The following is a 57671-nucleotide window of genomic DNA, read 5'->3' on the forward strand; positions in this document are numbered from 1 at the left end:
GGAGGAGTGCAGCAGGTCGAAAAAGCCGCGCATGGTTTGCAGGAGCACCACGTTATGCGAGGCTTCGGCGATCGCCAGGTGAAAGCGGACATCCGCCTGCGAGGCGATATCCGGATCTTCACTCTGGGTCGCTTCAAAGCACAGACGAATTTTTTCTTTATCGGCGTCGGTGGCGCGCATCGCCGCGTGCCACGCGGTGCTGGCTTCGATGGCGTGGCGGGCTTCGAGGATATCGAAGCTGTAGTCCGGGTCATCGGCCAGCAGCGTCTTCAGCGGCTGGACGATGTTTTGCTCTGACCACGGCTCATGCTGAAAACGGACGAAGGTGCCGCCGCCGCGACGGCTCAACAGCACCCCTTCATTGACCAGCATCGCCAGCGCTTCGCGCAGGGAATTGCGTGAGACGCCGAGCTGGGCGGCGAGCTGGCGCTCGGCGGGCAGTCGCATGCCCGCCTCCAGCTGTTGTTCTTCAATCAGCGCCCGGACGCGACGCGCCACGTCGTCGGCCAGGCGTTTAGGCATCACTATCACGGGATCATCCAGATTAAAACGTAGGCCTGCAGCGTGGTGATCAGCCCTACCATGCAGGTGAAGATCAGGCTGTGTTTGACGGTAAAGCGGAACAGATCCGACTCTTTGCCCACCAGGCCTACCGCGGCGCAGGCGATGGCGATCGACTGCGGGGAAATCATCTTGCCGGTAACGCCGCCGGTGGTATTGGCCGCGACCAGCAGAATATCGGAGACGCCAATCTGCTGCGCCGCCGTTGCCTGCAGCGCGGCGAACAGGGCGTTAGACGAGGTGTCCGAACCGGTCAGGAATACCCCCAGCCAGCCAAGGAACGGCGAGAAGAAGGTAAACGCGTGGCCGGTATGGGCCAGCGCCAGGGCCAGGGTCGACGACAGCCCGGAATAGTTAGAGATAAAGGCGAACGCCAGCACCATGCCGATAGAGTAGATCGGCAGCGCCAGATCCTTCAGCGTCCCGGCGAAGGTGGTCAGCGCATCTTTCGGCTTCATGCGCAGCCAGACGATGGACAGCAGGGCGGCGAACAGAATGGCGGTGCCGGTTGCCGACAGCCAGTCGAATTTATATACCGCGGCGTAGGGCGTCGCGGCGCTAACCACCGGCGGCATACGGGCAACCATTTTGTCGAGGAATGGTACCGAAATATTGATAACGAAGTCATACATCGCGCCGCCAGGAGCGAACAGCGCTTTGAATGGCGGCACGCTCCACAGGGTCACGGTGGCTGTCAGGAACAGGAACGGCGACCAGGCGCGGATCACTTGTCCCGCCGTGTAGCGTGTGCGGGCCAGCGTCATATCCACCTGCGAGGCGCCGAGATCGCCGAAGCGGAAGATGCGTACCGGCTGCCAGCGTTTGAGGAACAGGGTCAGACAGACCAGGGAGACCAGCGACGAGATGATATCCGGCAGCTCCGGGCCAAGGAAGTTAGAGCTGAGGTACTGGGCAATAGCGAACGAACCGCCTGCGACTATCACCGCCGGCCAGGTCTCTTTAATGCCGCGCCAGCCGTCCATAATCGCCATGATCCAGAACAGCACGATAATGGTCAGGAACGGCAGCTGGCGGCCCACCATCTGGCCGATGGCGAAGCTATCGATACCGGTCACCTGGCCGGCGACCAGAATCGGGATGCCCATCGCGCCGAAGGCCACCGGCGCGGTGTTGACGATCAGGCACAGGCCAGCCGCATACAGCGGGTTAAACCCGAGACCAACCAGCAGCGCGGCGGTAATCGCCACCGGTGCGCCGAAACCCGCCGCTCCTTCGAGAAAGGCGCCGAACGAGAAGCCGACGATCAGCATCTGCAGGCGCTGGTCCGGCGTAATCGACAGAATCGATGAGCGGATGATGTCGAACTGTCCGGTCTTCACCGAGATTTTATAGACGAAGACCGCGGCGATAATAATCCACGCGATAGGCCACAGGCCGTAGAAGAAGCCGTAGACCACCGAGGCTAAGGCGCGGTCCACCGGCATTTTATAGAACAGTAAGGCAACGACCAGCGCGATTGCGACGGTCCAGGTGGCAGCGATGTAGCCTTTCAGTTTGAGCTTAATCAGCGCAAAAAAGAAAAACAGAATCGGTAGCGATGCGATAAGACTGGATAGCCAGATATTACCGGCGGGATCGTAGTTTTGTTGCCAGAGATTCATGCAGGGTCTCCATCGGGCCGCCAGGAGAGGAGGGCTGAGTCTGCGCTCATTGCCGATCCCACCGAAGGTAAAATTGGCCCGGCCAATTAAGGGTATCAGGGTTGATGACAACGAATGGTTAATCAGATGTTGCTCACAAGCAACGGGTTTGTGATGGGTTTTGACGGATTTGTGAACTGTCAGGGGGTGGATGAAATTATTGGTTGGACCAATCGACCCGGCTGAAGGTAAAAATGTGGGGGAGTGAAGACAGAATAGCCCTCTCCGTACGGAGAGGGTTGGGGATCAAAATTCGCTGCGGGCGAAACCGGTCATCTCTTTCAGACCCATTTCCCGGCCCAGGGCGGTCATCGGATGGACAACCACCAGGCCGCGAACGCTTTTCTTCAGCTTGCCCATATCGGCCTGCTCTTTTTTGGTAATCGCGCGGCGGAACGGCAGGCTCATCAGTTTCTGCGCCTCTTTGCTCAGCTTCTGGCTCTGGACGGAACGCAGACGTTCAATCTCCGTTTCCAGAGTGGCTTTTTCTTTTTCCAGTTCAGCATATTTATCGGCGGCTTCCACCAGCGACAGCTCGGCCTGCTGGTGGCGGATGGCGTCGAGACGATCGCTCAGACGCTTGATTTCATTCTTTTCGACTTCTTTCATGGTGATTTGATCTGTTAATAAAGGGGCTTCATTCGCCTATAGTATGTGCCGTGACCGCTATTGTTGATAGCTATTTATCAAAAATTCGCCGTTTGTCGCCCGCGGAATGCAATATCATTTATCGCTAATAATTTGAATTTTATTAATATTCCGCCTAATACCCGTTCTAATTTCATTTCTGTGAAGCCTGTCGGCAGATAAGCACGTTTTCCTTAACCCACGCCGGTGAATTGGCTAATGCTTAATCAGATTATTCCCAAAAGGAGGACGTGATGGCAAAGATCGGCGACGGCGTACCACGTTTAATCGACAAAGCGGTTGATTTTATGGCTTCCAGTCAGGCGTTTATGGAGTATTTGAAAAAGTCTCCGCGTCTGCAGCATGTACCGCGAGACATTCCTCAGGATAAGGAAGCGTTGTTCCTGCAGCGTCTGGAATATTATCGTCAGCTTTACCGGCCGACCTGCGACCAGACGGAACCGGAATCAGAGCGTTGATTTCTGAAAGGCTTTTTTTAAGCTGATTCGTGAAATCAGCTCAGTCAGGGACAGCACCATCGTTGAGCGCACCATCTGCTGGTAACGCAGTTTCTGCATTGCCAGCAGTTCGGCATCGCTGTCATCAAATTGCGGCGTTGGCGGCAGGGCGGCGACGCAGTGCAGCTCGCCGAACGGACCGATAATTTCGTCGTCGGTAAAGCTGTACTCATTGCCGTCGTGGTTAAGCTCTTCGCGCAGGGCCATCAGCAGCTCAGCGTCTTCATATTCGGCACGACTTATCACCCCAAGGCCATAAATCAGCTTCAGGCGTACAGAGAGATCGCCGAGCGGCCCGCTGCCCTCCAGCAAGGGCTCGACGGCGTATTTCACCGCGTAGTCGTCTTTACGGAATACCTGAAGCACCAGAATATTGACCGCTTCCGTTAACAGCTCGACGGTGGCGATCAGGAAGCTTCGTACGGTTTTGCCAGCATTCAGACGCTCAAGCACACGGTTTTCAAATGCTTGTGTTTCTTCCATCATTGCCTGCATATCTGACAGGAGTCGTAATGGGCGCGACGTCGGCCGCGCCAGGTTGTGCATCATTTTTCCGCGTTGTAGTCGTTAACGGCCTCCGCGACGACATCACTTGCGGCATCCAGGCCGGAAATCTGCGCCAGCGCGGCCTGCGGCCCCTTGTCGGCGATCAGTGCCGCCAGCTCCTGCGCCTGCGGATCGTCTTCGCTACGGAAATGCATCGCCGCCGCAATCCCTTTCACCAGGTTGCGGTGCGGCAGCCCGTATTCCAGTGTACCCAGCAGCGGCTTAATTAAACGGTCGCCAGCGCTCAGTTTGCGCAGCGGCTGACGGCCAACGCGCTCAACATCGTCTTTCAGGTACGGGTTCTCGAAACGGCCAAGTATTTTCTGGATATAAGCCGCGTGCTTCTGCGGGTCAAAGGCGTAACGTTTGATCAGCACCGCGCCGCTCTCTTCCATCGCGCCCTGCACGACGGCACGAATTTTCTCGTCGAGGATCGCGTCGCGAATCGTCTGATGGCCCGCCAGTTTTCCGAGGTAGGCGGTTATAGCATGCCCGGTGTTCAAGGTGAAGAGCTTGCGTTCGACAAATGCCATCAGGTTATCAGTTAATTCCATCCCCGGGATAGTCGGCAGCGCGCCCTTGAACTGAGTCTTATCGACAATCCATTCGCTAAAGGTTTCCACGGTGACTTCCAGCGGGTCATGAGTGGCGGAAGCCGATGGCGGCACAATACGGTCAACGGCAGAGTCGACAAAGCCGATATGCGCTTCCACCCACGCTTTATCTTCTTCCGCCAGCGCGTTAAACACGTGGCCTTTTAACTGCGTGGTGCCGCGCACCATATTTTCGCAGGCGATGATGTTCAGCGGGCGTTCGGTGCCCTGCGCTTTGCGCTGCGCCAGCCCTTTGGCGATCGCTGGCGCGATGCGCTCGAGCACGACGGGACCGACGGCGGTGGTGACCAGATCCACCTCAGCGATCAGGTCCACAACCTCATCGCCGATGCTGCTGACGGCATTGACGCCGGAGACGGTGTCCACCTGCTCATTCTCACCGACGACGTGAACCTGATAGCTATGACGGGCATTCAGGGCATCAAGTACGGTCTGATTGACATCGGCAAACGTCAGTTCGATGCCCGCGTCGGCCAGCAATTTACCGATAAAGCCACGTCCGATATTACCTGCGCCAAAATGTAATGCTTTCATAGTATTAACCTTCAATTAATGTTTTCACCTGAGAGGGCTGGGGTGAGGCCTTTCCCCTCACCCCAACCCTCTCCCAAAGGAGAGGGTTGGATAGCGCTGATTATTTATTTAACAGTGCCAGAACTTCGTCGACGCTGGTGGTTTTCGCCAGGCGCTCAATCACGGTTTCGTCATCCAGGGCGTTAGTCAGACTGGTGATAACCTGAATGTGCTCGTTATTACGAGCGGCGATGCCGATGACCAGACGCGCGACTTCATCTTCTTCTTCACCGAAGCGCACGCCTTCCGGGTACTGGCAGAAGACGACGCCGGTTTTCAGCACGCGGTCCTTCGCTTCGATGGTGCCGTGCGGTACCGCAATGGACTCGCCGAGATAGGTCGAGGTCAGTTTTTCGCGGTCCAGCATCGCCTGCACATATTCCGGCTCGACGTAGCCGCCTTTCACCAGCTGCTCACCGGCGAAGCGAATGGCTTCTTCTTTGGTGGCTGCTTTGCGACCGAGGAAGATGTTATCCGCGCCCAGCTGGAACAGGTTGTTGTTAGTATCGTCAAAGCTGTCTTTCAGGCTATCGGTGACTTTGACTTCGTTGTCGATGTGGCGCTGGGCCGCGACCAGGCGCTCGGTCAGGCTGGTGTACAGACCGCTGTCGAGGAAGTTAGTCAGCGAAATATGCTGCGCCTGCGGCACCTGGCGCATTGCCCGCTCGGTCAGGTCGCGGTGGGTGATGACCAGGTCAACATCCGGCGGCAGGTTATTGATTGCGCTGTTGGTGACCGAGATGTTGCTCAGCCCGGCATCCTGCACTTTCTTGCGCAGTACCCCGGCGCCCATGGCGCTGGAACCCATCCCGGCGTCGCAGGCGACGATGATTTTACGCACATGGCTCAGGTCGTTGGTGACATTGCCGGCCGCCAGCGGGCTGGCGCCTTTGGATTCCGCTTTCATGTCATGCATACGACGCGTTGCGGCTTCGATATCGTCTTCTTCTTTGACTTTGCTGGTCTTGAGCAGAACCGCAGAGACCACGAAGGAGACCGCCATCGCTGCGATAATCGCGGCGATGTTAGCGAAGTAGGCGCCTTTCGGCGTCATCGCCAGTACCGCCAGGATAGAGCCTGGGGAAGCCGGGGAAACCAGACCGCCATTGAGGATAGTCAGGGTGAAGACACCGGTCATCCCGCCGAGGATAACGGCCAGGATCAGGCGCGGGTTCATCAGCACGTACGGGAAGTAGATTTCATGGATACCACCCAGGAAGTGGATGATAGCCGCCCCGCCTGCAGACTGTTTTGCGCTGCCGCGGCCAAAGAACATGTACGCCAGCAGAACGCCCATCCCTGGACCCGGGTTAGCTTCAATCAGGAAGAAGATGGATTTACCCAGCTCGTGGGACTGCTGAATACCCAGCGGCGAGAAGATACCGTGGTTGATGGCGTTGTTAAGGAACAGGATTTTTGCCGGTTCGACGAAGATAGACGCCAGCGGCAGCATGTCGTGCGCCACCATAAAGTTAACGCCAGCCGCCAGAATTTTCGACAGAACTTCGACCGCCGGGCCAATGCCGAGGAAGGCCAGAATGGCGAGGATCATCCCGATGATGCCGGCGGAGAAGTTATTCACCAGCATTTCAAAACCGGATTTGATCTTACCGTCTACCCAGTTATCGAACTTCTTGATGCAGTAGCCGCCCAGCGGGCCGGCAATCATTGAGCCGAGGAACATCGGCATATCCGCGCCGACGATAACGCCCATGGTGGTGATCGCCCCGACCACGCCACCACGTTCGCCGCCGACTAATTTACCGCCGGTGTAACCGATCAGCAGCGGCAGCAGGTAGGTGATCATCGGACCGACCAGCTTCGCCAGCGTTTCGTTTGGCAACCACCCTGTCGGAATGAAAAGCGCGGTGATGATACCCCACGCGATAAACGCGCCGATATTCGGCATCACCATATTGCTGAGGAAACGACCAAAGCTTTGCACCTTGATCTTGATATCGGATGACATAAAACACCCCTTCTTCTGTTTTGCGTATCGCGCAGGCTTAAAGCCCGAGGTTTGTTGTTAATGTGGCGGCAGAGGTAGCCGGGCCCTGATTGATAGTGCGAAATCTGGCACTGAATCGTTTAGCTGTCCAGCCAGCGCCCTTTTGTGTGATACGGATCACATGAATATAGGGGGCAAAGCGCTTTTTGTAGTGATGCTGATCACATAATTCCTGTGTAAAAAAACAACACAGCGCCTTTTTAGCCGCTGATCTGCCTTTTTGTGTGATATTTGTCACAATTTTGTTTCGTGGTTTTGTTGTTTGTTTGTGATTTTGATCACAAAGAATTTCACGGTGGATTTTTGCCGCTGTGATCTCGGCCCGGTTTTGCGGCCAGGGCGAGATGGCTCTGTAACTAAGCAACCTTAACTGCCGAATAACTTTTTTACGCCGGATGGCAAAAATGAAAGGCGTGAATTATGCTCAAAATAGCGGCCCGAATGTCAGTGGGTCGTGAATAAAATTCATATAAATTATTAGCGTAAAGCCGAGGGAATTATGTTTCTCAATTATTTTGCGCTGGGCGTTCTGATCTTCGTTTTTCTGGTCATTTTTTATGGGATTATCATTATTCACGATATTCCTTATTTGATCGCCAAAAAACGCAACCACCCTCATTCCGATGCTATTCATGTCGCCGGATGGGTCAGTCTTTTTACTCTCCACGTCATCTGGCCGTTTTTATGGATTTGGGCCACGTTGTACCAGCCTGAGCGCGGCTGGGGCATGCAGCATAAGGCGAATACGGCCCCTGACGAACCTGAAAAAGAGACCGATATACAACAGCTTCGCCAACGACTGAGCGACCTTGAACACCAGGTGGCGGCCATCCAGCGGCCGCAGTCCACCTCTGCGGCGGAGAAATAATCTATGGATCTGTTGATAATTTTGACCTACGTGGCCATCGCCTGGTCGATATTTAAAATCTTCAAAATACCGGTAAATAAATGGACGGTACCTACCGCGGCGCTGGGGGGCGTATTTATTGTTAGCGCGCTTATTTTATTAATGAACTATAACCACCCTTACACCTTTCTGGCGCAAAAGGCGGTGATATCTATTCCTATTACGCCGCAGGTTACCGGAGTGGTTAACAGCGTCACCGACAAAGCGAATCAGCGCGTCAAAAAGGGTGAGGTGCTTTTTACTATTGACCCGGCGCGCTATCAGGCGCGGGTCGACCGTCTGCAGGCCGACCTGGTGACGGCGCTGCACAGTATTAACACCCTCAAAGCGCAGCTCTCTGAAGCCCAGGCCAACACCACCCGCGTGTCGGCGGAACGCGATCGCTTATACAAGGACTATCAGCGCTACCTGAAAGGGAGCCAGGCGCGGGTGAACCCGTTCTCGGAAAGCGACATCGATAACGCCAGGCAGAATTACCTTGCCCAGGACGCGCTGGTCAAGGCGTCGGTGGCGGAGCAGGCGCAGATCCAGAGCCAGCTGGACAGCATGATCAACGGCGAGCAGTCGCAAGTGGCCAGCCTGCGCGCCCAGCTGGCGGAGGCGAAATATAATCTCGATCAGACCACCGTGCGGGCGCCAAGCGATGGGTATATCACCCAGGTGCTGATCCGTCCGGGGACCTATGCCGCCTCGCTGCCGCTGCGTCCGGTGATGGTGTTTATCCCCGAGCAAAAACGGCTGATCGTCGCCCAGTTCAGGCAAAATTCGCTGTTAAGGCTGGAGAAGGGCGACGACGCGGAAGCGGTGTTTAATGCCCTGCCCGGACAGGTATTCCACGGCAAACTGGTGAGCATTTTACCGGTGGTGCCGGGGGGAACCTATCAGGCGCAGGGGGCGTTGCAGTCGCTGACCGTGACGCCGGGCAGCGATGGCGTGCTGGCGACCATTGAGCTCGATCCGAATGCCGAAATCGATGCACTACCCGATGGCATCTATGCGCAGGTGGCGGTCTACTCCGACCATTTCGCCCACGTTTCGGTGATGCGTAAAGTGCTGCTGCGCATGACCAGTTGGATGCACTACCTCTATCTCGACCATTAATGCGATCGGCGGCAGGTTGAGCGGGATGCTCACCTGCCTTTTACCTCGCCCTGAGCCATACTCATATCTTTGTTGGCGATAAGGAGCAGGCTATGAAACTGATCGGCAGCTACACCAGTCCCTTTGTGCGCAAAATATCGGTGATCCTGCTGGAAAAGCGCATCCCTTTTGAGTTTGTCAACGAATCCCCCTACAGCGAAAGCAACGGTGTGGCGCGCTATAACCCGCTGGGCAAGGTACCGGCGCTGGTGACGGACGACGGTGAGTGCTGGTTTGACTCCCCGGTCATCGCCCAGTATCTGGAGCTGCTGGGCGTGGCGCCGCCGATGATCCCCGCCGACCCCAGAGCCGCTCTCAGGATGCGCCAGCTAGAGGCGCTGGCGGATGGCGTGATGGAGGCCGCCCAGGCGCTGGTGCGTGAAAAGGCTCGCCCGGGCGCGCAACAGTCAGAGCAAGAACTGCTCCGCCAGCGGGAGAAAGTGGCTCGCGGTCTCGACAGGCTGGAAGCCTGCGCGGCAGACGGAACGCTGCGCGGCGACGAGGTTAATCTGGCGACCATTTCCACGGCCTGCGCCATTGCTTATCTGAACTTTCGCCGCGTAGCGCCGGGCTGGTGCGCCACCCGGCCGCAGCTGGTGAAGCTGGTGGATGCGTTGTTCCAGCGCGCCAGCTTTGCGCGCACTGAACCGCCGCGGACTTGACCCAGGCAGGTAACAGTTTGCGCAAGGAGGCGTTACAATCGCCGCTGATTGTTGACTCCCTCTCCCGTCGGGAGGGGGGAAAATAACTTACCGCCAGGCCCATTCATGACTACCGAAATTCGTGCGCTTTATACCCGGCTTCCGGCCATTGACCGCTTACTACGCGACCCCGCTTTTTCTCCCCTGCTGGCGCAGCACGGCCATTCGCAGGTGGTGGCGCAGCTGCGCCAGATGCTCGATGAGGCGCGGGAACAGATTAGCCAACGGCAGACGCTCCCTGACTGGAGCCATGACTGGCAGCACGCCTGTGAGCAGCGGCTCACCGCCGGCCGGCAGAGCGCCCTGCGTCCGGTGTTTAATCTCACCGGTACGGTATTGCATACCAATCTGGGGCGCGCCATTCAGGCGGAGTCGGCCGTGGAGGCGGTCGCCAGCGCGATGCGCGCGCCGGTGACGCTCGAATATGATCTCGACGACGCCGGGCGCGGCCATCGCGATCGCGCCATTGCCGATCTGCTGTGCCAGATCACCGGCGCGGAAGATGCCTGTATCGTGAACAACAACGCGGCGGCCGTTCTGCTGATGCTGGCGGCCACCGCCAGCGGTCGCGAAGTGGTGGTCTCTCGCGGCGAACTGGTGGAGATCGGCGGGGCATTTCGCATCCCCGACGTGATGCGCCAGGCGGGTTGCCAGCTGCAAGAAGTGGGTACCACCAACCGCACCCATGCCAAAGATTATCGCCAGGCGGTGAATGACAATACCGCGCTGCTGATGAAGGTCCACACCAGCAACTACAGTATTGAGGGCTTTACCAAAGCCGTCGACGAAGCGGAGCTGGCGGCCATTGGCCGCGAACTGGATGTTCCGGTGGTAGCCGACCTGGGCAGCGGGTCGCTGGTGGATCTCAGTCAGTATGGCCTGCCAAAGGAGCCGATGCCGCAGGAGATGATCGCCGCCGGGGTGAGCCTGGTCAGTTTCTCCGGCGACAAGCTGCTCGGTGGCCCGCAGGCCGGGATTATCGTCGGCAAACGCGCGCTGATTGCCCAGCTGCAAAGCCATCCGCTGAAGCGGGCCCTGCGCGCCGATAAAATGACCCTCGCGGCGCTGGAGGCTACGCTGCGCCTCTATCAGCACCCGGAGGCGCTGAGGGAGAAATTGCCGACGCTGCGCCTGCTCACCCGTCCGGCGGAGGAGATCCGCCGGCTGGCTGAACGCCTGCAGCCTGACCTGGCGGCACACTATCCTGATTTTGCCGTCAGCGTGGCAGCCTGCCAGTCGCAGATTGGCAGCGGCTCGTTACCCGTCGACCGCCTGCCCAGCGCGGCGTTGACCTTTACCCCGCATGACGGCCGCGGTAGCCGGCTGGAGGCGCTGGCGGCCCGCTGGCGCGCGCTGCCGTGTCCGGTGATTGGCCGCATTTATGACGGTCGGCTCTGGCTGGACCTGCGCTGTCTGGAAAATGAAACCCGCTTTATGGAGATGTTGTTACGATGATTATTGCCACCGCTGGACATGTTGACCACGGCAAAACGACGCTGCTGCAGGCGATAACCGGCGTGAATGCCGATCGTCTGCCGGAAGAGAAAGCGCGGGGAATGACGATCGATCTCGGCTATGCCTACTGGCCGCAGCCGGACGGGCGGGTGCTGGGATTTATTGACGTTCCCGGGCACGAAAAGTTTTTGTCCAACATGCTGGCGGGGGTGGGCGGTATTGACCATGCGCTGCTGGTGGTAGCCTGCGATGACGGGGTGATGGCGCAAACCCGCGAACACCTGGCGATCCTGCAGCTGACCGGAAAGCCGACGCTGACCGTGGCGCTGACCAAAACGGACCGCGTGGCGGCCGCCAGGGTGGCGGAGGTTCAGGCAGAGGTCGAGCAGACCCTGGGCGAGCTGGGCTTTGGCGCCGTCGCTTTCTTTCCCACCGCGGCGGCGGAAAACATCGGTATTGCGGAACTGCGCAGCCATCTGCGGCAGCTTGCGGAGCGCCCCCGCCCGCAGCAGCAGCGGTTTCGCCTGGCGCTGGATCGCGCTTTTACCGTCAAAGGCGCGGGGCTGGTGGTCACCGGGACGGCGCTCTCCGGCGAAGTACGGGTCGGGGATACCCTGTGGCTTACCGGCGTCAACACGCCGATGCGCGTTCGCGGCCTGCATGCCCAGAATCAAGCGGTTGAGCAGGCGCACGCCGGGCAGCGCATTGCGCTGAATATTGTCGGCGATGCGCAAAAAGAGGCAGTGCACCGCGGCGACTGGCTGCTCTCCTCACCACCGCCGGAGCCAGCAGAACGGGTGATTGTCGAGCTGCAGTGCCATACGCCGCTCAGCCAGTGGCAGCCGCTGCATATTCACCATGCTGCCAGCCACATTACCGCCCGGGTGTCGCTTCTTGAGGGCAACCTGGCGGAGCTGGTGCTGGATACTCCGCTGTGGCTGGCGGATAACGACCGGCTGGTGCTCCGCGATATCTCTGCTCGCTTGACGCTGGCGGGCGCACGGGTGGTGACGCTGGATCCTCCGCGTCGCGGCAAACGTAAACCGGAATATCTGCAGTGGCTGCACGCCCTGGCAGCGGTCGGCGCTGACGATGCGCAGGCGCTGGAGCTGCATCTGCAGCGGGATGCCGTCCGGCTTGAGCACTTCGCCTGGGCGCGGCAGCTCAGCGAAGCCGGAATGGCGGCCCTGATCCAGCGACCGGACTATCTGCAGGCCGGACAGCGCCTGCTTAGCGCGCCGCTTGCCGCCCGCTGGCAGCGAAAATTGCTGGATGCCCTTGCGCGTTACCATGAGCAGCATCGAGACGAGCCGGGCCCTGGCCGGGAGCGCCTGCGCCGCATCGCGCTGCCGATGGAAGATGAAGCGCTGGTGCTGCTGCTGATTGAGCAGATGCGCGAGAGCGGCTTAGTCCACAGTCATCACGGCTGGCTGCATTTGCCGGAGCATAAAGCCGGGTTTACCGACGAGCAGCAGGCGGTCTGGCATAAGGTGGAGACTCTGTTCGGCGACGATCCGTGGTGGGTGCGCGATCTTGCGCGCGAAGTCCATGTTGAAGAGTCCCTGATGCGCGCGGTGCTGCGCCAGGCGGCGCAGCAGGGGATGATTACCGCGATCGTCAAGGATCGTTACTACCGCAACGATCGCATTGTGCAGTTCGCCCAGCGGGTGCGCGAGCTGGATCGGCTGCGCGGTTCAACCTGCGCGGCGGATTTCCGCGATACCTTAAACGTAGGGCGGAAGCTGGCGATCCAGATCCTGGAGTATTTCGATCGGATTGGCTTCACCCGCCGTCGCGGCAACGATCATATCCTGCGCGATAAGGCATTGTTCCGGTAATCATTAACGTCGGCTCCCCGGCGGACTTCGTGCCGGGGAGCTGGCGAAAAGAACTTGTTAAAACCACTACGTGAGACCGCCGAAGCAATTTCGCGTGAGCTGGGTTTCACGGTGCGTGAAGCGTCAGGCAAATGACCACATCCTGCCGGCCATCTGACAAAAAACAGCGCTGATTCCATTCAGGATCAAAGCGCGGGCAGGGGATATTCTGGCACCCTGCGGTTTTATCCCCAGGGAGCAGAGGATGAACCAGTTTCTTATTGCCAATGCCCAGCGGTGCATCGGCTGTCGTACCTGCGAAGTGGCCTGCGCGGTGGCGCACCAGCAGGCGCAGGATGTCGCCGCCCTGTCGACGAACCATTTCGCGCCGCGTATCCGGGTGGTGAAAAGCGGTGACATATCGACGGCGATGGCCTGTCGGCAGTGCGAGGATGCGCCCTGCGCCAGCGTTTGCCCACAGGGGGCGATTCAGCGCGACAATGACGTCTGGTGGGTCGACCAGCGGCGCTGCATCGGCTGCAAAAGCTGCATGGTGGCCTGCCCGTACGGCGCGATGACCGTTACGGTAATGAACCAGCAGGCGCAGGCGTTGAAATGCGATCTATGCCATCACCGCGCCGAAGGACCGGCCTGCGTGGCCGCCTGCCCGACGCAGGCGCTGCGGGTGATGGTTCCCGCGGAGCTGGAAGCGCTATGCGCGCAAAAACGCCAGCGGCTGGCGCTGGCGTGAATGGGGTCGCTGACGAACGTTACCCGCCCGCGGCGTCCGAGATTATGCTTCCTGTTCGCGCCAGGCAAATTCAACCTCTTCGGCGAGGATTTTCACTCCGGCTTCGATTTTTTGCGGGTCCGGTACATAGTTCATGCGCATACACTGGTGGGTGTGCGGCCACGGTTTATCCAGACCAGGGAAGAAGTAATCCCCCGGCACCATCAGCACGCCGCGCTTTTTCAGCCGCTGATACAGCAGCTCGGTGGAGATCGGCAGATCCTTAAACCACAGCCAGAGGAAGATTGCCCCCTCCGGTTTGTGAATAAGGCAGCGCTCCTCCGGCAGATAGCGGCGAATAATGGCGATGGTTTCCTGCACCCGCTGGTAATAGAAGGGCTTGATCACCGTCTCTGACAGGCGCAGCAGATCCTGTCGTTTAATCATTTCGCACATCATTGCCGGCCCGATGCCGCCAGGGGCGAGGCTGATAATGCCGTTCATGTTGCTGATGGCGGTGATGATTTTTTCGTTGGCGATGATAATCCCGCAGCGGCTGCCCGGCAGGCCCAGCTTGGACAGGCTCATACACAGCACGATGTTCGGATTCCACAGCGGTCGGGCGTCGCTAAAGATAATGCCCGGGAACGGTACACCGTAGGCGTTATCAATCACCAGCGGGACCCCGTGCTGATTCGCCAGCGCATCCAGTTTGATCAGCTCTTCATCAGTGATGACGTTGCCGGTCGGGTTGGTGGGGCGCGAGACGCAGATCATCCCGGTCTCTTCCGTCACCTGCAGATGCTCAAAATCAACATGGTACTTAAACTGGCCTTCCGGCAGTAGTTCGATGTTCGGCCGGGTGGCAACGAACAGATCCTCTTCCAGACCGGCATCGGCGTAGCCGATATATTCCGGCGTCAGTGGGAACAGTACCTTACGGGTGGTGCCATCTGCCCGACGGCCTGCAAACAGATTAAATAAGTAGAAAAATGCGCTCTGACTGCCGTTTGTTAGCGCAATATTCTGTGGTTCGATCTCCCAGCCCAGCTCGTCGCGCAGCATATTCGCCAGCAGAGCCAGCAGCTCGCTTTTGCCCTGTGGACCATCATAATTACAAAGCGCATCAAGGGCTTTGCCATTATCCAGCATGTCGGCCAGCAGCTGCTGGAAGTAGTCATTCATTTCCGGGATCTGAGCGGGGTTGCCGCCGCCCAGCATAATAGCGCCCGGCGTGCGCAGACCGTCATTAAGGTCTTCCATCAAGCGGGTGATGCCTGAATGACGGGTGAATTTGTCGCCGAAAAGGGAAAATGTCATCGCGAATAGTCTATCGGTGGTTCTGGAAAGTGGCTAACCATAACGCCAGCGCTGGCGTGGTGCAAATCGGCGGGAGGAGGCGGCTTTTTATCTTTATCCTGTAAATTGCTATTTTGTTAGCGTTTTGTTCTGAATGGCTCCCCGCCAGGGCGGAGAGCCACCTGTGGATTACTGCTGCTGTCCGGCCCAGATGACCATCACTTTGTCTTCACCGCTCTCACGCACGAACCCGTAACCACGCGACATCGACAGCGTTGTCTGTTTGCCCATGCCGATTGCCGGATGGCGAGCGCGGAACTGGCCGATCTTCTGCCAGTGGGTAACGCTGCGGGCCGCCTTGCCGTTGACATCCTGCCAGTTCATCTCCGAGCGGGTACCCTGCAGCGGGTCCGAGCCGGTGGGGCCGAACGGGCGCGATGATTCGTCGCCATAGAAAATCTGCACGGCGCCAGGGGCCAGCAGCAGTAGCTCCGCCGCGGTGGTGCCGCCTTCGCGGAACAGCCGCGTATCGTGCGAGGAGAGGTAGCTCAGGACGTTAAAGCTCTGCAGCTTGTCCGCCATTTGCTGCCAGGTGAGGTCAATATTGGCCATACAGGTCGCCGCTTTCGCCGCCTGGTCCTGGTAGTCGAAATTGATCATCGCATCAAAACCGTGGCGATAATAATCGCTCTGCATCACTCCATGTCCCCAGGCTTCGCCGGTCATCCAGAACGGCGCCGCATCCAGCGCTTTATCCGGATTGGCTTTCTTCCACTCCGCCAGCGCGGCGGTGGCCTGGGTTTTTAACTGCTGCCAGGCGTCCATCTCCACATGTTTGGCGGTATCGACGCGGAAGCCATCGATGCCGTAGTCACGTACCCACTGGCTCAGCCAGTGTGTCAGATAGTCGCGCGGCGTATAGCCCGGGATCGCTTTCGCTGCGGTGTCTGGTTTATGGCTATAGAAGTTCGGCAGGCCTGAGATCTCCTTCGATTCGGTTTTCAGGTCCGGCAGGAAGGCCAGCGACATGGTGAGATCGTCATAGCCCGGATTGTCGTAATCGCCGATATCGGTGCGGATCCACTTCTTACCCCACCATTTCTCCCACCCGGCTTTGTCGCTGAAGTTGATATAGTCGTTAAAGCTGTGCCAGGTCTGTCCCGCGCCCGGCTTCCAGTCCGTCCAGCGCTCGCCGAGAGTTTTTTTCAGCTCATCTCCTTGCAGATACAGGGAGCCGAACTGGAACTCCTGCATATCGGCCAGGGTGGCGTAGCCGGCATGGTTCATCACCACGTCGAACAGAATACGTATTCCGCGCTTATGCGCTTCATCCACCAGTCGGCGGAGATCCGCTTCGGTCCCCATGTTGGCGTCCAGTTTCGACCAGTCCTGGGTGTAATAGCCGTGGTAGGCGTAGTGAGGGAAATCGCCCTTCGTGCCGCCGCCGACCCAGCCGTGGATCTGCTCGAGCGGGGAACTGATCCACAGGGCGTTAACTCCCATCTGCTGCAGATAATCCAGCTTGCTGGTTAATCCCTGCAGGTCGCCGCCGTGGAAGGTGCCGATCTCCTGCATGCCGTCTTTATGGCGACCATAGCTGTTGTCGTTGGCCGGGTTACCGTTTACGAAGCGATCGGTCAGGACGAAGTAGACGGTGGCATTGTGCCAGTCAAACGGCGCCGGGGCGGCGGTCTCGGCACGCTCGAGTAGCAGCAGGCCATTGCTGCCGAAGGCGGGCTGCAGGGTGATTTTGCCGCCGCTGACGGTCGCGACATTGCCGCTGTAGAAATCGCGGACCTTGCTGCCCTCGGCGAAGGTTTTGCTGACGTCGATGGTCAGCGGTTTTCCGTCCCACTTCGGACACTGGCGGATCTGCGGCGCCGCGGCGCTGGTCTCTTTTTCCTCCAGCGAAATCATCATCGTTGGCGTGCCGGAACGGGTATCCACCTCCAGAGTATACAGACCCTGGCGGAAGATGCGCCATTGCGGCGGTGTGCCGCGACAGGGCTCCATGGACAGCATCTGGTTGAGCTTAATGCCGCCGGAAGGCTGCCAGCACTGCTGGTCAAAATTTAGCTGCAGGGGACGTGTACCCTTCTCAACCACTTTCTGGCTGATGAATCGGCCGGTCCCTTCTTCGGTAAAAGCAGGAAAGTCGGTGGTAGTCCAGGCGGCAAAGGCCATCCCAGGCACGAATAACGTGGCAAGCGCAGCGAGTTTCATTGCGAGATCCTGTGAGCGGTTTTTATCTAGTGTGCCTTGTCGCCGCGCGGGTGAACTCCTCCTGACGCGCGTTTTACCAGGAGGATGAAAAGGGGTGAGTGACACCGCTCAAAAAATAGGCTAAAAATGAGACGAAGCTAGCATTTTCGCGCTGGCGATGCGCCGCAGAAACCGATTTCAGATGACAGCAATTCGGAATTGGACTATTTCTGTTGATGCCCTCAGTGCGTATTTTTGATACTATTAGCGATTCAGCAATCGTTTTTTTGTGAAAAACAAGGTGTTGGAATGCATATATCCGACCAGGAGACCTGATGATATCGAATCCCATACGACGATATGGGGCCGCCATACTTATGTTACTAACCTGCATCTTTTCAGGTAGTGTGTTGGCGACAACGCACACAGCGACAAAGAGTCATAAAGCCCCAACGGTAAAGAAGATAAGTAGTACTAAGGTAAGCAGTAAACAAGAGTATTCTCGCAATAGTGTAAAGAGCAGTTCACTTCCTGACTTGCGAAAATACCCTTCCGGAACACCAAGGAAAAAAGCGTTTCTCCGGACGGTCATGCCTTATATTACCAAGCAGAATCAGGCGATTACTGCGGATCGTAACTGGCTTATTTCCAAGCAGTACGATGCTCGCTGGTCGCCGACTGAGAAGGCGCGCCTGAAGGATATCGCTTCCCGCTATAAGGTGAAGTGGTCAGGCAATACGCGTCATGTGCCCTGGAACGCGCTGCTTGAGCGTGTCGACATTATTCCGAACAGCATGGTGGCGACCATGGCGGCGGCGGAAAGTGGCTGGGGTACCTCCAGGCTGGCGCGCGAGAATAACAACCTGTTCGGCATGAAGTGCGGCGCCGGTCGCTGCCGCGGCGCGATGAAAGGTTACTCGCAGTTTGAGTCGGTAGAGCAGTCGGTGCAGGCTTATGTCACCAACCTGAACACCCACCCGGCCTATTCTTCTTTCCGCAAGTCGCGCCTGCAGCTGCGCAAGGCGGATCAGGAAGTAACTGCCAGCACCATGATTCATAAGCTGAAGGGATATTCGACCAAAGGGTCGAGCTACAACAACTATCTCTTCGCGATGTATCAGGACAATCAGCGGCTCATCGCCGCCCATCTGTAATCCGGATGCCCGGCCTTGTCGCCGGGCATTTTTTTACCCTACAGCATCACCTCGCTGTGCCGATCGCGGTACTCCTTCGGCGTCACGTCGTACTCCTTCTTAAACACCGAATAGAAATATTGCAGCGACGGATAGCCGCACATCTGCGAAATCTCATTGATCGACAGACTAGTGGACACCAGCAGGCTGCGCGCCTTTTCCAGTTTTTCGCTGTGGATCACCGTGTGGATGGTCTCCCCGACCTCCTCTTTGAAGCGTTTTTCCAGATTAGAGCGAGAGATGCCCACGGCGTCGAGCACCTGTTCCACCTTGATGCCTTTGCAGGCATTGTTGCGAATGTAATGCATCGCCTGTATCACGGAGGGATCGTTTAACGACCGGTAGTCGGTGGAGCGTCGCTCAACGACGCGCATCGGCGGGATCAGCTGGCGTTGCAGCGGGAGGGCCTCGTTATTCAACAGCCGGTGGAGTAATTTTGCCGCCTGATAACCCATCTGGCGGGTGCCCTGGGCGACAGAGGAGAGGGCGACGCGAGAGAGATAGCGGGTTAGCTCCTCGTTATCGATGCCGATAACGCACAGTTTCTCTGGCACCGGGATATGCAGCAGCTCGCAGGCCTGCAGGACGTGGCGGGCGCGGGCGTCGGTGACGGCGATGATGCCGGTTTGCGGCGGCAGGGTTTGCAGCCAGTCGGCGAGCCGGTTTTGCGCGTGCTGCCAGTTCTCCGGCGCTGTCTCCAGCCCCTGGTAGACCACGCCGCGATACTTCTCCTTCGCGACCAGCTGGCAGAAGGCATACTCGCGCTCTACCGCCCAGCGTTTACCGCTGGAGGTGGGGAGTCCGTAAAACGCGAAGCGGTGCACCCCTTTTTCCTTCAAATGGAGAAAAGCGCTTTCCACCAGCGCGGCGTTGTCGGTGGCGATATAGTGGACCGGCGGGTACTGCTCTGGCTGATGATAAGATCCGCCGACGCCGACGATGGGCACGTGGACATCGGCCAGCAGCTTTTCGATTTCGGGATCGTCATAGTCGGCGATAACGCCATCGCCCAACCACTCTTTGATGTTTTCGATGCGTGCCCGAAAGTCCTCTTCAATAAAGATATCCCACTCCAACTGGGAGGCCTGCAGATACTCGCCGACACCTTCAACTACCTGGCGGTCATAAGCTTTGTTGGCGTTAAATAACAGCGTAATACGGTGACGCTTTTCAAACATAGATAATGTTCCTGCTCTAACCCCGGTCATACCCCTTCATTCAAGATGTTGCCGATGGCCTGACTTACCACTCATCCCGGCCACGTACGCCGGTACGCGGCCGGGGGCGCCGTCTGCAACCCGAATGATGTTGGGTATACACTACCGGCTAATGCCCGAGATATTTCAAGCGCCTTATGGCGAAGTTTGGCGGTAGCGCAAAGAATTCAGACATTCTTCAGAGAGTCTCTGCTTATGCGCGCCGCTTGGTGGCAGAGTCCATCCACACCGCCAGCAGCAAAATGGCGCCTTTAACGATATATTGCCAGAAGGTGGCGACGTCCATCATGCTCATGCCGTTATCCAGGGCCGACATAATAAACGCCCCCATTACCGCCCCGGCGACGCTGCCGATGCCGCCCGCCAGGCTGGTGCCGCCGATGACGCAGGCGGCGATGGCGTCCAGTTCGGCGATATTGCCCGCCGAAGGCGACCCCGCGCCGAGCCGTGAGCTGAGGATTAGCCCGGCAATGGCGACCATCAGGCCGTTAATGGCAAACACCGCCAGCTTGGTACGCTCGACGTTAATCCCGGACAGACGGGCCGCCTCCAGGTTGCCGCCGATGGCGTAGATGCGGCGACCAAAGGCGGTGCGGGTGGCCATAAACAGGCCCGCCAGCAGCAGGGCGGCGAGGATCAGCACCGGGGTCGGTACGCCGCGATAGTCATTGAGCAGCCAGATTGCGCCCAGCACAATCACCGCGGTAATGGCCTGGCGGCCGACGGCGGCGGTGGAGGACGAGGTCGCCAGACCTAACGCCTGCCGGCGCATCCGCCCGCGCCACTGCCAGACGATAAACACCGCCATGCCGACAACGCCGATGCCGAAGCCGATGCCGTCTGGCAGGTAGCTTTGGCCGATCTGCGACATCGCCGGACTGGTGGGCGAGACGGTGGTCCCGTTGGTGATGCCGATCAGAATGCCGCGAAACGCCAGCATCCCGGCAAGGGTGACGATAAACGAGGGCACCTTGCGATAGGCTACCCACCATCCGTTCCACGCGCCGAGCAGCAGGCCCATCACCAGCGTCACCAGAATGGTGAGCGGCAGCGGCCAGCCGAGCCAGACGTCAAAGATCGCCGCAGCGCCGCCCAGCAGCCCCATCATCGAGCCAACGGACAAGTCGATTTCTGCCGAAATAATCACAAACACCATGCCGACGGCGAGGATGCCGGTGATGGCCGTCTGCCGCAGCAGGTTGGAGATATTGCGTGCGCTCAGGTAGGCGCCATCGGTAACCCAGGTGAAAAACAGCATAATGACGACGATGGCGGCGATCATCACGAAGACCTGGAGATTCAGCCCTTTTAGCGCCGGCAGGGCCGCGGGGGCGGTTGGGGTGAGTTTGATTTCAGACGACGTGTTCTTCGACATGGCGTTCGCTCCTCAGCGCGGCTTCCATCACCTGTTCCTGGGTCAGATGTTGATTAACCAAATTGGCTTTTAGTCTGCCTTCGTGCATGACCAGCACCCGATCGCTGAGACCGAGCACCTCGGGCAGTTCGGATGAAATGACAATGACCGCGATGCCCTGCTGCACCAGCTGGTTAATCAGTTTATAAATTTCATACTTCGCCCCGATATCGATGCCACGGGTGGGTTCGTCGAGGATCAGAATGCGCGGATTGAGCAGCAGACAGCGCGCCAGAATCGCCTTTTGCTGGTTGCCGCCGCTCAGACGGCCAATCGCCAGCTCCGGTGAGGAGGTTTTAATTTTCAAACGCTGAATGGACTGCTGGATGCAGTGCTGCTCGGCGGCGTCGTCCAGGCTGCTCATTGCGCCGGTGAACTGGTTGAGCGCCGCGAGGGTAATGTTTTTGCCCACCGCCATCACCGGCACGATGCCGTCTTTTTTGCGGTCTTCCGGCACCATGGCGATGCCGTGGGCAATGGCCTGCTGGCAGTTAGAGATGCTCACCGGCTGGCCATCAATAAAGATCTCCCCTTGCCAGCGCCCCGGCCAGACGCCGAACAGGCACTGTACCGCCTCGGTACGTCCGGCGCCGACCAGCCCGGCGATGCCGAGGATTTCTCCGCGACGCAGGGAAAATGAGACGTCATTGACCCGTTTAATATGGCGGTTTACCGGGTGCCAGGCGGTTAAATGTTCAACCCGCAGGATCTCCTCGCCGTGGGCGTGCGGCTCGCTGGGATAGAGCGCGGTGAGCTCGCGGCCGACCATCATGGTGATGATATCGTCTTCGCTCATGCCGCTGGCATCGCGGGTGCCGATGTGCTGGCCGTCGCGGATCACGCAGATCGTATCGGAGATCGCTTTGACCTCATTGAGCTTATGCGAGATATAGATGCAGGCGATATCGTGGTTTTGCAGATCGCGAACGATCGCCAACAGCGTCGCGGTTTCTTGTTCGGTCAAGGAGGCGGTCGGTTCGTCGAGGATCAGCAGGCGAACCTGTTTATTCAGCGCCTTGGCGATCTCCACCAACTGCTGCTGACCAAGGCCGAGGTCGCCGACGCGGGTATCGGGCGAAATGGGCAGATTGACCTGCGCCAACAGCTTCTGACAGCGCAGCGTCATGGTTTCATAATCCAGCAGACCATGGCGGGAGATCTCGGCGCCGAGGAAAATATTCTCCAGCACGGTGAGATGTTTCACCAGCGCCAGCTCCTGATGAATAATGGCGATGCCTTTGCGTTCGGTATCGCGAATATGGTTTGCCTGCAGCGTTTCGCCGGCAAAAATAATCTCGCCCTCATAGCTTCCGTGCGGATAGATACCGCACAGCACCTTCATCAGCGTCGATTTCCCCGACCCATTTTCACCGCATAACGAGACCACCTCGCCTGCGTTCAGGCGCAGGCTGACGTTATCCACGGCTTTAACAGCGCCGAAGGTTTTGGTGATGTTCTTCATTTCGAGTAGCCAGGTCATAAAGACTCCGCAACAGTGATATCCGGCGGGATGAAAATGACGCCCCGCAGCGGGGCGTCAGCCATTACAGTTCACTCTTTTTATGGAAACCGTCTTTAATCACCGTGGCGTCGATATTCTCTTTATTTACCTCAATTGGCGTTAACAGGCGCGAAGGGACGTCTTTTAAGCCGTTATTCAGCGTGGTATCGGCCTTCGGCTGCTTATCGTTACCCAGCTCAACGGCGATTTCAGCGGCGTTGGTGGCCAGGGTGGTAATCGGTTTATAGACGGTCATCGTCTGGGTACCGGAAATAATGCGCTTCACGCCCGCCAGGTCAGCATCCTGACCGGAGATCGCCACTTTGCCGGCCAGCCCCTGGGCGGTTAAGGCCTGGATGGCGCCGCCGGCGGTGGCGTCATTGGAGGCGACCACGGCATCGATCTTGTTATTATTCGCCGTTAGCGCGTTTTCCATTATTTTCAGCGCGTTCTCCGGCAGCCAGCCGTCAACCCACTGATCGCCGACAATCTTAATTTTGCCATCATCGACATACGGCTTGAGAACTTTCATCTGTCCGGCGCGGAACAGTTTAGCGTTATTATCCACCGGCGAACCGCCCATCAGGAAATAATTACCCTGCGGCACTTTGTCGACCAGACTTTGCGCCTGCATTTCACCAACTTTTTCATTATCGAAAGATATATAGAAATCAATGTCGGCATTATTAATCATACGGTCATAGGCCAGGACTTTAATACCTTCCTGCTTGGCTTCTTTAATAACGTTACTGAGTACCTGGCCGTTATAAGGAATAATGACTAACACATCGACGCCGCGGTTGATCATGTTTTCAATTTGCGACATCTGCGTTTCTTCATTGCCATTAGCGGACTGGACAAAAACTTTGGCGCCTAAGGATTCCGCTTTATTGACGAAAATATCACGGTCTTTCTGCCAGCGCTCCAGACGCAGATCGTCGATGGCCATGCCAATCTTCACTTCTTTCGCCATCCCCGCCATGCTGGCGAGCAGGAGGGAGCTGGCGCAAAGCGTAAGGCAAAGGTTCTTTATCTTCATAATAACGATACCTTTTTTGTAAGGGTAGGTAAGACGAACGGAAAATAATGTTTGATACATGAGGTTGCGGATACGTTACAGATTCTTAACGCGGAAAGCAGGGCTGGCAATTACCGGTTCTTATTTTGCCGTTATGAAATTTCGTTTAATGTGCAAATTATGACGGCGATCGTATTTTATTCATGCACGCTCTTATTATTGCACTGGACTGTCTCTGACAAAGCGGCGCAACGGCGACTGGATATTATTTTTGCGAGCTGGCGCACGTTTGTGGATTCTCTCAATGGCGGTGTGAAATAACGTAATTGAGGAAAATGAAAGCGAAATTCTATATTGGCTTAAACCCGTCATACTTCAAGTTGTAGGTGGGTTGGTGACATTCGTTGCTCCGCCCCTGGTTACCGGGGACTTGCGCTCCTGCCGCCTTCCTGCAACTCGAATTATTTAGGGTATCTGATTGGTTATTCGCCGCATCTCTGAATATGGAGTTCTCTATGCAGACCTATTTCGATCAACTCGATCGCGTTCGTTACGAAGGCCCGAAATCCACTAACCCGCTGGCTTTCCGTCATTACAACCCGGATGAACTGGTGCTGGGCAAACGGATGGAAGATCATCTGCGTTTTGCGGCCTGTTACTGGCACACCTTCTGCTGGAATGGCGCCGATATGTTTGGCGTGGGCTCCTTTGATCGTCCCTGGCAGCAGCCTGGCGACGCCCTGGAGATGGCCAAACGCAAAGCCGATGTGGCGTTCGAATTCTTCCATAAACTCAACGTGCCTTACTACTGCTTCCACGACGTTGACGTCTCGCCGGAAGGCGCTTCGCTCAAGGAATACAGCAATAACTTCGCCCGGATGGTCGAGGTGCTGGCTGAGAAACAGCAGCAGAGCGGCGTGAAGCTTCTGTGGGGGACCGCAAACTGCTTTACCAACCCGCGCTACGGCGCCGGCGCGGCCACCAACCCGGATCCGGAAGTATTTAGCTGGGCGGCCACCCAGGTGGTCACCGCCATGAATGCCACCCATCAACTGGGCGGTGAAAACTATGTGCTGTGGGGCGGTCGCGAGGGCTATGAAACCCTGCTGAATACCGACCTGCGCCAGGAGCGTGAGCAGATTGGCCGCTTTATGCAGCTGGTGGTGGAGCATAAGCATAAAATCGGCTTTAAAGGCACGCTGCTGATTGAGCCCAAACCGCAGGAGCCGACCAAGCATCAGTATGACTATGATGCCTCTACCGTTTACGGCTTCCTCAAACAGTTTGGTCTGGAAAAAGAGATTAAACTGAATATTGAAGCTAACCATGCCACGCTCGCCGGCCATTCGTTCCATCATGAAATTGCGACGGCCATCGCGCTGGGGCTGTTCGGCTCCGTCGACGCCAACCGCGGCGATCCGCAGCTGGGCTGGGATACCGACCAGTTCCCGAACAGCGTCGAAGAGAATGCGCTGGTGATGTATGAAATTCTTAAAGCGGGCGGCTTCACTACCGGCGGCCTCAACTTTGATGCGAAAGTGCGCCGGCAGAGCACCGACAAATACGACCTGTTCTATGGTCATATTGGCGCGATGGATACCATGGCGCTGTCGCTGAAAGTTGCGGCGCGGATGATTGAGGACGGTGAGCTGGATAAACGTGTGGCCAGACGCTACGCCGGCTGGAACGGTGAGCTGGGGCAGCAGATCCTTAACGGGCAGATGACCCTGAGCGATATTGCCCAGTATGCCGCTCAGCATCAGCTGGCGCCGCAGCATCGCAGCGGCCAGCAGGAACAACTGGAAAACCTGGTCAACCATTATCTGTTTGACAAGTAATCATGCGGCGGCGCCCGGCGTGACCGGCGCCGCAACCAGGATGCTCTGTTCGCGCCACGCTCAGCCGTGGCGCGCGTTTAAGGAGAGGGAGTATGTATATCGGCATCGATCTGGGGACGTCGGGCGTCAAAGCCATCCTGCTCAATGAGCAGGGTGAGGTAGTGGCATCGCATACCGAAAAACTCACCGTCTCGCGTCCGCATCCGCTGTGGTCGGAGCAAGATCCCGAACAGTGGTGGCTGGCGACGGACACGGCGATGAAAGCCCTGGGCGCGCAGCATAGCCTGCGCGACGTGAAGGCGCTGGGCATTGCCGGACAGATGCACGGCGCCACCCTACTGGATAAATCGTTACAGGTGTTGCGTCCGGCCATTTTATGGAATGACGGCCGCTGCGCCGAAGAGTGCCAGCTGCTGGAAGACAAAGTCAGCGCTTCCCGGCAGATCACCGGCAACCTGATGATGCCGGGCTTTACGGCGCCGAAGCTCTTATGGGTACAGCGCCACGAGGCGGCAGTGTTCAGCCAGGTCGATAAAGTGCTGCTGCCCAAGGATTATCTGCGCCTGCGCATGACCGGCGAGCTCGCCAGCGATATGTCTGACGCCGCCGGCACGATGTGGCTGGACGTCGCCCGGCGCGACTGGAGCGACGAGATGCTCGCCGCCTGCGATCTCAGTCGGGATGCGATGCCAGCGCTGTTCGAAGGCAGCGACGTCACCGGGCAACTGCGACCTGAGGTGGCGCAGGCGTGGAATATGCCGCCGGCGCTGGTGGTGGGCGGCGGGGGCGACAACGCCGCGGGCGCGGTCGGGGTCGGCATGGCCGATGCCGGTCAGGCGATGCTGTCGCTGGGCACCTCAGGCGTCTACTTCGCCGTCAGTGAAGGGTTCCTTAGCAAACCCGAAAGCGCGGTGCACAGCTTCTGCCATGCCCTGCCGGGCCGCTGGCATTTGATGTCGGTGATGCTCAGCGCGGCCTCCTGTCTGGACTGGGCGGCAAAATTAACCGGTCTCGCCAGCGTGCCGGCGCTGATCGCGGCGGCGCAGACGGCGGATGAAAGCGCCGGTCCGGTGTGGTTCCTGCCCTATCTGTCTGGCGAACGCACGCCGCACAACAACCCGCAGGCTAAGGGCGTCTTTTTTGGCCTGACGCATCAGCATGGGCCGGCAGAGCTGGCGCGGGCGGTGCTGGAAGGGGTGGGCTATGCGCTGGCGGATGGTATGGACGTGGTGCACGCCTGCGGCATCAAGCCGCAGAGCATCACGCTTATCGGCGGCGGGGCGCGCAGCGCTTACTGGCGGCAAATGCTGGCGGATATCAGCGGCCTGCAGCTCGATTACCGTACCGGGGGCGATGTCGGCCCGGCGCTGGGGGCGGCCAGGCTGGCGCAGCTGGCGGTTCACGACGAGGCAGACCGCCCCGGGCTGCTGAAGCCGCTGCCGCTTGAACAAGCCCATCGCCCGGACGATCGCCGTGTGGCCCACTATGCGCCGCAGCGGGAAACCTTCCGCCAGATTTATCAGCAACTGAAACCGCTGATGTCTTAGCCTCAGTCCGTCCGGCAGCGCCGGGCGGATTCCCTTCCTGAATGTCCCGGCTACATCCATCCATAAATGCGTATTTATTTATTCCGAAATCTCCGCTTTGTCGTACGTAATCTGAGGCATCGCCGAGGGAGTCGGTCATAATCAGCCCCTGTCGACCAGGGAGGTGAGATGATCACAAAACGCAATATTGCCAGGGGGATGATGGCGGCAGGATCGCTGGTTTATCTGCTCGGTATCTGGCGAACCTGCCCGCTGTTCAGCGGCAAAGGGTATTTTCTCGGCGTGCTGGTGATGGGGATGTTTGCTGTTCTCGCCCATCAGCGCGCCAGTCAGTGGCAGGAACAGGACGACGGTTTTATTGCCTTATGCCGGCTGGTGCTGCTGCTATCGGTCGGCCTGCTGCTGGTCGGCGCCTGGTATGTACCGGCAGACTGGCATGAAAAAGCCGTCTATATCGCGGCATGGTTTGTCTGCTTATATGGCGCATCGGCAACCCCCGAACGGACCCGCATCGCCCGCGCGATGCAAAAAACGGAATAAGCGCCGCCCCGAGGCGCGTAAAAGGTAAAAAGTGATGGAAAACAAGCACGCGACGTATTCTCCTGCGTTTCATTTGATCTCCTGGATTGCCCTGATCGGCGGCATCGTCACCTATCTGGTGGGGCTGTGGAATGCCGATATGCAGTTGAATGAGAAAGGCTATTATTTTGCCGTCCTGGTACTGGGGCTGTTTGCCGCGGCATCTTATCAAAAGACGGTGCGCGATAAGTATGAAGCCATTCCGACCACCGCGCTGTACTACACCACCTGTCTGGTGGTCTTCGTTATCGCTGTAGGTCTGCTGGTTATCGGACTGTGGAATGCCACTCTGCTGCTCAGCGAGAAAGGGTTCTATGGGCTGGCGTATTTTTTGAGCCTGTTTGGCGCTGTTGCGGTACAGAAAAACGTGCGTGATGTCTGGGACCCGACGCGCTTACGGGAACCTCTCAGCGTGACGGAAGAGGGGCCTGAGACGTAAGTCGGGCCCCTCCGGGCGGCGGACCGTTAGCTGACCAGCCGGCGGCTATCAATCCGCTGCACCAGGCCTGACAGCAGCAGGCTGCCGAGCAGGGCGGCGCTAAATATCCACACAATATCCAGCAGCGGCCAGCGGGATAGCTCCAGATGGCTGGCGCGCAGCGCATGCACTATCAGGGCATGAAAGCCGTAGATCCCCAGCGAATGTCGCGCAATGCAGGCGATACCGGGCAGGGGACGCGCGTTAAGCCAGTTTTTGGCCAGCGTCAGCAGGGTGACCGCGCAAACAAACACCGCCGGTCCGCAGTAGAGATACCAGGTGTCGCCGAAGTCTCCGCGCCAGCGCAGCTCATGCAGCGTGCCGCGGGAAATGACCCACACGGCGGCGATGAACAGCGCGGCGCAGAGCGGTGTTAGCCATTTTTTATCGGTGTCCAGGGTGCCAATGGCTCTGCCCAGCACGCCGTAGAGCACGTAGTAGAAGGTGTCGCCGTTGATATAGAGGTTGACTGGCAGCCACTCAATCCCGGCGGCTTTAACGCTGACCATATTGGGGTTGGCCAGAATGCCGAGGATCGCCATCAGCGCCAGCAGCATTGTGCTACTGGTGGACTTAACCTGAATCAGCGGCGAGAGCAGGTAGATGACGGCGATAGCAAAGAAAAACCACAGGTGGTAGAAGACAGGCTTCTGCAGCAAATTCTTTAACGACAGCTCGACGTTGATATGGGTAAACAGCGTGATATACAGCAGAGATAGCGCGCTATAGAACGCAATGCACAGGCCAATCCGCCAGAAATGGCGCGGCTGGGCGCTGCGTTCCCCAAAAAAGAGGTAGCCCGAGATCATAAAAAACAGCGGCACGCTGACGCGGGAGGCGGAATTGAGCAGATTGGCGATATCCCATTGCAGCAGGGTAATCGCATGGGGGTGAGTGATATACCAGCTGGTGCTGTGGATCATCACCACCATCATGCAGGCGATGCCGCGCAGGTTGGTGATCCAGTGTATCTTTTCTTGCATCAGTCCCTCAATGTCTGCTGGAGAAATAAGATATGACCTGCCCGGTTTCCCGGTGTCGCAATAGATTAGTCTGAGTTTTCGGTCACAGACTTGTCGCAGTTTCATGATATTCGCAAAATACCTGTAATACTGAATCTTTAAGATAACAACTTGCTAACAAGGCGGTGGAGGAGAACGTGGTGAAAGGTGTTGTTTCCGTCATGCTGGTGCTGCTCCTCGCGGGCTGCAGCGAGACCGTCTCCCCGCCGACGCAAAAAGCGCAGCGCGCTCGTATTACGCCGCAAACCACGCTCAATATGGCGCAGCTTTGCAAGGATCAGGCGGCTATCCGCTATAACACGCAAACGCAGCTCGTTGACGTGAACCACTTTGAACAATTCCAGGCGAGCTATGAGCTTTCTGGCCGTACCGGCAAGAATGAGCGTTTCATCTGTTCCTTTGACCCGGACGGCCAGTTTATGCATCTTTCGATGCGCTGAATCGACCCCGCCTGGCGTAAATTTCGTCCGTTTTCCTGAAACAACGCCGTTTCGTACTGTATATCTCGCAGCCAGCGGGTATACTGACTCCTTCCTTTAAATCCACACGTATCCAGCACGAAATCATATGCAAAAGTTTGATACCAGGACCTTCCAGGGCCTGATCCTGACCTTACAGGATTACTGGGCTCGTCAGGGCTGCACCATTGTTCAACCACTGGACATGGAAGTCGGCGCCGGCACCTCTCACCCGATGACCTGCCTGCGCGCGTTAGGACCGGAGCCGATGGCGACCGCCTACGTACAGCCTTCCCGTCGTCCAACCGATGGCCGCTATGGCGAAAACCCGAACCGTTTACAGCACTACTATCAGTTCCAGGTGGTGATTAAACCCTCTCCGGACAACATCCAGGAGCTGTACCTCGGGTCGCTGAAAGAGCTGGGTATGGACCCGACTATCCACGACATTCGCTTTGTCGAAGACAACTGGGAAAACCCGACGCTGGGCGCCTGGGGTCTGGGCTGGGAAGTGTGGCTCAACGGCATGGAAGTGACGCAGTTCACCTACTTCCAGCAGGTCGGCGGCCTCGAGTGTAAGCCGGTGACCGGCGAGATCACCTACGGTCTGGAGCGTCTGGCGATGTACATCCAGGGTGTGGACAGCGTCTATGACCTGGTCTGGAGCGATGGCCCGCTGGGGAAAACCACCTACGGCGACGTGTTCCACCAGAACGAAGTGGAGCAGTCCACCTATAACTTCGAATATGCCGACGTCGACTTCCTGTTCACCTGCTTCGAACAGTATGAGAAAGAGGCCCAGCAGCTGCTGGCGCTGGAGACCCCGCTGCCGCTGCCGGCCTACGAGCGTATTCTGAAAGCGGCTCACAGCTTCAACCTGCTGGATGCGCGTAAAGCCATCTCCGTCACCGAGCGTCAGCGCTATATCCTGCGCATTCGCACCCTGACTAAAGCAGTGGCGGAAGCGTACTACGCTTCCCGTGAAGCGCTCGGCTTCCCGATGTGCAACAAGAATAAATAAGAGGCGGCCATGTCTGAGAATACTTTTCTGGTGGAAATCGGCACTGAAGAGCTGCCACCAAAAGCGCTGCGCAGCCTGGCGGAATCTTTTGCTGCGAATGTGACCGCGGAGCTGGATAACGCTGGCCTTGCGCACGGTAAAGTGGAATGGTTTGCCGCCCCGCGTCGTCTGGCGCTGAAGGTGGCCAACCTGGCGGCGGCGCAAGCCGATCGCGAAGTGGAAAAACGCGGCCCGGCTATTGCCCAGGCGTTCGATGCCGAAGGCAAGCCAAGCAAAGCGGCCGAAGGCTGGGCGCGCGGCTGCGGTATCACCGTCGATCAGGCCGAACGTCTGACCACGGACAAAGGCGAGTGGTTGCTGTATCGCGCCCATGTGAAGGGTGAAAGCACCGAAGCGCTGCTGCCGAACATGATTGCCAGCTCGCTGGCGAAGCTACCGATCCCGAAACTGATGCGCTGGGGCGCGTCTGACGTCCACTTCGTGCGTCCGGTACACACGGTGACTTTGCTGCTGGGTGACAAAGTGATCCCGGCCACTATCCTCGGTATTCCGTCCGATCGCGTGATTCGCGGCCATCGCTTTATGGGCGAGCCGGAGTTCACCATCGACCATGCCGACCAGTACCCGCAGATCCTGCTGGAGCGCGGTAAAGTCATCGCCGATTACGAACAGCGTAAAGCCAAAATCAAAGCTGATGCGCAAGAGGCGGCGCGTAAGATTGGCGGTCAAGCCGATCTGAGCGAAAGCCTGCTGGAAGAGGTCACCTCGCTGGTGGAATGGCCGGTGGTGCTGACGGCGAAGTTCGAAGAAAAATTCCTCGCGGTGCCGTCTGAAGCGCTGGTTTACACCATGAAGGGCGACCAGAAGTACTTCCCGGTCTACGACAACGCCGGCAAACTGCTGCCGAACTTTATCTTCGTGGCCAACATCGAGTCCAAAGATCCGCAGCAGATCATCTCCGGTAACGAGAAGGTGGTCCGTCCGCGTCTGGCCGATGCCGAGTTCTTCTTCAATACCGACCGTAAAAAACGTCTGGAAGATAACCTGCCGCGTCTGGAAACCGTGCTGTTCCAGCAGCAGCTGGGCACCCTGCGCGACAAGACCGATCGCATCCAGGCGCTGGCGGGCTGGATTGCCGAACAGATTGGCGCTGACGTGAACCACGCAACCCGCGCGGGCCTGCTGTCCAAGTGCGACCTGATGACCAACATGGTCTTCGAGTTCACCGACACCCAGGGCGTGATGGGGATGCACTACGCGCGCCATGACGGCGAAGCGGAAGACGTGGCCGTGGCGCTGAACGAGCAGTATCAGCCGCGATTTGCTGGCGACGCGCTGCCATCTAATCCGGTGGCCTGCGCGGTAGCGATTGCCGATAAGATGGACACCCTGGCGGGTATCTTTGGTATCGGTCAGCATCCGAAAGGCGATAAAGACCCGTTTGCGCTGCGTCGCGCCGCGCTGGGCGTGCTGCGTATCATCGTTGAGAAGAACCTGGATCTCGATCTGCAGACGCTGACCGAAGAAGCGGTTCGTCTGTACGGTGAGAAGCTGACCAACGCCAACGTGGTTGATGATGTGATCGACTTTATGCTGGGCCGCTTCCGTGCCTGGTATCAGGACGAAGGCTACGGCGTCGACACGATCCAGGCGGTACTGGCGCGTCGTCCAACCCGCCCGGCGGATTTCGATGCGCGTATGAAGGCGGTATCGCACTTCCGTACTCTGGAAGAGTCCTCCGCGTTGGCGGCGGCAAACAAACGTGTCTCTAACATCCTCGCGAAATCCGATGAGACGCTGAACGACATCGTTCACGCTTCGGTGCTGAAAGAAGCGGCGGAAATTAAGCTGGCGGGTAATCTGGTGGTGCTGCGCGATAAGCTGCAGCCGTATTTCGCCGCAGGCCGTTATCAGGATGCGCTGATCGAGCTGGCCGCGCTGCGCGAGCCGGTGGATGAGTTCTTCGAGAACGTGATGGTTAACGCTGAAGACAAAGATGTTCGCATCAACCGTCTGACGCTGCTGTCCAAACTGCGTGAACTGTTCCTGCAAGTGGCGGATATTTCTCTGCTGCAGTAAGCGTATCGGTAATAATAAAGACCTGCCTCAGGGCAGGTTTTTTTATACGTGAAATATAAATAGGTGAACCGTTAATAATTCTGCCATTGATATCTTCATTATTTGCATTCATCGATGAGAAATGTTTTAGGAATATATAAACATAATTCCGAGAGGTATTTACGCTAGAATGGCGGCGGGTGCTTGAGACTGTGGGTCTCAGGTATTCAGCGGGAGACAGACAGAGAAAAGCCCCACCTGATAGTAATCAAAGTGAGGCTCCTCTATGCATGAACACCATAAGAGTAGCCTCTTACTTGTTGAAAATCAACACTGGAGGTGAGGAATGCCGCAAAAGTATCTGTTGTTTGGCTTAGTAGTGATTTGCTTCACTATTTTATTATTGACCTGGATGGTTCGTGATTCGCTATGTGAATTACAGCGCAGGCAGGGAAATATTGAGCTGGTGGCATTCTTAGCCTGTGATATTAAACAGTAAGAGCATCTGGTGGGGATCTATCCCCACCATGCTTGCGGTGTCAGGCATTCTCAATGCACCCTTTCATTGTTCACCAAATAAATCATTTGCCTCCTGATATCAGGAGGCCTTTTTATTTTTACAAGATCGTTGAATAAAACAGGCTTGCAACGCATACCGGAGTGTGGCTATCCTATGTCCCGACGAATCCCTCGTCTCACCGGAGCGCGCCCCACAAATGAACAAACACGACTGATGAATTTCACGCCTTACCTCGCAGACGTTGCGGGTAGGGGAGTATTGATTTCATTCAGGAGTGCTTATGGCTCATTGCGCCCACATCCCCGCTTTTGTTTTACATCAGGTCACCTGTCAGTTTGCGACGGGGCAGACCCTGTTTGGTCCACTCAGCGTCTCGCTGGAACCGTCCCTTTGCGGCCTGGTCGGCCGGAACGGCGTCGGCAAGACGCGTCTGCTGCGTCTGCTGGCGGGCCTTGATTCTCCTGCCGGCGGCCATATTGAGCGCGCCGCCGCCGTTGCCTGGGTAGCGCAGCAGCCGACGCTCACGCCGGAGACCACCCTCGCTACGCTGCTGGGCTATGCGTCGGTTTTTGCCGCCTTGTCTCGCCTTGAACAGGGCCAAGGGCTGGCCGACGATTTCGATCTGTTAGATGGTCACTGGGATCTCACCGATCGCCTGAGTTTAGCGTTCCGTGAAGCCGATCTCCCGCCGTTCTCTGCCGATCGCCCCGCGTTTTCACTCAGCGGCGGCGAGCGGATGAAGGCTCTGCTGTGCGGCGCCTTCGTCTCGGGCGCCGATTATCTGCTGCTGGATGAGCCTACCAACCATCTGGACCGCCAGGGGCGGGAGTGGCTCTATCACCAACTGGAAAGCTGGCAGGGCGGGGCTCTGATCGCCAGCCACGACCGCGAGCTGCTGACGCGGATGCCGAGGATTATTGAGCTGACGCCGACGGCGCTGCGCAGCTACGGCGGCAACTATGATGAATATCAGCGCCAGCGTATGGCGGAGCAGCAGGCCGCGCGCGCGGCGCTGGAGCATGCCGTGACCGACCGACGGCGCACCCGCGCGCGAATGCAAAAGGAGCATGACGCCGCCCAGCGGCGCTCGGCTCAGACGCTGCGTACCGTTGATACGCTAAATATCGCCTCCTTCGAACGCGTGAAGTACAAAGGCGCGGCAAAAGAGCGCCCGGGAGCGCTGCGCCGTCAGCATCGTGAACAGAACAGCAGTCTGAATGCCGCCGTGCAGCAGGCGCGGGAGCGGATAGAAGACGACAATCCGGTGATGTTCACCCTGCCGGGTAGCGAAGTGGCCGCCGGCAAGCAGGTGCTGGTGGTGGAGTCATTACAGCTCGACCATGCGCCGGCTGCGCCGCTGAACTGGCGTATCGATGGCCCGATGCGCATCGCGCTAAAGGGGCCAAACGGCTGTGGCAAAACCACTTTGCTGAAAACGCTGTTGGGGCTGGAGCAGGCCGCGTCAGGCGATGTTCGGCTTTCGGTGAGCGCCGCTTACCTCGATCAACATCTGACGCAGCTGGATTTATCCCTGTCGGTAATGGCGCACCTGAGCCTGGAAGATACCCCGCTGGATGAGGGCCTCCTGCGCACCCGCCTGGCGCAGCTCCAGCTGGGCGCGGATAAGGTCACTCTGCCGCTGTCGGCGCTCAGCGGCGGCGAGCGCCTGAAAGCGGCGCTGGCGTGCGTGCTCTGGCGACGCGAGCCTGCCCAACTGCTTTTGTTGGATGAGCCGACCAACCATCTCGATTTAGCATCGACGCAGGCTATTGAAAGCGCGCTGGCGGCGTTTCCCGGCGCGATGCTGGTGGTGTCGCATGATGAAGCGTTTTTACAAGGTCTGAAGCTGACCCATAGTCTGGCGTGGCGGGAGACGGGCTGGCACTTTTCCCTGCTCTGAATGCCTAGTAGCCGCCATCTTATGCTGGCGGCTACTGGCGACAGATAAAAAAAATCCCCGCCATCAGGCAGGGATTCTCGATTCTTAGCGGCTTGAACTTACAGAGAAGTTACGTTGCCAGCTGCCGGGCCTTTAGCGCCGCTTTCGATGGTGAAGGATACTTTCTGACCTTCGTCCAGGGATTTGTAGCCATCGTTCTGGATAGCAGAGAAGTGTACGAACACGTCTTTAGAGCCATCGTCAGGAGTGATGAAGCCGAAGCCTTTGTCAGCGTTGAACCATTTTACGATACCAGTCATTTTACCGGACATAGTGAATTACCTTTAAAAAAATAAGTGAGCCTTGCGGCGTAGGGGTCTGGACTACAGATTTAAAGCGATAAAGGGAAAGTTCACTACGGGGGTATCTTTGGATAACCTTAGAAGGACTGCTCTATTCGACTGCTCTGTGGTCTGTACATCAAACCTGCGAGCATTAACGCACGTTCAGCACCTGATAGCAAACTTTTTTTTACGGTGCAGCGGCAAAAGCTCCCTTACTGGCCTTTGCCGCTGCGCGCGAGATTAATCGAGTAATTGTCGTGAAAGCTGTGGATTGGCCTGAATCAGGCGCATCAATTTCAGCTCGGTGGGAGACGGTCTGACCCGTCTCGACTCCCACTCTCTTACCATGGCGACGCTCACGCCCATGACGTTGGCAAAGTCGTCAATCTTAAGTCCAGTGCCTTTACGCAGTTGCTCAAATTCACTAAACACAGTGGACTTACGGTTTGAGGTAAGTTTCTGATTATCATCCTTAAAAACGATGTGTTCCAGGCTGCTCAGCAGTTCAAACACGGGATCTTTATATTCCATTGAGAACTCCTTTTATCACACAGCGGAAAAGATTTTTCTATAGCTCATTAAGAATAGTCAGAAAATGGCGCAAGGGATGGTAACGTCGGTGATTATTTGCCAACAGGCTATCGAATCTGCCCCGACAGCCAAACGGCAGCGTAGCCTAAAAGAATGATTATTAACGCGATGAGGTGGCTTCGAAAATTTTTGTAAACGGATAAGAAAAAAGCGGCAAAGCCGGCGCGGGGCGCCGGCTTATAGGGTTAGGCTTTCTGCAGGCTTCTCGCCTCATCTGTCGTCGCCGGCACGGATTTACTGACCCGGTACTTGATCAGCAGCGCAATGGCTGACAGGAACGCCGGGATGGCCAGCAGGGTGAAAATGGTCTCAAAGGAGAGCTGAGCCTGCATCAGGAAGGCGCCGCTGAACGCGCCGAGGATGCCGCCGAAGCGGCCGATACCCAGCATCCAGGCGACGCCGGTGGCGCGCCCCTGCGTCGGATAGAAGCCAGCCGCCAGCGCCGGCATCGACGACTGCGCGCCGTTCATAATGCTGCCGGCGATAAAGACCATCACTCCCATTAGCGCCAGGCTGCTGGTGGAGAACCCCACCAGGCAGACAAAAACGCCGGTCAGCAGCCAGCCGACGGCCACCACTTTATTGGGGTTGATCTTGTCCATCAGGGCGCCGAGGATCAGCACGCCAATCCCGCCGCCGAGCGGGAACAGGGCGGTGATAATTGAGGCCTGACTCATCGAGGCGCCGGTTTCACGGATGAGCAGCGGCAGCCAGCTGGTCAGCAGATAGAAAATCAGCAGACCCATAAAGTAGGTCAGGCACAGCATCACGGTACCCACCGCGTAGCGAGGAGAGAAAATGACGCCGATCGCGGATTTCTCTTTCACCTGGCCTGCTTCGCGTAGTACAAATTCCACTGTCTTCGGCAGCGGCGCGATATGGCGCAGAATAGCAGCAATGCGCTGCGCCGGGTGCTGCTTCACTACCAGATAGCGGACGGACTCTGGCAGCAGGAATATTAATGCCACCGCCAGCAGGAGGGGCATCACGCCGCCCAGCACCAGCACGCTCTGCCAGCCATAGTGCGGGATCATCCAGGCGGATAAAAAGCCGCCCAGCGAAGATCCCATCGGAAAGCCGACAAACATCAGGTTCACCAGCAGCGCCCGACGGCGCTCCGGCGCATATTCACTCATTAGCGTCGCGGCATTCGGCATCGCCGCGCCAAGGCCCAGACCGGTCAGGAAGCGCAGCAGCGTCAGCTGATTAAGGCTGGTGGCGAAGGCGGTGAGCAGGCTGAATCCGCCGAACACCACGATCGACATGATCAGCACTTTTTTGCGGCCGATGCGGTCAGCCAGCGGCCCTGCGGTTAAGGCGCCGACCGCCAGGCCCACCAGCGCGGCGCTCATCACCGGGCCGAGGGCCGATTTTTCCACGCCCCACTCTTGCACCAGGTCGGAGGCGATGAACCCGATAATTGCGGTATCGAACCCGTCCATCGCGACGGTGATAAAGCAGAGCGCAAGGATCATCCACTGATAGCGGGTGAAGGGGTGCTCGTTGATAAAGGCCTGAATGTCGATGGTTGTCTTAGTCATACGGCTTTCCTGGCAGACTGAGCGAGGGACAGAGGTTTATTATTATCGTCGCCTTCGCGTCGTTGAGTTTGATTTGTGCGATAATCGAACATGTCGCCGTTAATCGCTCATTCATCAAATCATTGAAGTGCGAGGCAGGCAATCCAGACGCGTGCCAAAGCGTGCGATTATCGTCCGCTTTAAGGCGCAGTGCCGGGTTGTTGCTTTTTATTTATATTAATATCAATGACTTATGAAGTTCTGACCCACCTGATCTTAAGACCATATTTGTGATGCGCATAACAGACGTTCTACAGCGCGACGATGGCGTGCAAAATGGTGTTTTTCCCGCGTAAGATTAGCAGGAAAGGGTATCCTGCGAGGCCGAGCTGGACTATCCTTGTCAGCGTCTGGCACGTGTGTGCCGTTGTGCGCTTTTTTTGGCTGAAAGGAGTAAAAAAATGGCGACAGGAAAGTCCTGCTCTCGCTGGTTTGCGGCTATGGCGGCCTTATTGATGGTGGTTAGCCTGAGTGGGTGTTTTGATAAAGAGGGCGATCAGCGCAAAGCGTTTATCGACTTCCTGCAGAATACGGCGATGCGTAGCGGTGAACGTCTGCCGACGCTGACCGCCGATCAGAAAAAACAGTTTGGGCCTTTTGTCTCTGACTACGCGGTGATCTACGGTTACTCGCAGCAGGTGAGCCAGGCGATGGACGCTGGTCTGCGCCCGGTGGTGGACAGCGTCAATGCGATCCGCGTCCCGCAGGATTATATGACCCAGCGTGAGCCGCTGCGTCAGGCGAACGGCGCGCTGGGCGTGCTCAGCCAGCAGCTGCAGAATGCGAAAATGCAGGCCGATGCCGCGCATGGCGCGCTGAAGCAGGCTGACGATCTCAAGCCGGTCTTCGATCAGGTTTACGCCAAGGTGGTGACGGCGCCAGCCGACGCGCTGCAGCCGCTGATCCCGGCCGCGCAGATCTTTACCCAGCAGCTGGTTCAGGTTGGGGATTTTGTCGCTCAGCAGGGGACGCAGGTGAGCTTTGTGGCCAACGGCATTCAGTTCCCGACCTCCCAGCAGGCCAGCCAGTACAATGCGCTGATTGGGCCGCTGGCGGCGCAGCATCAGGCGTTTAATCAGGCATGGACGGCGGCGGTGAACGCCACCCGTTAATGCTTCATCTGGCTGACGTTGGCTGTGGCGAACGGGCAGGATGATGGACAGGATGCAAAAAGAACCCGGGGAGGGCGGTTGCCGCCGTTACCCGGGTTTTTTTATGGCTTATTTTACCTGCGGATTGACGCAGTTTTTCTCTACGTTGCCGTTCAGGGCGTCGATCAGGTTGTCCACCGCACAGGCCGCCATATTGTAGCGCGTCTCATGGGTGGCGGAGCCGATATGCGGCAGCGCGACGACGTTCGGCAGGCTCAGCAGCGGTGAGTCCTTGGCCAGCGGTTCGTGTTCGAACACATCGAGACCGGCAGCGTGGATCTCACCGTTCTGCAGAGCGGCGATCAGCGCCTGCTCGTCCACTACCGGGCCACGCCCGGCGTTAATGAAGATGGCGGAAGATTTCATTTTGGCAAACTGCGCCTGACCGAACAGATGGTGAGTCTCTTCGCTCAGGGGCAGGATCAGGCAGACAAAGTCAGCCTCCTGCAGCAGGGTATCGAGATCGCAATAGCGGGCATTGAAGCGTTCTTCCGCCTGCGGATGCTGGCGACGCGCGTTATACAGGATCGGCATGCCGAACCCGAAGTGGGCGCGCTGCGCCAGCGCCATACCGATGCGGCCCATGCCGACGATGCCTAAGGTTTTATGGTGAACATCCGTGCCGAACCAGTCCGGACCAATGCTCTTCGTCCATTCACCCGCTTTGACGCGCTCCGCCACTTCCACCACCCGGCGCGCGGTACTCAGCACCAGCGCCATGACCGTATCGGCGACGGTCTCGGTCAGCACGGTCGGTGTATGCATCAGCAGCACCCGGCGGGCGTTCAGCGCCTCGACGTCGAAGTTGTCATAGCCAACGGAAACGGTGGAGGTCGCACGCAGCTTCGGCATCTTCTCCAGCAGCGCGGCGTCAACCTTTTCGCTGGAGCCCAGCAGGCCTTCAGCCTGGACGAAGGCCTCAGCGTGCTGCGAAACGGTCTCCGGCCGCAGGTTTTTCACCTGAGTGACGGAAAAGTGCTCCTCCAGACGCTGTAGCAGGTCGTCGGGAAGCGTTTTATAGAGAATGACAGACGGCTTCATGCGAATCTCCGTAGTATGAGTCGTTCAGGCGTGATGAGCGCCAAGTGGAAGGTTTTGATTATTAGCAGGCTTAACAATCAAAGTCAGCCATACTGAGGCGAAAAGCGCTACCCCCATAAAAATATAGGACGCTGCGGGGCTGCCGGTGGCGCCGTTCAGGTAGCCGACAAACCACGAGCCGCAGAAGGAGCCCAGCGCGCCCATGCTGTTGATCAGCGCCATGGCGCCCCCGGCGACGTTGCGCGGCAGCATTTCCGGAATAATGGCGAAGAAGGGGCCGTATGGCGCATACATTGCCGCCCCGGCTACCACCAGCAGGGTGTAGGAGACCCAGAAGTGGTTGGCGCCGACCGCCCAGGAACCGATGAAGGCCAGTCCGCCAATCAGCAGCAGCGGCCAGACGAACAGCTTACGGTTTTGCAGTTTATCCGAGGCCCAGGAGACGACGATCATGGCGATGGTGGCCGCCAGGTACGGGACAGAAGAGAGCCAGCCCACTTCCACCATCCCCATATTTTCACCGCCGCTGCGGATAATCGACGGCAGCCACAGTACAAAGCCGTATACGCCGATACTCCAGGCAAAATACTGCGCGCAGAGCAGGATCACGTTGCGGGAGCGGAAGGCTTCGCCATAGTTACGCACCGCTTTGATGCCTTGCTGTTCACGATCCAGTTGCTCCTGCAGCGCCGCTTTTTCACTCTCCGCCAGCCAGGACACCTGCGACGGCTTATCTTTCACCAGCACCCACCAGCAGAAGGCCCAGATCACCGCCGGCACCCCTTCGATGATGAACATTTCCCGCCAGCCGAAGGCCTGAATCAGGTAGCCGGAGACTACCGACATCCACAGGACCGTCACCGGGTTACCGAGGATCAGGAAGGTGTTGGCGCGAGAGCGCTCTGATTTGGTGAACCAGTTGCTGATATAGATAAGCATCGCCGGCATCACCGCGGCTTCGACGACGCCGAGGATAAAGCGGATCGCCGCCAGCGCCGGGATATTATGCACAATACCGGTCAGGGAGGCGCAACCGCCCCACAGGATCAGGCAGATAAAGATCAGTTTGCGAACGCTGCGGCGCTCCGCATAGATAGCGCCGGGGATCTGGAAGAAGAAGTAGCCGAGGAAGAACAGCGCCCCCAGCAGGGAGGAGATCCCCTTGGTGATGCCCAGGTCTTCGGTAATGCCTGCCGCGGAGGCGAAGCTGAAGTTGGCGCGGTCGAGGTACGCCAGGCTATACGTGATAAACACGATAGGCATGATGTACCACCAGCGTTTCGTTGCATTTGTTGAGCTATTCATAGGCTTGCCTCTGTCAATGAGGAGACATACGTCCGTCGAAACGGACGCTGCTGTGCCGCGCTGCAGGTAGGGTACAGGACGGCTGTTATCGTTGCGTAGAAAAGTTACTCGCCCAGCGCGTCGCGAGTGGGCAGCCCCTCGCTGTCGCCCTGGACCTGAATCGCCAGCGAACCGATTTTATTGCCGCGGTTCACCGCCTGAAGCAGGGTTTTGCCTTCCAGCAGGGCGCTAATCACCCCGACGGCAAAGCCGTCGCCGGCGCCGACGGTATCGACGACGTTATCAACTTTAATGGCATCGACCGTTCCCTGTTCGCCGCTGGCGCTCTTGAACCAGGCGCCGTCGCAGCCGGTTTTAATGACTACCGCCTTGACGCCGCGGGAGAGATAGAAATCGGCAATCCCTTCCGGGGTCTGCTGGCCGGTAAGAATCACGCCCTCTTTTAAGCCTGGCAAAACCCAGTCAGCCTGGAAGGCGAGACGGTTGAGTTTCTCCACCATCTCGGCTTCGCTTTTCCACAGCACCGGGCGCAGATTGGGGTCGAAAGAGAGGGTTTTTCCTTCGGCTTTCATTACCTTCGCCGCATGCTCCAGCAACGCGTAAGAGCTCTCAGAAAGGGCCGCCGCGACGCCGCTCAGGTGCAGATGGCGGGCGCTGGTGAAGTAGTCGGCGCGAAAATCGTCCGGCGAAAGATGGCTGGCTGCGGATCCTTTGCGGAAATACTCCACAATGGGATCGGTTCCATTTTCGACTTTCGATTTCATCTGGAAACCGGTAGCGAAGCGGTTGTCGATGGCCACAGCGTGGCTATCGATCCCCTCTTTCGCCAGCGATTGCAGTACGAAGCGGCCAAAGCTGTCGTTGCCGACGCGGCTCACCCAGCCGACTTTCAGGCCCAGGCGCGCCAGGCCGGTGGCGACGTTCAGCTCGGCGCCGGCGACACGTTTCATGAAATGCTCCACCTCGGCCAGATCCCCGGTTTCGGTGGCGACAAACATGGCCATAGCTTCGCCGATGGTGATGACATCTAAATTTTCCACGACTTAATCCTCGCGTAACAGGTTGACGTAGCGGCGGGTCACGGCCGTCAGGTCATGGCCAGTCAGCGGAAACTCGATTCCACGCGGCGCGTCGGCGGGAAGATTATCGAGCAGGGCCAGCCAGCGTTCGGCGGCCTGATCCGGCGGTACAGCGCGGAATTTCTCATGATGAGGCTCCGCCGCTTTAACATGAATATAGCTGACTGCCGGCGCAAGATGACGTGCCGCCTCTTCCGGCGAATCGCCAACCCACAGCCAGTTGCCCATATCAAACGTTAAGGTGATCGGCAACTGATGGACCCGGCAGGCGGCTTTGAAGCGCTGCATCGGCGCCAGCTGGCCGCAGTCGGTCTGGTCATTCTCTACCACCAACGCCATGCCGCTGTCGCTGAGGATATCGCGCAGCTCATCCAACTGCTGATTGTGGAGGAAATGGCCAAGGGAGAGCTTCAGCCACAGAGCGTTCAGGGTTTGCGCTTCCGCGAGCAGCGTCGGGAGATCCGGGTTAAGCTCGCCGTTGTCGGTGAACAGCGCCTGCGGCGCGGAGTAGCAGGCCAGCAGGCCGTGGCGCTCAATAGTGGCCGCCAGCGAGGGCAGAGCGTTGAGTTCTTCCGCGCTGCACAGCTCGCGGCGGATTTCGACGCCGTCCGCGCCGGCGTTGGCGATAAACGGCAGGACGGCGGCCTGCCCGCCTAAGGATTTAACATGGTCATTACCATACGCAGCGGTAACGACAATAATTTTTCTGGCCATCGCGCTCTTACTCCCGGCGTTTGTTGCTTAATCTCCTTAATACGCTAGATGGTATCGGTTCCATAAGAAAGGGCGAGATGTTTAATTTATGATCGGCATCACGAAGGATCGTTAACGGGAGGTTGATCCGCGGACGATAAGCTCGCCGGAAAATACCCGTTCGCGGATGGGGTCGTTAGTGCCGGCAATGCGCCGAATAACCTGTTCGACCGCCGCGTAGCCGATCTGCCACGTCGGCTGTTTGAGGGTGGTAATACCGACGCCGGCCAGCTCCGCCCACTCCAGTTCGTCGAAGCCCAGCAGGCCGATATCGCTCCCCCAGATCAGGCCGACGCGCTTCAGGGCGCGGGCTACCTGCAGCGTCAGCGCGCCGTTGGCGGAGATGACCGCTTTGCGCATCCCGCGGTGGCGGGCATGGAACTGACGCAGGACGTTGTCCAGCATCGCGCCGTCGTTAAGCTGCACCTCGGCGTTTTCGGCCACCACTCCGTGGTGGCGGGCAAGCGTGGCGCGAAAGGCGCTCAGGCGCTCGCGACGGGTATTCACCGAGCCCAGCGGTTCGCTGAGAAACAGGATGGCCTCGAATCCTTTTTCCACCAGATGTTCGGTGGCGGTGGTGGCGGCCTGGGCGTTATCAAGCCCGACCACATCGCAGGCGAAGTCGGGGATTTTACGGTCGATCAGCACCATCGGCAGGGCCGACTGCTGCAGGCGGTTCAGACCATCCTCCCGCATGCCGACCGCGTTGACGACAATACCCTCCACCTGGTAGCTGCGCAGCAGGTCCAGGTAGTGCAGCTCCTGATCGAGCTCGTTATTGGTATTACACACCAGCAGGGTGAAGCCCTTTTCCCGGCAGGCTGCTTCAATGCCGCTCATGACGTTGACCGAGTAGGGATTGGTGATATCGGCGATGATCAGGCCGATGAGGCGGGTTCGGCCGTGCTTGAGGCCGCGGGCCATCAGGCTGGGGCGGTAGTCGAGTTCGGCAATGGCTTTTTCAATACGTGATAACAGGTCGTCGGAAAGCAGATGCTTCTCGCCGTTAAGATAACGTGAAATGCTGGTTTTGCCGGTCTTTGCGGCTTTCGCCACATCGCTGATAGTTGCACGCGCCGCTTTCGCCATGGTGGCTTCCTTTGCTGAAAATCTGCCAACACCTTAGCGCGAAAAATAGCGATATCAAGCATTTTGCCCGGCAGAGCGGCTGCCGGGCGACATGAGGTTGCGCTTACTGCAGCGGGCTGAGGGTAATTTCCACGCGACGGTTCTGCGCTTTGCCTTCCGCTGTGCTGTTGCTGGCGATAGGGTTCGCCGGGCCCATGCCGGTGGTGCGAATGCGATTGGCCGCCACGCCCTGGGTGATGAGCGCGCTGGCGACGCTGTCCGCACGCTGTTGCGACAGACGCATATTCAGATCCTTGCTGCCGGTGCTGTCGGTATAGCCGACCACGTTAACGGCGGTTTTCTCATACTCTTTCAGCACCATGGCCACGCCGGTCAGGGTGTTGGCGCCGGCCGGCTTCAGGTTGGCGCTATTGCTGTCGAAGGTGACGTTATTCGGCATGTTCAGCACGATATTGTCGCCATTTCGCGTCACGCTGACCCCGGTTCCCTGCATTTTGTCGCGCAGCTTCGCTTCCTGCACGTCCATGTAGTAACCAATGCCGCCGCCGAGCGCCGCGCCGGCCGCTGCGCCAATCAGCGCGCCTTTGCCGCGGTCATGTTTGGAAGAGGAGAGCGCGCCGACGCCAGCGCCCACTAAGGAGCCAATACCTGCGCCAATACCGGATTTGCCTGCTTCACGTTCACCGGTATAGGGGTTGGTGGTGCAGCCAGAAATGGCCAGAGTGCCGCTGACCAGCGCCGCAATCATAAGTACGCGTTTTTTCATTTAATGTCCTTAATCCTTTTTATTCTTTGTCACAGCGAACGTGACGGTTGATTATGACGCGCGATTACGGAGAAAATTCCCCGGATACCATCTCTTTTTGTAAATAACATTGAACGGTTGCCCATCACGCCGTCATGACACCTGCATTCGCTGACCAGGAGCCGCCCTTGCCAACCTCATCTGCAACCAAAACCATCTTAACCGCCGCCCACTGGGGACCGATGCTGGTGGAAACGGACGGGGAAAACGTCCTCTCTTCCCGCGGCGCGCTGGCGACACCGTTTGCCAACTCGCTGCAAACGGCAGTGCGCGATCAGGTGCACAGCAAAACCCGCGTGCGCTATCCAATGGTGCGTAAAGGCTTCCTTGCTTCACCGGACAAGCCCCAGGGGGTCCGCGGTCAGGATGAATTCGTGCGGGTGAGCTGGGAGCAGGCGCTGGATCTGATCGATGTCCAGCATCGGCGGATCCGCGACAGCTACGGTCCGGCCTCCATTTTTGCCGGCTCCTACGGCTGGCGCTCTAACGGCGTATTGCATAAGGCGGCGACGCTGCTGCAGCGCTATATGAGCCTGGCGGGCGGCTATACCGGCCATCTTGGCGATTACTCCACCGGCGCGGCGCAGGCGATCATGCCTTACGTCGTTGGCGGCAATGAGGTGTATCAGCAGCAGACCAGTTGGCCGCTGGTGCTCGAGCACAGCGAAGTGGTGGTGCTGTGGAGCGCCAACCCGCTGAACACGCTGAAAATTGCCTGGAATGCCTCCGACGAGCAAGGGATCCCGTGGTTTGATCGGCTGCGCCAGAGCGGTAAGCGGCTGATCTGCATCGATCCGATGCGATCGGAAACCGTCGATTTCTTTGGCGATTCGATGGAGTGGATCGCGCCGCATATGGGCACCGACGTCGCGCTGATGCTGGGGATCGCCCATACGCTGGTGGAAAATGACTGGCAGGATGATGCGTTTCTTACCCGCTGCACCAGCGGCTACGATATTTTTGCCCGCTATCTGACCGGCGAAAGCGACGGCGTAGCGAAAACCGCTGAGTGGGCAGCAGCGATCTGCGGCGTTAAAGCAGATAAAATCCGCGAACTTGCGCAACTTTTCCACGAAAATACCACTATGCTGATGGCCGGCTGGGGCATGCAGCGTCAGCAGTATGGCGAGCAGAAACACTGGATGCTGGTCACTCTGGCCGCCATGCTGGGACAGATCGGCACCCCCGGTGGCGGGTTTGGTCTTTCCTATCATTTTGCCAACGGCGGCAACCCGACCCGCCGCGCGGCGGTGCTGGGCTCGATGCAGGGGAGCGTGGCCGGAGGCGTGGACGCGGTGGAGAAGATCCCGGTCGCACGAATTGTCGAGGCGCTGGAGAATCCGGGGGCGGAGTATCAGCACAACGGCATGGCGCGGCGCTTTCCCGATATTCGCTTTATCTGGTGGGCCGGCGGCGCCAACTTTACTCATCATCAGGACACCAACCGACTGATTCAGGCGTGGCAGAAACCGGAACTTATCGTCATTTCCGAATGCTTCTGGACCGCCGCCGCGCGCCATGCCGATATCGTCCTGCCGGCGACCACCTCGTTTGAGCGCAACGATCTGACCATGACCGGGGACTACAGTAACCAGCATCTGGTGCCGATGAAGCAGGTGGTTGCCCCGGGAGATGAAGCGCGCGACGATTTCGCGGTCTTTGCCGACCTCAGCGAACGCTGGGAGGCGGGTGGCCGCGAACGCTTCACCGAAGGGAAGAGTGATTTGCAGTGGCTGGAGACTTTCTATCAGATGGCCGCCCGGCGCGGCGCCCAGCAGCAGGTGACGCTGCCGCCATTTGCCGAATTCTGGCAGGCTAACCAGCTGATTGAGATGCCGGAGGAGCCGGAGAATGCCCGTTTTGCGCGTTTCGCCGCCTTCCGCGCCGATCCCCAGGCCAACCCGCTGAAAACGGCGAGCGGTAAAATAGAGATCCACTCGCCGACCATCGCCGCTTTTGGTTACGCCGACTGTCCGCCGCATCCGATGTGGCTGGAGCCCGACGAGTGGCATGGCAACGCAGAGGCGGGGCAGCTGCAGCTGCTGTCGGCCCATCCGGCCCACCGTCTGCACAGTCAACTGAACCACACCGCGCTGCGCGAGCGCTATGCCGTCGCCGGGCGCGAACCGGTGACTATTCATCCGCAGGATGCGCAGGCGCGCGGGATTGTCGATGGCGATTTGGTGCGGGTATGGAACGCCCGCGGTCAGGTGCTGGCCGGCGCCGTGGTGACGGAGGGGATCCGCCCGGGGGTGATTTGCCTGCATGAAGGAGCGTGGCCCGACCTGGATCCGCAGGTCGGCATCTGCAAAAACGGGGCGGTGAACGTCTTAACCAAAGATATACCGACATCCCGGCTGGGCAACGGCTGTGCCGGGAACACCGCCCTGGCGTGGCTGGAGAAATATACCGGCCCGGCGCTGCCGCTTACGGCATTTGATCCGCCGGCCAACGCATAATCCACGTCGGGTGCTGAGTATCGTCCTGCCATGCGCAGTCTTCAATCCGGAAGCCCTGCGCATGGTAGAAACTCACCGCCGATTCGTTCTTCTGATAAACCTCAAGGCTCAGCCAGGCGTAGTGCTGTTTGACTTCATCCAGCAGCGCCCGGCCAATGCCCTGGCGGGTGGCGCCCGGCGCGACAAACAGCGCGCCGACGAAACGGGAGTCCAGCACGCTGACAAAGCCTTTTAACTCGCCATCCTGCTCCCAGACCCAGGTGCTGGCGGCGGGAAGATAGACATCCCGTACTACCGCGACGCTGTCGCGCCAGTAGCTTTCGCTGATAAAAGGATGGGCATGAATCGTGCTGTCCAGCCACAGCGCCAGCAGCGGCGCGGTATCTTCAGTGTCCCACTTGCGGATCATCCTGACCTCCAGGGTGACAGAAGCAGCCGATGACATGGTCGTTGACCAGCCCACAGGCCTGCATAAAGGAATAACAGATTGTCGAGCCGACAAACTTAAAGCCGCGTTTTTTCAATGCCTTCGATAGCGCATCGGAGGCCGGCGTCGTGGCGGGAATTTCCGCCAGCGTCGCAGCGCGGGTCACCTGTGGCGCATTGTCGACGAAGGACCAGACAAAATCAGTGAACGACTCGCCATTTTCTTCCATCGCCAGATAGGCGCGGGCGTTGCCGATAATGGCCTGGATTTTTCCCCGATGGCGAATGATGCCGGTATCCTGCAGGAGTCGCTCGATATCGTCATCACCCATCGCCGCCACGCGCACCGGATCGAACTGGTGAAAAGCCTGGCGGTAGTTCTGCCGTTTTTTTAACACCGTGATCCACGATAAACCGGCCTGCTGGCCCTCAAGGCAGATCATTTCAAACAGCTGGCGACCCTCTTTTTGCGCCACACCCCATTCGGTATCGTGATACTCGATGTATAACGGATCCTGACTCACCCATCCGCAACGCTGCATAGCTGTTTCTCCCTCTGCGCTAAAAAAGTGGACGCCTGCCTTGACGGCTGAAAGATAAAGATAATAGTTAATACAGGGAAATCGTATCCCCACTAAAAACACAGCAATATTGCCGATTCGGCTCTTTTCTGGAGTCGCATTAATGATAATAAAGAAATGCAATGGCCTCCGGGGGTTCTTGATCCCGGCGAGCGTATCCGTCTGGGTGTCATGTGTCTCTGGAGCGAATGCCTGGCAACAGGAATATATCGCTATCGATACAAAAAGTAATACGTCGGAACGCTATACATGGGATAGCGATCACCAACCACGTTATGAAGATATTCTCGCCGAGCGCATGAAGTCCTCTGAGACGCCCGGCGGGCTGGCGTTAAACCAGGGGCTGGCGCCGCCGGACAGCGGCCGCGGCCTGAGCATTGGCTGGAATTATCCGCTGGCAAACGGCGTAACCTCCGGGCCGGTGGCCAGCCTGCGCAGCGACGTCACCGCGCCGACGGTGAGAAGCGCAGGCGAGGCGGGCTACGTTAACACGCTCGGCTGGCGCATGGATTATCAGGCGCTGTGGGGCGTGCATCCCTGGGCGCAGGTGAGCTATAACCAGTCGCTCGCCAGCGATGTCTGGGCGCCGATGACCCGTGCCAGGGAGGGAGGCTGGAGCGATGTCACCCTGGGCGCTGATATGCGGTTGGGATCCCACGTGGCGGCATGGGCAACGCTGTCGCAGGCGGATAACCTGCCGTCAGGGGAAAATACGCTCTATTTGATGGGGGTCAGCGCCAATTTTTAATCGGGAATTGTTACGCATTTGAAACGATGTGGTTATTGTTAAATCTCAGCAATGGCGCATTTCTGTGAGATAGCGCACACTAACTTTTTGCCTGTAATTTACGGAATGAATGTTATGCAATGCCATTCATTCCAACATTAATGCATTTCATTCCCCGCTGATGGCAGTTCATGCCTTTTTCCCCCACTGGATGAGGGGCCTTCGCTATTGTGGCGGCAGTTAATTTATCAGGACAACTGCTATGAACGCTGCAAACCGTCAATCGACCCGCTGGCTGACACTGATCGGCACCATCATCACCCAATTCGCTCTCGGTTCGGTTTATACCTGGAGCCTGTTTAACAGTTCGCTGTCTGACAAACTGGGCGAGCCGGTCAGTCAGGTGGCTTTTTCCTTTGGTCTGCTGAGCCTCGGGCTGGCGCTCTCTTCGTCGGTCGCCGGCAAGCTGCAGGAGCGCTTTGGCGTGAAGCGCGTCACCATGGCCTCCGGGATCCTGCTCGGCCTGGGCTTCTTCCTGACCGCGCACTCCAGCAGCCTGATGATGCTGTGGCTGAGCGCGGGCGTGCTGGTGGGGCTGGCGGACGGCGCCGGTTACCTGCTGACCCTGTCGAACTGCGTGAAATGGTTCCCGGAGCGTAAAGGGTTGATCTCCGCCTTCTCCATTGGCTCCTATGGTCTCGGCAGCCTGGGGTTCAAATTCATTGATTCCCACCTGCTGGCCACCGTTGGCCTGGAAAAAACCTTCGTTATCTGGGGCGCTATCGTGCTGGTGATGATCGTCTTTGGCGCGACCCTGATGAAAGATGCGCCAAATCACCCGGCAGCCACCGCGGCCAACGGCGTCGTGGAAAACGACTTCACCCTCGCCGAATCGATGCGTAAACCGCAGTACTGGATGCTGGCAGTGATGTTCCTGACGGCCTGCATGAGCGGTCTGTACGTAATTGGCGTAGCGAAAGATATTGCCCAGGGAATGGTCCACCTGGATGTCGCCACGGCGGCCAACGCGGTAACGGTTTTCTCGATTGCGAACCTCAGTGGTCGCCTGGTGTTAGGTATCCTGTCTGATAAAATCTCCCGCATTCGCGTGATTACCATCGGTCAGGTCGTGTCGCTGGTGGGGATGGCCGCGCTGCTGTTCGCCCCGCTGAATGCCTTGACCTTCTTCGCCGCCATCGCCTGCGTCGCCTTTAACTTCGGCGGCACCATTACCGTCTTCCCGTCGCTGGTGAGTGAGTTCTTTGGTCTGAACAATCTGGCGAAAAACTATGGCGTGATTTATCTGGGCTTCGGTATCGGCAGCATCTGCGGCTCTCTCATCGCTTCGCTGTTCGGCGGTTTCTACGTGACCTTCTGCGTGATCTTCGCCCTGCTGATCCTCTCGCTGGCGTTATCCACCACCATTCGTCAGCCGAAAAGTACGGTATATAACGAGGCGCACGCCTGAAACCTGCAGCGTGAAACGTGCCCCTGGTTATTTCCCTAAGCAAATAGTGCCAATCCAGCCAAATGTTTTGTAAATGTTTGGCTGGATCACATTCCCTCCTGATACTTTTCTCGTTCCCTGTGGTCTACTTATCGCGGTTTGTAGAGGTTTCTGATAACCAACCCTAACGCACCCTATTAGCCTACTGACTCGTGCCACAGCGTCAGGCGGTGTTTTATTCTTCTTTTTCCAGGTTTGCTTGCATGAAATATATTAGAACGATGACGCAGCAGAAGCTTAGTTTTTGGCTGGCGCTGTACATCGGCTGGTTTATGAACGTCGCCGTTTTTTTCCGGCGTTTCGATGGTTATGCTCAAGAGTTCACTTTCTGGAAAGGGCTTTCCGGTGTTGTTGAACTGGTTGCCACGGTATTTGTCACCTTCTTCCTGTTACGTCTTCTGTCGCTGTTCGGCCGCCGTATCTGGCGCATTCTGGCGACGCTGATTGTCCTGTTTTCCGCCGCGGCGAGTTACTACATGACGTTCCTCAATGTGGTGATTGGCTACGGGATTATCGCTTCGGTGATGACCACCGATATCGACCTGTCGAAAGAGGTCATCGGCTGGCACCTGATCCTCTGGCTGGTGGCGGTGAGCGCGCCGCCGTTGCTGTTCATCTGGAGCAACCGCTGCCGCCATACGCTGCTGCGCCAGCTACGCACCCCGGGCCAGCGGGTTAAAAACGTGCTGATCGTGGTGCTGGCCGGACTGATTGTCTGGGGACCCATCCGCCTGCTAGAGCTGCGCCAGCATGATGTGGAGCGCCATTCGGAAGTGGATATGCCGAGCTATGGCGGGGTGATCGCCAACTCTTACCTGCCGTCGAACTGGTTGTCGGCGCTGGGTCTGTACGCCTGGGCGCAGGTGGATGAATCCTCAGATAACAAATCGCTGATTAACCCGGCGAAGAAGTTCACCTACGTCGCGCCGGAAGGTCTGGATGATACCTACGTGGTGTTTATCATTGGCGAAACGACCCGCTGGGACCATATGGGCATCCTCGGCTATAGCCGCAATACCACGCCAGAGCTGGAGAAAGAGAAGAATCTCGTCGCCTTCCGCGGTTACTCGTGCGATACCGCTACCAAACTGTCGTTACGCTGCATGTTTGTGCGCGAGGGCGGGGCGGAAGATAACCCACAGCGGACGCTCAAAGAGCAGAATGTCTTTGCCGTGCTGCATCAGCTGGGCTTCAGCGGCAATCTGTACGCCATGCAGAGCGAGATGTGGTTCTACAGCAACACGATGGCCAACAATATCGCCTACCGCGAGCAGATTGGCGCCGAGCCGCGCAACCGCGGTAAGAGCGTTGACGATATGCTGCTGGTGGATGAGATGAAGCGCGGTATGGCGCAGGGCAACGCCTCCGGTAAGCATCTGATCATTCTCCACACCAAAGGCTCCCACTTTAACTACACCCAACGCTACCCGCGCAGCTTCGCCCAGTGGAAACCGGAGTGCGTCGGCGTCGACAACAAGTGCTCGAAAGCGGAACTGATCAATTCCTACGACAATAGCGTGACCTATGTCGATCACTTTATCGTCAGCGTCCTCGACCAGCTGCGGGATAAGAAAGCGATTGTGTTCTATGCCGCCGACCACGGGGAGTCGATTAACGAGCGTGAACACCTGCACGGTACGCCGCGCAAGATGGCGCCGCCGGAGCAGTTCCGCGTGCCGATGATGGTGTGGATGTCGGATAAGTACCTGGAAAATCCCGATCACGCCGCCGCGTTTGCCCATCTGCAGCAGCAGGCTGCGATGAAGGTGCCGCGCCGTCACGTCGAGCTGTACGACACCATTATGGGCTGCCTCGGCTATACCTCGCCGGATGGCGGGATCAATGAGAACAACAACTGGTGCCGGTGGAAAAAATAAGGCCCGATAGTTTTCAGATTCTCGGGTCTGTTTTCCTTTCCTGAGCCCAGGATAAGCTAATCCCTCGCCGGCTGACGCCGCGCGAGGGATTTTTTTCGCACAGTGGACGTGTCTGGCAGGTGACCTCTTCTTCTTTGATTACCCCTGTTTCCTCGCTTCCCCTGTGCATGAACTTTTCATGGAGAGAAAGGATGAAGGTGATAAAGGGGTTGGTCCTACTGTGCCTGATGATGCTCGCGGGCTGCCAGTCTGAGGAAGAGACCAGCCAGTTCCTGCTGGCCTGTAAATACGATGCGCCAGCGACGATCGCAGCCATGCTGGATAACGGCATTGATGTGGATGGTCAGGATAAAACCGGCTTAAGCGGCCTGATGGTCGCTGCTGCGGAAAATCGACGCGATGTGGTTGAATTGCTGCTTAAGCGTCGGGCGAAGCCGAACCTCCAGACGCGCCAGGGCGTCACGGCGCTGATGCTGGCGGCGGCGCGTGGCAGCGATACCGCGATTATCGGCGATCTTCTCCAGGCGGGAGCGTCGGTGAATCAGACCTCCATCGACAAGAGTACGGCATTGATGTCCGCCATCTCCGACGGCGGGGACGTCAGAAACGACTATCAGCATATTCTGGCGATGAAAAAGCCCGATGCGCCTGTCGAAGAGGAGAGTACGCTGGACAAGATAGTTGGCGCAACGGCGGCGAAATCGCTGGCGACGGGCAATCGCGCGCTGATGACCGAAGACATGGCGTTACAACTGGCGCCCGGCGCGTTTAAGAAGAACGTCGACGAGATAGTGGCGCTGCTCCTCAAGCACGGCGCGGACGTGAAGGCCGTCAACGCGTCCGGGGAATCGGCCTTTTTCCTCGCTGTCGATCACGCACGATCGGCGGAAACCATCACGACGTTGGCCAACGCCGGGGCGGACACCAGCCTGGCGGATAAATCCGGCACCACACCGCTGATGCTGGCGGCGGCGGGGGATGATCCCGATCTGGTGCTGGCGCTGTCGGCCTCCGGGGTGGAAGTGGATAAGCCGAACCGTGAAGGACTCACGGCGCTGCAGGTGGCGGCGGGTCAGGGGGCGCCTGCGGTGATCGCGGCGCTGGCGCAGCGCGGCGCAAAGGTGGACCAGCTTTCCGCCAACGATCTCAGCCCGCTGATGCTGGCGGTCAAAATGAATAATAAAGCCAATGTCGAGGCGCTGCTTGCGGCTGGCGCCAGCGTCAACCTCAGCAATAAGGCCGGCTATACGGCGATTGGCTACAGCCGGGCCGGCGAGGTTCGCCAGCTGCTGCTGGCACAGCATGCCGAGCTGAAGGGGCAGGCCGCGCATATGGCGCAAAGCGAACTGCAGTTTTGTGCTAATGCCTTTGCCGACAAGCTGGCATACAGCGACATCGCCCGGGCGGTGAATAACGATACCCGCCCGGATATTATGCGTCACCAGCAATCCTGCCCGGAGCTGGGGGAGCTGACGATGCTACTGGGAGAGTTTACATTCACCCCGGCGGGCGCAACCTATCTCGGCGAGCCGGTGACATGTAAGGTATCCGAGTATCGCAAAACGTTTGAGGTCAACTGCCGCTAAAAACGTTGAGCAACCGGCGATTCGCTGCTCAGGCTGCTGAGTTTCTCGCCGGTTGAGCGATTTTTTGAAAATAAGGCATTGACGGGTAGGCATCCCAGCAGTAAGATGCGCCCCGCATTCGGTGATTGGCGCAGCCTGGTAGCGCACTTCGTTCGGGACGAAGGGGTCGGAGGTTCGAATCCTCTATCACCGACCAAATTCGAAAAGCCTGCTCAATGAGCAGGCTTTTTTGCATCTGGGGCCTGTGAGGATGAGAACCTCCGGGGGCAGGAGGTTCGACTCGAGCGAAGCGAGAGAACGTTGCGTCAGCAACGGCCCGCAGGGCGAGCCACGAAGTGGTGAGTCATCCTCTATCACCGACCAAATTCGAAAAGCCTGCTCAATGAGCAGGCTTTTTTGCATCTGAGGCCTGCGAGGATGAGAACCTCCGGGGACAGGAGGTTCGACTCGAGCGAAGCGAGAGAACGTTGCGTTAGCAACGGCCCGCAGGGCGAGCCACGAAGTGGTGAGTCATCCTCTATCACCGACCAAATTCGAAAAGCCTGCTCAATGAGCAGGCTTTTTTGCATCTGAGGCCAGTGAGGATGAGAACCTCCGGGGGCAGGAGGTTCGACTCGCGTTTCGTAGGCCCGCGCAAGCGCAGCGCCGCCGGGCATCATCAGTGCACAACTGGCCAAAAATACCACCAAAATCACAATAAACGTCTTTACTCACGTTTTCAGCCGGCTATTCGCTATTTTGTGACATCTTCCATTGCATTTTTTTATCGATGAACAGATCTTTTTTCGCGAAGCTTATGGCTGAATGCAGCATTTTCCGCTGTGCGTTTTAACGTTCACGCTATTAATCGCTCACATATTGGTCACACAGCAAGAAATTTTTCTCATTTGCTGGCATTGTTTCCCACTGGGTGTTGCAAATTAATAAGGTCTTTATTCTGCTGAATTGCCAGTAGCATAAATTTCTCTGCTGAAAATAGCGTCCTGAAGTTTTTTTAATCTTTGCCTGCCGTTTCTCACGCTGGATGTAAAACCCGGCTGGCTGTATTGACGTTTCCCCATTCTGTTGACAGATTGTAGGGCATGAGGGGCATTTCATGGAGAATCCGTACTGCAACTCAGTCGTTTTTGCGAAAGGAATCCCCATCTCTCTCTACGCCTTCGGGCACCACCGACCGGACCGGGTAAAAAATAAATAAAGGTCCGGCGGATATATGCAAACAACATCACAATTTTGGAGCAGAATAATGAGTATTTCCTTGAAGAAATCAGGGATGCTGAAGCTTGGTCTGAGCCTGGTCGCCATGACCGTCGCCGCCAGCGTGCAAGCGAAAACCCTGGTTTATTGTTCTGAAGGCTCGCCGGAAGGATTTAACCCACAGCTCTTCACCTCTGGCACCACCTATGATGCCAGCTCCGTACCGATCTATAACCGCCTGGTCGAATTTAAAACCGGTACGACGGAAGTTATTCCAGGACTTGCTGAGAAATGGGAAGTCAGTGCGGATGGCAAAACCTATACTTTCCACCTCCGTCAGGGTGTGAAGTGGCAGGATAATAAAGACTTTAAACCAACCCGTGACCTGAACGCCGATGACGTGGTGTTCTCCTTCGATCGCCAGAAGAATACTAATAACCCGTACCATAAAGTTTCAGGCGGCAGCTATGAATACTTTGAAGGGATGGGCTTACCGGACCTGATTAGCGAAGTGAAGAAAGTGGACGATAATACCGTCCAGTTCGTCCTGACCCGTCCGGAAGCGCCGTTCCTCGCTGATCTGGCCATGGACTTCGCCTCCATTCTTTCGAAAGAGTATGCTGACAACATGCTGAAAGCCGGCACGCCGGAAAAAGTGGATCTCAATCCTATCGGTACCGGCCCATTCCAGCTGCTGCAATACCAGAAAGATTCCCGCATTCTGTATAAAGCCTTCCCGGGCTACTGGGGTACCAAGCCGAAGATCGATCGTCTGGTCTTCTCCATCACCCCGGACGCTTCCGTGCGCTATGCCAAGCTGCAGAAAAACGAGTGCCAGGTGATGCCGTACCCGAACCCGGCGGACATCGCGCGCATGAAGGAAGATAAGAACATTACCCTGCTGGAACAGCCGGGTCTGAACGTTGGTTATCTCTCCTTTAACACCGAGAAGAAACCGCTGGACGACGTCAAAGTACGTCAGGCGCTGACCTACGCGGTCAACAAAGAAGCGATCATCAAAGCGGTTTACCAGGGCGCAGGCCAGGCGGCGAAGAACCTGATCCCGCCGACCATGTGGGGCTATAACGACGACGTTAAGGACTACACCTACGATCCGGAGAAGGCGAAGCAGCTGCTGAAAGAAGCGGGCCTGGAAAAAGGCTTCACCATCGATCTGTGGGCGATGCCGGTACAGCGTCCGTACAACCCGAACGCCCGCCGCATGGCGGAGATGATTCAGGCTGACTGGGCCAAGATTGGCGTCCAGGCCAAGATCGTCACCTACGAGTGGGGCGAGTATCTGAAGCGGGCGAAAGCGGGCGAGCACCAGAGCGTGATGATGGGCTGGACCGGCGACAACGGGGATCCGGATAACTTCTTCGCGACCCTGTTCAGCTGCGCCGCGGCGAAAGACGGCTCCAACTACTCGCGCTGGTGCTATAAGCCGTTTGAAGATCTTATTCAGCCGGCCCGCGCTACCGACGACCACAACAAGCGTATTGAACTGTACAAACAGGCTCAGGTAGTGATGCATGACCAGGCTCCGGCGCTGATCATTGCTCACTCCACCGTCTATGAGCCGGTGCGTAAAGAAGTCAAAGGCTATGTGGTGGACCCGCTGGGCAAACACCACTTCGATAACGTCTCTGTCGAATAATAAGCACGATGCCTGACCCCCTCTCCCCGCGTGGGAGAGGGGGGGGGGCGTATTCCCGCTATTCCGGGGAATGCTTTTGTGAGCAATACAGACGCCCTGTCGCCAGGCGGGGCGTCACTAGAGAGAATCCGGGTTATGTTGCAGTTTATTCTCCGACGTCTGGGACTAGTCATCCCGACATTTATCGGTATCACCCTTCTCACCTTTGCCTTCGTCCATATGATCCCCGGCGATCCGGTGATGATTATGGCGGGCGAACGTGGTATTTCCCCCGAACGTCACGCGCAGCTGCTGGCCGAAATGGGCCTTGATAAGCCGCTGTGGCAGCAATATGCCCACTATATCTGGGGCGTGCTGCACGGCGATTTAGGCATCTCGCTGAAAAGCCGCATTCCCGTGTGGCAGGAGTTTGTCCCACGCTTTAAAGCCACCCTTGAGCTGGGCGTCTGCGCGATGATCTTCGCCGTCGCCGTCGGCATTCCGGTGGGCGTGCTGGCTGCGGTAAAACGCGGCTCCATCTTTGACCACACCGCGGTGGGCCTGGCGCTGACCGGCTACTCAATGCCTATCTTCTGGTGGGGCATGATGCTGATTATGCTGGTTTCGGTGCAGCTAAACCTGACGCCGGTCTCCGGGCGCATCAGCGATACGGTGTTCCTTGACGATACCCTACCGCTGACCGGCTTTATGCTGATCGACACCGCCATCTGGGGCGAGCAGGGCGACTTTATTGACGCCTTAATGCATATGATCCTGCCCGCTATCGTGCTGGGCACCATCCCGCTGGCGGTGATCGTGCGTATGACCCGTTCGT

Annotated in this window: 49 protein-coding genes, 1 tRNA gene, 2 other RNA genes and 1 pseudogene (2 of these 53 running past the window's edge); 29 read left to right on the forward strand and 24 right to left on the reverse strand. The window is 57.8% G+C overall.

All coding sequences use genetic code 11. The features are described 5' to 3' along the window. From lldR to IB144_RS00855, 3 genes are all read right to left on the reverse strand, one after another. Window positions 1-531: the 5' portion of a transcriptional regulator LldR gene (gene lldR, locus IB144_RS00845; RefSeq protein ID WP_002922415.1), read on the reverse strand. It extends 243 nt beyond the left edge of the window; only the first 531 of its 774 coding nucleotides appear in the window; the start codon lies at window positions 529-531; its stop codon lies beyond the left edge, outside the window. Next, entirely contained in the window at window positions 528-2183 is a 1656-nt protein-coding gene (lldP, locus tag IB144_RS00850; protein ID WP_065888717.1) for an L-lactate permease, read from the reverse strand. Before lldP ends, lldR begins: the two co-directional genes overlap by 4 nt. 285 nt (window positions 2184-2468) lie before the next feature. Next, window positions 2469-2831, reverse strand: coding sequence for a YibL family ribosome-associated protein (locus IB144_RS00855; RefSeq protein ID WP_002922410.1), 363 nt, complete (start codon window positions 2829-2831; stop codon window positions 2469-2471). 272 nt (window positions 2832-3103) lie between these two features. On the opposite strand from IB144_RS00855, the gene IB144_RS00860 reads away from it, so the two are divergent. Continuing rightward, on the forward strand, window positions 3104-3328 hold the full coding sequence (locus IB144_RS00860; RefSeq protein ID WP_002922402.1) for a hypothetical protein: 225 nt from the start codon (window positions 3104-3106) through the stop codon (window positions 3326-3328). On the opposite strand, the gene mtlR is transcribed toward IB144_RS00860, so the two are convergent. The 3 genes from mtlR to mtlA all read right to left on the reverse strand — a co-directional run bounded on the left by mtlR (window position 3317) and on the right by mtlA (window position 7069). Next, the gene (gene mtlR / locus IB144_RS00865; RefSeq protein ID WP_002922401.1) at window positions 3317-3913 is read right to left on the reverse strand and encodes a mannitol operon repressor MtlR; all 597 of its coding nucleotides are present in this window, start codon (window positions 3911-3913) and stop codon (window positions 3317-3319) included. The genes IB144_RS00860 and mtlR overlap by 12 nt on opposite strands. Further along, window positions 3913-5061 carry a mannitol-1-phosphate 5-dehydrogenase gene (mtlD, locus tag IB144_RS00870; protein WP_004145239.1) on the reverse strand — a complete coding sequence of 383 codons (1149 nt, stop codon included), beginning with the start codon at window positions 5059-5061 and terminating at the stop codon, window positions 3913-3915. Before mtlD ends, mtlR begins: the two co-directional genes overlap by 1 nt. A gap of 100 nt (window positions 5062-5161) precedes the next feature. Next, complete coding sequence (gene mtlA / locus IB144_RS00875) at window positions 5162-7069, reverse strand: PTS mannitol transporter subunit IICBA (protein ID WP_002922397.1); 1908 nt, start codon at window positions 7067-7069, stop codon at window positions 5162-5164. Between the two features lie 538 nt (window positions 7070-7607). Between mtlA and IB144_RS00880 the strand changes: the two genes are divergently transcribed. The 7 genes and pseudogenes from IB144_RS00880 (at window position 7608) to IB144_RS00910 (ending at window position 13879) form a co-directional block, all read left to right on the forward strand. Continuing rightward, window positions 7608-7976, forward strand: a complete 369-nt coding sequence (locus IB144_RS00880) for a DUF3302 domain-containing protein (protein WP_004152044.1) — start codon at window positions 7608-7610, stop codon at window positions 7974-7976. A gap of 3 nt (window positions 7977-7979) precedes the next feature. Then, complete coding sequence (locus IB144_RS00885; RefSeq protein ID WP_002922393.1) at window positions 7980-9116, forward strand: HlyD family secretion protein; 1137 nt, start codon at window positions 7980-7982, stop codon at window positions 9114-9116. A 92-nt stretch (window positions 9117-9208) separates the two neighbouring features. Further along, window positions 9209-9817, forward strand: coding sequence for a glutathione S-transferase (locus IB144_RS00890; protein ID WP_004145238.1), 609 nt, complete (start codon window positions 9209-9211; stop codon window positions 9815-9817). 105 nt (window positions 9818-9922) lie between these two features. Further along, a complete protein-coding gene (gene selA, locus IB144_RS00895; RefSeq protein ID WP_065888716.1) occupies window positions 9923-11311 on the forward strand; it encodes an L-seryl-tRNA(Sec) selenium transferase in 1389 nt (462 codons plus the stop codon). Continuing rightward, window positions 11308-13149 (forward strand): selenocysteine-specific translation elongation factor, encoded by a 1842-nt coding sequence (gene selB, locus IB144_RS00900; protein WP_065888715.1) that lies wholly within the window; start codon window positions 11308-11310, stop codon window positions 13147-13149. The genes selA and selB overlap by 4 nt, the downstream gene beginning before the upstream one ends. Window positions 13150-13191: 42 nt before the next feature. Next, window positions 13192-13284: pseudogene (locus tag IB144_RS00905) on the forward strand (IclR family transcriptional regulator); the annotation flags it as partial. Between the two features lie 109 nt (window positions 13285-13393). Continuing rightward, window positions 13394-13879 (forward strand): 4Fe-4S dicluster domain-containing protein, encoded by a 486-nt coding sequence (locus IB144_RS00910; protein WP_002922360.1) that lies wholly within the window; start codon window positions 13394-13396, stop codon window positions 13877-13879. Window positions 13880-13921: 42 nt separating this feature from the next. Here IB144_RS00910 and avtA read toward each other — a convergent pair whose 3' ends face one another. Beyond that, entirely contained in the window at window positions 13922-15178 is a 1257-nt protein-coding gene (avtA, locus tag IB144_RS00915; RefSeq protein ID WP_002922359.1) for a valine--pyruvate transaminase, read from the reverse strand. A 168-nt stretch (window positions 15179-15346) separates the two neighbouring features. Continuing rightward, entirely contained in the window at window positions 15347-17380 is a 2034-nt protein-coding gene (locus IB144_RS00920) for an alpha-amylase (protein WP_009484611.1), read from the reverse strand. A 314-nt stretch (window positions 17381-17694) separates the two neighbouring features. Between IB144_RS00920 and IB144_RS00925 the strand changes: the two genes are divergently transcribed. Further along, the gene (locus IB144_RS00925; protein WP_004188166.1) at window positions 17695-18513 is read left to right on the forward strand and encodes a protein bax; all 819 of its coding nucleotides are present in this window, start codon (window positions 17695-17697) and stop codon (window positions 18511-18513) included. 38 nt (window positions 18514-18551) lie between these two features. Here IB144_RS00925 and xylR read toward each other — a convergent pair whose 3' ends face one another. The 4 genes from xylR to xylF form a co-directional block, all read right to left on the reverse strand. Beyond that, window positions 18552-19730 (reverse strand): D-xylose utilization transcriptional activator XylR, encoded by a 1179-nt coding sequence (xylR, locus tag IB144_RS00930; protein ID WP_004145231.1) that lies wholly within the window; start codon window positions 19728-19730, stop codon window positions 18552-18554. A gap of 232 nt (window positions 19731-19962) precedes the next feature. Beyond that, entirely contained in the window at window positions 19963-21144 is a 1182-nt protein-coding gene (xylH, locus tag IB144_RS00935; protein WP_002922349.1) for a xylose ABC transporter permease XylH, read from the reverse strand. After that, entirely contained in the window at window positions 21122-22663 is a 1542-nt protein-coding gene (locus IB144_RS00940) for a xylose ABC transporter ATP-binding protein (RefSeq protein ID WP_002922346.1), read from the reverse strand. Before IB144_RS00940 ends, xylH begins: the two co-directional genes overlap by 23 nt. 64 nt (window positions 22664-22727) lie before the next feature. Beyond that, entirely contained in the window at window positions 22728-23723 is a 996-nt protein-coding gene (xylF, locus tag IB144_RS00945) for a D-xylose ABC transporter substrate-binding protein (RefSeq protein ID WP_004152040.1), read from the reverse strand. Window positions 23724-24217: 494 nt separating this feature from the next. Here xylF and xylA point away from each other — a divergent pair, with 494 nt between their 5' ends. From xylA to yiaA, 4 genes are all read left to right on the forward strand, one after another. Further along, complete coding sequence (gene xylA / locus IB144_RS00950) at window positions 24218-25540, forward strand: xylose isomerase (protein ID WP_002922139.1); 1323 nt, start codon at window positions 24218-24220, stop codon at window positions 25538-25540. 92 nt (window positions 25541-25632) lie between these two features. Continuing rightward, the gene (gene xylB, locus IB144_RS00955; protein WP_004150156.1) at window positions 25633-27087 is read left to right on the forward strand and encodes a xylulokinase; all 1455 of its coding nucleotides are present in this window, start codon (window positions 25633-25635) and stop codon (window positions 27085-27087) included. Window positions 27088-27255: 168 nt separating this feature from the next. Further along, window positions 27256-27627, forward strand: a complete 372-nt coding sequence (yiaB, locus tag IB144_RS00960) for an inner membrane protein YiaB (protein WP_004181516.1) — start codon at window positions 27256-27258, stop codon at window positions 27625-27627. 31 nt (window positions 27628-27658) lie between these two features. Beyond that, window positions 27659-28105 carry an inner membrane protein YiaA gene (yiaA, locus tag IB144_RS00965; RefSeq protein WP_004188180.1) on the forward strand — a complete coding sequence of 149 codons (447 nt, stop codon included), beginning with the start codon at window positions 27659-27661 and terminating at the stop codon, window positions 28103-28105. A gap of 26 nt (window positions 28106-28131) precedes the next feature. On the opposite strand, the gene IB144_RS00970 is transcribed toward yiaA, so the two are convergent. Continuing rightward, complete coding sequence (locus IB144_RS00970; RefSeq protein WP_004145225.1) at window positions 28132-29127, reverse strand: acyltransferase; 996 nt, start codon at window positions 29125-29127, stop codon at window positions 28132-28134. A 179-nt stretch (window positions 29128-29306) separates the two neighbouring features. Here IB144_RS00970 and IB144_RS00975 point away from each other — a divergent pair, with 179 nt between their 5' ends. The 5 genes from IB144_RS00975 to IB144_RS00995 all read left to right on the forward strand — a co-directional run bounded on the left by IB144_RS00975 (window position 29307) and on the right by IB144_RS00995 (window position 35123). Continuing rightward, window positions 29307-29606: a YsaB family lipoprotein gene (locus tag IB144_RS00975; RefSeq protein WP_002922129.1), complete on the forward strand. Its 300-nt coding sequence runs from the start codon at window positions 29307-29309 to the stop codon at window positions 29604-29606. Window positions 29607-29733: 127 nt separating this feature from the next. Continuing rightward, window positions 29734-30645 (forward strand): glycine--tRNA ligase subunit alpha, encoded by a 912-nt coding sequence (gene glyQ, locus IB144_RS00980; protein ID WP_002922128.1) that lies wholly within the window; start codon window positions 29734-29736, stop codon window positions 30643-30645. A 9-nt stretch (window positions 30646-30654) separates the two neighbouring features. Next, entirely contained in the window at window positions 30655-32724 is a 2070-nt protein-coding gene (glyS, locus tag IB144_RS00985; protein WP_002922127.1) for a glycine--tRNA ligase subunit beta, read from the forward strand. Window positions 32725-33049: 325 nt separating this feature from the next. After that, window positions 33050-33202 (forward strand): type I toxin-antitoxin system toxin HokA, encoded by a 153-nt coding sequence (hokA, locus tag IB144_RS00990; RefSeq protein WP_002922102.1) that lies wholly within the window; start codon window positions 33050-33052, stop codon window positions 33200-33202. A gap of 301 nt (window positions 33203-33503) precedes the next feature. Then, a complete protein-coding gene (locus tag IB144_RS00995) occupies window positions 33504-35123 on the forward strand; it encodes an ATP-binding cassette domain-containing protein (RefSeq protein WP_023284385.1) in 1620 nt (539 codons plus the stop codon). 98 nt (window positions 35124-35221) lie between these two features. Here IB144_RS00995 and cspA read toward each other — a convergent pair whose 3' ends face one another. The 3 genes from cspA to IB144_RS01010 form a co-directional block, all read right to left on the reverse strand. Further along, window positions 35222-35434: an RNA chaperone/antiterminator CspA gene (cspA, locus tag IB144_RS01000; RefSeq protein ID WP_000014594.1), complete on the reverse strand. Its 213-nt coding sequence runs from the start codon at window positions 35432-35434 to the stop codon at window positions 35222-35224. 252 nt (window positions 35435-35686) lie between these two features. Further along, window positions 35687-35977, reverse strand: coding sequence for an HTH-type transcriptional regulator (locus IB144_RS01005; RefSeq protein WP_002921931.1), 291 nt, complete (start codon window positions 35975-35977; stop codon window positions 35687-35689). A 245-nt stretch (window positions 35978-36222) separates the two neighbouring features. Continuing rightward, window positions 36223-37578, reverse strand: coding sequence for an aromatic acid/H+ symport family MFS transporter (locus IB144_RS01010; RefSeq protein WP_004181511.1), 1356 nt, complete (start codon window positions 37576-37578; stop codon window positions 36223-36225). A gap of 440 nt (window positions 37579-38018) precedes the next feature. On the opposite strand from IB144_RS01010, the gene IB144_RS01015 reads away from it, so the two are divergent. Continuing rightward, entirely contained in the window at window positions 38019-38729 is a 711-nt protein-coding gene (locus tag IB144_RS01015) for a DUF3053 domain-containing protein (protein WP_002921929.1), read from the forward strand. 108 nt (window positions 38730-38837) lie between these two features. Here IB144_RS01015 and ghrB read toward each other — a convergent pair whose 3' ends face one another. The 6 genes from ghrB to IB144_RS01045 form a co-directional block, all read right to left on the reverse strand. Then, window positions 38838-39809 carry a glyoxylate/hydroxypyruvate reductase GhrB gene (gene ghrB / locus IB144_RS01020; protein ID WP_040215024.1) on the reverse strand — a complete coding sequence of 324 codons (972 nt, stop codon included), beginning with the start codon at window positions 39807-39809 and terminating at the stop codon, window positions 38838-38840. A gap of 24 nt (window positions 39810-39833) precedes the next feature. After that, window positions 39834-41114 carry an MFS transporter gene (locus IB144_RS01025; RefSeq protein WP_002921927.1) on the reverse strand — a complete coding sequence of 427 codons (1281 nt, stop codon included), beginning with the start codon at window positions 41112-41114 and terminating at the stop codon, window positions 39834-39836. A gap of 104 nt (window positions 41115-41218) precedes the next feature. Then, window positions 41219-42154 (reverse strand): sugar kinase, encoded by a 936-nt coding sequence (locus tag IB144_RS01030; RefSeq protein ID WP_002921921.1) that lies wholly within the window; start codon window positions 42152-42154, stop codon window positions 41219-41221. Window positions 42155-42157: 3 nt separating this feature from the next. After that, entirely contained in the window at window positions 42158-42907 is a 750-nt protein-coding gene (locus tag IB144_RS01035; protein WP_002921919.1) for a hypothetical protein, read from the reverse strand. 111 nt (window positions 42908-43018) lie between these two features. Continuing rightward, the gene (locus tag IB144_RS01040; RefSeq protein WP_002921918.1) at window positions 43019-44035 is read right to left on the reverse strand and encodes a LacI family DNA-binding transcriptional regulator; all 1017 of its coding nucleotides are present in this window, start codon (window positions 44033-44035) and stop codon (window positions 43019-43021) included. Window positions 44036-44138: 103 nt separating this feature from the next. Further along, window positions 44139-44801, reverse strand: a complete 663-nt coding sequence (locus IB144_RS01045; protein WP_002921917.1) for an OmpA family lipoprotein — start codon at window positions 44799-44801, stop codon at window positions 44139-44141. Between the two features lie 167 nt (window positions 44802-44968). Between IB144_RS01045 and IB144_RS01050 the strand changes: the two genes are divergently transcribed. Further along, window positions 44969-47299, forward strand: a complete 2331-nt coding sequence (locus IB144_RS01050; RefSeq protein ID WP_065888714.1) for a molybdopterin guanine dinucleotide-containing S/N-oxide reductase — start codon at window positions 44969-44971, stop codon at window positions 47297-47299. On the opposite strand, the gene IB144_RS01055 is transcribed toward IB144_RS01050, so the two are convergent. Together IB144_RS01055 and tag are read right to left on the reverse strand one after the other, a co-directional pair. Continuing rightward, window positions 47268-47708, reverse strand: a complete 441-nt coding sequence (locus tag IB144_RS01055; RefSeq protein ID WP_004173935.1) for an N-acetyltransferase — start codon at window positions 47706-47708, stop codon at window positions 47268-47270. The genes IB144_RS01050 and IB144_RS01055 overlap by 32 nt on opposite strands. Further along, window positions 47686-48267: a DNA-3-methyladenine glycosylase I gene (gene tag / locus IB144_RS01060; protein WP_023284381.1), complete on the reverse strand. Its 582-nt coding sequence runs from the start codon at window positions 48265-48267 to the stop codon at window positions 47686-47688. The genes IB144_RS01055 and tag overlap by 23 nt, the downstream gene beginning before the upstream one ends. A 205-nt stretch (window positions 48268-48472) precedes the next feature. Between tag and IB144_RS01065 the strand changes: the two genes are divergently transcribed. The 9 genes from IB144_RS01065 to dppB form a co-directional block, all read left to right on the forward strand. After that, on the forward strand, window positions 48473-49054 hold the full coding sequence (locus IB144_RS01065) for a hypothetical protein (RefSeq protein ID WP_020316624.1): 582 nt from the start codon (window positions 48473-48475) through the stop codon (window positions 49052-49054). Window positions 49055-49295: 241 nt separating this feature from the next. Further along, a complete protein-coding gene (locus IB144_RS01070; RefSeq protein WP_149358898.1) occupies window positions 49296-50501 on the forward strand; it encodes an MFS transporter in 1206 nt (401 codons plus the stop codon). A gap of 242 nt (window positions 50502-50743) precedes the next feature. Continuing rightward, window positions 50744-52417, forward strand: a complete 1674-nt coding sequence (gene eptB, locus IB144_RS01075) for a kdo(2)-lipid A phosphoethanolamine 7''-transferase (RefSeq protein ID WP_004152427.1) — start codon at window positions 50744-50746, stop codon at window positions 52415-52417. A gap of 191 nt (window positions 52418-52608) precedes the next feature. Continuing rightward, window positions 52609-54003, forward strand: a complete 1395-nt coding sequence (locus IB144_RS01080) for an ankyrin repeat domain-containing protein (protein WP_004214574.1) — start codon at window positions 52609-52611, stop codon at window positions 54001-54003. Between the two features lie 119 nt (window positions 54004-54122). Further along, window positions 54123-54199, forward strand: a tRNA-Pro gene (locus tag IB144_RS01085). 34 nt (window positions 54200-54233) lie between these two features. Beyond that, a non-coding RNA gene (locus IB144_RS01090) (RtT sRNA) lies at window positions 54234-54366 on the forward strand. A gap of 34 nt (window positions 54367-54400) precedes the next feature. Further along, window positions 54401-54533: non-coding RNA, RtT sRNA (locus IB144_RS01095), on the forward strand. A 716-nt stretch (window positions 54534-55249) separates the two neighbouring features. Continuing rightward, window positions 55250-56857: a dipeptide ABC transporter periplasmic-binding protein DppA gene (dppA, locus tag IB144_RS01100; protein WP_002921789.1), complete on the forward strand. Its 1608-nt coding sequence runs from the start codon at window positions 55250-55252 to the stop codon at window positions 56855-56857. A gap of 135 nt (window positions 56858-56992) precedes the next feature. Further along, a protein-coding gene (gene dppB / locus IB144_RS01105) for a dipeptide ABC transporter permease DppB (protein WP_002921786.1) crosses the window boundary here: on the forward strand, window positions 56993-57671 show its 5' portion. The gene runs 341 nt beyond the window's last position; 679 of the gene's 1020 nt are visible here — the first part of the coding sequence; its start codon is at window positions 56993-56995; its stop codon lies off the right edge, out of view.

The organism is Klebsiella sp. K4, from assembly GCF_014596785.2.
Taxonomy (GTDB): Bacteria; Pseudomonadota; Gammaproteobacteria; order Enterobacterales; family Enterobacteriaceae; genus Klebsiella; species Klebsiella pneumoniae.

Coding starts and splice junctions, on each gene's coding strand:
- lldP (WP_065888717.1), bottom strand. CDS start 2,183: ATGAATCTCTGGCAACAAAACTACGATCCCGCCGGTAATATCTGGCTA.
- IB144_RS00855 (WP_002922410.1), bottom strand. CDS start 2,831: ATGAAAGAAGTCGAAAAGAATGAAATCAAGCGTCTGAGCGATCGTCTC.
- IB144_RS00860 (WP_002922402.1), top strand. CDS start 3,104: ATGGCAAAGATCGGCGACGGCGTACCACGTTTAATCGACAAAGCGGTT.
- mtlR (WP_002922401.1), bottom strand. CDS start 3,913: ATGCACAACCTGGCGCGGCCGACGTCGCGCCCATTACGACTCCTGTCA.
- mtlD (WP_004145239.1), bottom strand. CDS start 5,061: ATGAAAGCATTACATTTTGGCGCAGGTAATATCGGACGTGGCTTTATC.
- mtlA (WP_002922397.1), bottom strand. CDS start 7,069: ATGTCATCCGATATCAAGATCAAGGTGCAAAGCTTTGGTCGTTTCCTC.
- IB144_RS00880 (WP_004152044.1), top strand. CDS start 7,608: ATGTTTCTCAATTATTTTGCGCTGGGCGTTCTGATCTTCGTTTTTCTG.
- IB144_RS00885 (WP_002922393.1), top strand. CDS start 7,980: ATGGATCTGTTGATAATTTTGACCTACGTGGCCATCGCCTGGTCGATA.
- IB144_RS00890 (WP_004145238.1), top strand. CDS start 9,209: ATGAAACTGATCGGCAGCTACACCAGTCCCTTTGTGCGCAAAATATCG.
- selA (WP_065888716.1), top strand. CDS start 9,923: ATGACTACCGAAATTCGTGCGCTTTATACCCGGCTTCCGGCCATTGAC.
- selB (WP_065888715.1), top strand. CDS start 11,308: ATGATTATTGCCACCGCTGGACATGTTGACCACGGCAAAACGACGCTG.
- IB144_RS00910 (WP_002922360.1), top strand. CDS start 13,394: ATGAACCAGTTTCTTATTGCCAATGCCCAGCGGTGCATCGGCTGTCGT.
- avtA (WP_002922359.1), bottom strand. CDS start 15,178: ATGACATTTTCCCTTTTCGGCGACAAATTCACCCGTCATTCAGGCATC.
- IB144_RS00920 (WP_009484611.1), bottom strand. CDS start 17,380: ATGAAACTCGCTGCGCTTGCCACGTTATTCGTGCCTGGGATGGCCTTT.
- IB144_RS00925 (WP_004188166.1), top strand. CDS start 17,695: ATGATATCGAATCCCATACGACGATATGGGGCCGCCATACTTATGTTA.
- xylR (WP_004145231.1), bottom strand. CDS start 19,730: ATGTTTGAAAAGCGTCACCGTATTACGCTGTTATTTAACGCCAACAAA.
- xylH (WP_002922349.1), bottom strand. CDS start 21,144: ATGTCGAAGAACACGTCGTCTGAAATCAAACTCACCCCAACCGCCCCC.
- IB144_RS00940 (WP_002922346.1), bottom strand. CDS start 22,663: ATGACCTGGCTACTCGAAATGAAGAACATCACCAAAACCTTCGGCGCT.
- xylF (WP_004152040.1), bottom strand. CDS start 23,723: ATGAAGATAAAGAACCTTTGCCTTACGCTTTGCGCCAGCTCCCTCCTG.
- xylA (WP_002922139.1), top strand. CDS start 24,218: ATGCAGACCTATTTCGATCAACTCGATCGCGTTCGTTACGAAGGCCCG.
- xylB (WP_004150156.1), top strand. CDS start 25,633: ATGTATATCGGCATCGATCTGGGGACGTCGGGCGTCAAAGCCATCCTG.
- yiaB (WP_004181516.1), top strand. CDS start 27,256: ATGATCACAAAACGCAATATTGCCAGGGGGATGATGGCGGCAGGATCG.
- IB144_RS00970 (WP_004145225.1), bottom strand. CDS start 29,127: ATGCAAGAAAAGATACACTGGATCACCAACCTGCGCGGCATCGCCTGC.
- glyQ (WP_002922128.1), top strand. CDS start 29,734: ATGCAAAAGTTTGATACCAGGACCTTCCAGGGCCTGATCCTGACCTTA.
- glyS (WP_002922127.1), top strand. CDS start 30,655: ATGTCTGAGAATACTTTTCTGGTGGAAATCGGCACTGAAGAGCTGCCA.
- hokA (WP_002922102.1), top strand. CDS start 33,050: ATGCCGCAAAAGTATCTGTTGTTTGGCTTAGTAGTGATTTGCTTCACT.
- IB144_RS00995 (WP_023284385.1), top strand. CDS start 33,504: ATGGCTCATTGCGCCCACATCCCCGCTTTTGTTTTACATCAGGTCACC.
- cspA (WP_000014594.1), bottom strand. CDS start 35,434: ATGTCCGGTAAAATGACTGGTATCGTAAAATGGTTCAACGCTGACAAA.
- IB144_RS01005 (WP_002921931.1), bottom strand. CDS start 35,977: ATGGAATATAAAGATCCCGTGTTTGAACTGCTGAGCAGCCTGGAACAC.
- IB144_RS01010 (WP_004181511.1), bottom strand. CDS start 37,578: ATGACTAAGACAACCATCGACATTCAGGCCTTTATCAACGAGCACCCC.
- IB144_RS01015 (WP_002921929.1), top strand. CDS start 38,019: ATGGCGACAGGAAAGTCCTGCTCTCGCTGGTTTGCGGCTATGGCGGCC.
- ghrB (WP_040215024.1), bottom strand. CDS start 39,809: ATGAAGCCGTCTGTCATTCTCTATAAAACGCTTCCCGACGACCTGCTA.
- IB144_RS01025 (WP_002921927.1), bottom strand. CDS start 41,114: ATGAATAGCTCAACAAATGCAACGAAACGCTGGTGGTACATCATGCCT.
- IB144_RS01035 (WP_002921919.1), bottom strand. CDS start 42,907: ATGGCCAGAAAAATTATTGTCGTTACCGCTGCGTATGGTAATGACCAT.
- IB144_RS01040 (WP_002921918.1), bottom strand. CDS start 44,035: ATGGCGAAAGCGGCGCGTGCAACTATCAGCGATGTGGCGAAAGCCGCA.
- IB144_RS01045 (WP_002921917.1), bottom strand. CDS start 44,801: ATGAAAAAACGCGTACTTATGATTGCGGCGCTGGTCAGCGGCACTCTG.
- IB144_RS01055 (WP_004173935.1), bottom strand. CDS start 47,708: ATGATCCGCAAGTGGGACACTGAAGATACCGCGCCGCTGCTGGCGCTG.
- tag (WP_023284381.1), bottom strand. CDS start 48,267: ATGCAGCGTTGCGGATGGGTGAGTCAGGATCCGTTATACATCGAGTAT.
- IB144_RS01070 (WP_149358898.1), top strand. CDS start 49,296: ATGAACGCTGCAAACCGTCAATCGACCCGCTGGCTGACACTGATCGGC.
- eptB (WP_004152427.1), top strand. CDS start 50,744: ATGAAATATATTAGAACGATGACGCAGCAGAAGCTTAGTTTTTGGCTG.
- IB144_RS01080 (WP_004214574.1), top strand. CDS start 52,609: ATGAAGGTGATAAAGGGGTTGGTCCTACTGTGCCTGATGATGCTCGCG.
- dppA (WP_002921789.1), top strand. CDS start 55,250: ATGAGTATTTCCTTGAAGAAATCAGGGATGCTGAAGCTTGGTCTGAGC.